53 protein-coding genes and 2 tRNA genes are annotated in these 55,967 nt (G+C 72.8%); 26 read left to right on the top strand and 29 right to left on the bottom strand.

Annotated elements, in window-relative coordinates:
- The first annotated feature begins 93 nt into the window (after nucleotides 1–93).
- From HOQ23_RS16355 to HOQ23_RS16340, 4 genes are read left to right on the top strand one after another with little or no spacing between them, the layout of a single operon-like run.
- Nucleotides 94–2,031 carry a PAS domain S-box protein gene (locus HOQ23_RS16355; protein WP_172215770.1) on the top strand — a complete coding sequence of 646 codons (1,938 nt, stop codon included), beginning with the start codon at nucleotides 94–96 and terminating at the stop codon, nucleotides 2,029–2,031.
- The gene (locus HOQ23_RS16350) at nucleotides 2,028–2,891 is read left to right on the top strand and encodes a response regulator (protein WP_172215768.1); all 864 of its coding nucleotides are present in this window, start codon (nucleotides 2,028–2,030) and stop codon (nucleotides 2,889–2,891) included. The genes HOQ23_RS16355 and HOQ23_RS16350 overlap by 4 nt, the downstream gene beginning before the upstream one ends.
- A 9-nt stretch (nucleotides 2,892–2,900) precedes the next feature.
- On the top strand, nucleotides 2,901–3,047 hold the full coding sequence (locus tag HOQ23_RS16345) for a DUF1059 domain-containing protein (RefSeq protein ID WP_172215766.1): 147 nt from the start codon (nucleotides 2,901–2,903) through the stop codon (nucleotides 3,045–3,047).
- Complete coding sequence (locus HOQ23_RS16340) at nucleotides 3,044–3,643, top strand: sugar O-acetyltransferase (protein ID WP_367650539.1); 600 nt, start codon at nucleotides 3,044–3,046, stop codon at nucleotides 3,641–3,643. Before HOQ23_RS16345 ends, HOQ23_RS16340 begins: the two co-directional genes overlap by 4 nt.
- Nucleotides 3,644–3,845: 202 nt before the next feature.
- Here HOQ23_RS16340 and HOQ23_RS16335 read toward each other — a convergent pair whose 3' ends face one another.
- The 3 genes from HOQ23_RS16335 to HOQ23_RS16325 form a co-directional block, all read right to left on the bottom strand.
- Complete coding sequence (locus tag HOQ23_RS16335) at nucleotides 3,846–5,348, bottom strand: FAD-dependent oxidoreductase (RefSeq protein ID WP_172215764.1); 1,503 nt, start codon at nucleotides 5,346–5,348, stop codon at nucleotides 3,846–3,848.
- A 45-nt stretch (nucleotides 5,349–5,393) separates the two neighbouring features.
- On the bottom strand, nucleotides 5,394–6,452 hold the full coding sequence (locus HOQ23_RS16330; protein WP_172215762.1) for a YihY/virulence factor BrkB family protein: 1,059 nt from the start codon (nucleotides 6,450–6,452) through the stop codon (nucleotides 5,394–5,396).
- 161 nt (nucleotides 6,453–6,613) lie between these two features.
- Entirely contained in the window at nucleotides 6,614–8,902 is a 2,289-nt protein-coding gene (locus HOQ23_RS16325; RefSeq protein ID WP_172215760.1) for a catalase, read from the bottom strand.
- 168 nt (nucleotides 8,903–9,070) lie between these two features.
- Between HOQ23_RS16325 and HOQ23_RS16320 the strand changes: the two genes are divergently transcribed.
- A complete protein-coding gene (locus tag HOQ23_RS16320; protein ID WP_367650538.1) occupies nucleotides 9,071–10,024 on the top strand; it encodes an iron-containing redox enzyme family protein in 954 nt (317 codons plus the stop codon).
- Nucleotides 10,021–10,260 carry a CDGSH iron-sulfur domain-containing protein gene (locus HOQ23_RS16315; RefSeq protein WP_172215758.1) on the top strand — a complete coding sequence of 80 codons (240 nt, stop codon included), beginning with the start codon at nucleotides 10,021–10,023 and terminating at the stop codon, nucleotides 10,258–10,260. Before HOQ23_RS16320 ends, HOQ23_RS16315 begins: the two co-directional genes overlap by 4 nt.
- Before the next feature lie 63 nt (nucleotides 10,261–10,323).
- Here the strand turns inward: HOQ23_RS16315 and HOQ23_RS16310 are convergent, their stop codons facing one another.
- From HOQ23_RS16310 to HOQ23_RS16300, 3 genes are all read right to left on the bottom strand, one after another.
- Entirely contained in the window at nucleotides 10,324–10,968 is a 645-nt protein-coding gene (locus HOQ23_RS16310; RefSeq protein WP_172215756.1) for an RsmD family RNA methyltransferase, read from the bottom strand.
- A 117-nt stretch (nucleotides 10,969–11,085) separates the two neighbouring features.
- Complete coding sequence (locus HOQ23_RS16305) at nucleotides 11,086–11,256, bottom strand: hypothetical protein (protein ID WP_172215754.1); 171 nt, start codon at nucleotides 11,254–11,256, stop codon at nucleotides 11,086–11,088.
- A 111-nt stretch (nucleotides 11,257–11,367) separates the two neighbouring features.
- Nucleotides 11,368–11,976, bottom strand: a complete 609-nt coding sequence (locus HOQ23_RS16300; protein ID WP_172215752.1) for a response regulator transcription factor — start codon at nucleotides 11,974–11,976, stop codon at nucleotides 11,368–11,370.
- 270 nt (nucleotides 11,977–12,246) lie between these two features.
- On the opposite strand from HOQ23_RS16300, the gene leuA reads away from it, so the two are divergent.
- Genes leuA through HOQ23_RS16280 form a run of 4 tightly spaced genes read left to right on the top strand, consistent with a single transcriptional unit; the run spans nucleotide 12,247 to nucleotide 16,530 of the window.
- Entirely contained in the window at nucleotides 12,247–14,040 is a 1,794-nt protein-coding gene (gene leuA, locus HOQ23_RS16295) for a 2-isopropylmalate synthase (protein ID WP_172215750.1), read from the top strand.
- 49 nt (nucleotides 14,041–14,089) lie between these two features.
- Complete coding sequence (locus tag HOQ23_RS16290) at nucleotides 14,090–14,944, top strand: alpha/beta fold hydrolase (RefSeq protein WP_172215748.1); 855 nt, start codon at nucleotides 14,090–14,092, stop codon at nucleotides 14,942–14,944.
- Between the two features lie 40 nt (nucleotides 14,945–14,984).
- A complete protein-coding gene (recO, locus tag HOQ23_RS16285; protein WP_172215746.1) occupies nucleotides 14,985–15,713 on the top strand; it encodes a DNA repair protein RecO in 729 nt (242 codons plus the stop codon).
- Between the two features lie 25 nt (nucleotides 15,714–15,738).
- Nucleotides 15,739–16,530, top strand: coding sequence for an isoprenyl transferase (locus HOQ23_RS16280; RefSeq protein ID WP_172215744.1), 792 nt, complete (start codon nucleotides 15,739–15,741; stop codon nucleotides 16,528–16,530).
- A gap of 28 nt (nucleotides 16,531–16,558) precedes the next feature.
- Here HOQ23_RS16280 and HOQ23_RS16275 read toward each other — a convergent pair whose 3' ends face one another.
- The 4 genes from HOQ23_RS16275 to HOQ23_RS16260 all read right to left on the bottom strand — a co-directional run bounded on the left by HOQ23_RS16275 (nucleotide 16,559) and on the right by HOQ23_RS16260 (nucleotide 19,864).
- Nucleotides 16,559–16,957 (bottom strand): Fur family transcriptional regulator, encoded by a 399-nt coding sequence (locus HOQ23_RS16275; RefSeq protein WP_172215742.1) that lies wholly within the window; start codon nucleotides 16,955–16,957, stop codon nucleotides 16,559–16,561.
- A gap of 77 nt (nucleotides 16,958–17,034) precedes the next feature.
- Nucleotides 17,035–18,036 (bottom strand): metal ABC transporter permease, encoded by a 1,002-nt coding sequence (locus HOQ23_RS16270; protein WP_367650552.1) that lies wholly within the window; start codon nucleotides 18,034–18,036, stop codon nucleotides 17,035–17,037.
- Entirely contained in the window at nucleotides 18,036–18,854 is an 819-nt protein-coding gene (locus HOQ23_RS16265; RefSeq protein ID WP_172215740.1) for a metal ABC transporter ATP-binding protein, read from the bottom strand. Before HOQ23_RS16265 ends, HOQ23_RS16270 begins: the two co-directional genes overlap by 1 nt.
- Complete coding sequence (locus tag HOQ23_RS16260; protein WP_172215738.1) at nucleotides 18,845–19,864, bottom strand: metal ABC transporter substrate-binding protein; 1,020 nt, start codon at nucleotides 19,862–19,864, stop codon at nucleotides 18,845–18,847. The genes HOQ23_RS16265 and HOQ23_RS16260 overlap by 10 nt, the downstream gene beginning before the upstream one ends.
- Nucleotides 19,865–19,938: 74 nt before the next feature.
- Between HOQ23_RS16260 and HOQ23_RS16255 the strand changes: the two genes are divergently transcribed.
- The 7 genes from HOQ23_RS16255 (at nucleotide 19,939) to HOQ23_RS16225 (ending at nucleotide 27,734) form a co-directional block, all read left to right on the top strand.
- A complete protein-coding gene (locus tag HOQ23_RS16255) occupies nucleotides 19,939–20,259 on the top strand; it encodes an antibiotic biosynthesis monooxygenase family protein (protein WP_172215736.1) in 321 nt (106 codons plus the stop codon).
- A 60-nt stretch (nucleotides 20,260–20,319) separates the two neighbouring features.
- Nucleotides 20,320–21,717, top strand: a complete 1,398-nt coding sequence (locus tag HOQ23_RS16250) for a glycine--tRNA ligase (protein ID WP_172215734.1) — start codon at nucleotides 20,320–20,322, stop codon at nucleotides 21,715–21,717.
- 11 nt (nucleotides 21,718–21,728) lie between these two features.
- The gene (locus HOQ23_RS16245) at nucleotides 21,729–22,508 is read left to right on the top strand and encodes a hypothetical protein (protein WP_172215732.1); all 780 of its coding nucleotides are present in this window, start codon (nucleotides 21,729–21,731) and stop codon (nucleotides 22,506–22,508) included.
- A 64-nt stretch (nucleotides 22,509–22,572) separates the two neighbouring features.
- On the top strand, nucleotides 22,573–23,745 hold the full coding sequence (dusB, locus tag HOQ23_RS16240) for a tRNA dihydrouridine synthase DusB (protein WP_172215730.1): 1,173 nt from the start codon (nucleotides 22,573–22,575) through the stop codon (nucleotides 23,743–23,745).
- A 154-nt stretch (nucleotides 23,746–23,899) separates the two neighbouring features.
- Entirely contained in the window at nucleotides 23,900–24,811 is a 912-nt protein-coding gene (locus tag HOQ23_RS16235) for a hypothetical protein (protein ID WP_172215728.1), read from the top strand.
- Nucleotides 24,812–24,915: 104 nt separating this feature from the next.
- Complete coding sequence (locus HOQ23_RS16230; protein ID WP_172215726.1) at nucleotides 24,916–26,025, top strand: PIG-L family deacetylase; 1,110 nt, start codon at nucleotides 24,916–24,918, stop codon at nucleotides 26,023–26,025.
- Nucleotides 26,026–26,120: 95 nt separating this feature from the next.
- On the top strand, nucleotides 26,121–27,734 hold the full coding sequence (locus HOQ23_RS16225; protein ID WP_172215725.1) for an ATP-binding protein: 1,614 nt from the start codon (nucleotides 26,121–26,123) through the stop codon (nucleotides 27,732–27,734).
- Between the two features lie 27 nt (nucleotides 27,735–27,761).
- Here HOQ23_RS16225 and HOQ23_RS16220 read toward each other — a convergent pair whose 3' ends face one another.
- Genes HOQ23_RS16220 through HOQ23_RS21325 form a run of 5 tightly spaced genes read right to left on the bottom strand, consistent with a single transcriptional unit; the run spans nucleotide 27,762 to nucleotide 34,019 of the window.
- Entirely contained in the window at nucleotides 27,762–28,901 is a 1,140-nt protein-coding gene (locus tag HOQ23_RS16220; protein WP_216654322.1) for a hypothetical protein, read from the bottom strand.
- Entirely contained in the window at nucleotides 28,898–30,169 is a 1,272-nt protein-coding gene (locus tag HOQ23_RS16215; protein ID WP_367650537.1) for a glycosyltransferase family 2 protein, read from the bottom strand. Before HOQ23_RS16215 ends, HOQ23_RS16220 begins: the two co-directional genes overlap by 4 nt.
- Complete coding sequence (locus tag HOQ23_RS16210) at nucleotides 30,166–31,086, bottom strand: ATP-grasp domain-containing protein (protein WP_172215715.1); 921 nt, start codon at nucleotides 31,084–31,086, stop codon at nucleotides 30,166–30,168. The genes HOQ23_RS16215 and HOQ23_RS16210 overlap by 4 nt, the downstream gene beginning before the upstream one ends.
- A 16-nt stretch (nucleotides 31,087–31,102) precedes the next feature.
- Nucleotides 31,103–32,362 (bottom strand): AI-2E family transporter, encoded by a 1,260-nt coding sequence (locus HOQ23_RS16205; RefSeq protein ID WP_216654321.1) that lies wholly within the window; start codon nucleotides 32,360–32,362, stop codon nucleotides 31,103–31,105.
- 22 nt (nucleotides 32,363–32,384) lie between these two features.
- Nucleotides 32,385–34,019, bottom strand: coding sequence for a phospholipase D-like domain-containing protein (locus tag HOQ23_RS21325; protein WP_172215713.1), 1,635 nt, complete (start codon nucleotides 34,017–34,019; stop codon nucleotides 32,385–32,387).
- 105 nt (nucleotides 34,020–34,124) lie between these two features.
- Here HOQ23_RS21325 and HOQ23_RS16195 point away from each other — a divergent pair, with 105 nt between their 5' ends.
- The 6 genes from HOQ23_RS16195 to HOQ23_RS16170 all read left to right on the top strand — a co-directional run bounded on the left by HOQ23_RS16195 (nucleotide 34,125) and on the right by HOQ23_RS16170 (nucleotide 41,992).
- On the top strand, nucleotides 34,125–35,411 hold the full coding sequence (locus tag HOQ23_RS16195) for a deoxyguanosinetriphosphate triphosphohydrolase (protein WP_172215711.1): 1,287 nt from the start codon (nucleotides 34,125–34,127) through the stop codon (nucleotides 35,409–35,411).
- Nucleotides 35,412–35,468: 57 nt separating this feature from the next.
- Nucleotides 35,469–36,383, top strand: a complete 915-nt coding sequence (locus HOQ23_RS16190; protein ID WP_172215709.1) for a 2-hydroxyacid dehydrogenase — start codon at nucleotides 35,469–35,471, stop codon at nucleotides 36,381–36,383.
- A 78-nt stretch (nucleotides 36,384–36,461) separates the two neighbouring features.
- Complete coding sequence (gene dnaG / locus HOQ23_RS16185) at nucleotides 36,462–38,360, top strand: DNA primase (protein ID WP_172215707.1); 1,899 nt, start codon at nucleotides 36,462–36,464, stop codon at nucleotides 38,358–38,360.
- Nucleotides 38,357–38,884, top strand: a complete 528-nt coding sequence (locus tag HOQ23_RS16180; RefSeq protein ID WP_172215705.1) for a hypothetical protein — start codon at nucleotides 38,357–38,359, stop codon at nucleotides 38,882–38,884. The genes dnaG and HOQ23_RS16180 overlap by 4 nt, the downstream gene beginning before the upstream one ends.
- A 65-nt stretch (nucleotides 38,885–38,949) precedes the next feature.
- Nucleotides 38,950–39,022 (top strand) — tRNA-Asn (locus HOQ23_RS16175).
- 279 nt (nucleotides 39,023–39,301) lie between these two features.
- Nucleotides 39,302–41,992: a fibronectin type III domain-containing protein gene (locus HOQ23_RS16170; RefSeq protein WP_172215703.1), complete on the top strand. Its 2,691-nt coding sequence runs from the start codon at nucleotides 39,302–39,304 to the stop codon at nucleotides 41,990–41,992.
- Nucleotides 41,993–42,168: 176 nt separating this feature from the next.
- Here the strand turns inward: HOQ23_RS16170 and HOQ23_RS16165 are convergent, their stop codons facing one another.
- A complete protein-coding gene (locus tag HOQ23_RS16165; protein WP_172215701.1) occupies nucleotides 42,169–42,984 on the bottom strand; it encodes a DUF72 domain-containing protein in 816 nt (271 codons plus the stop codon).
- Between the two features lie 50 nt (nucleotides 42,985–43,034).
- Here HOQ23_RS16165 and HOQ23_RS16160 point away from each other — a divergent pair, with 50 nt between their 5' ends.
- Entirely contained in the window at nucleotides 43,035–44,117 is a 1,083-nt protein-coding gene (locus HOQ23_RS16160; protein WP_216654320.1) for a tocopherol cyclase family protein, read from the top strand.
- A 25-nt stretch (nucleotides 44,118–44,142) separates the two neighbouring features.
- Here HOQ23_RS16160 and HOQ23_RS16155 read toward each other — a convergent pair whose 3' ends face one another.
- The gene (locus HOQ23_RS16155) at nucleotides 44,143–44,388 is read right to left on the bottom strand and encodes a hypothetical protein (RefSeq protein ID WP_172215697.1); all 246 of its coding nucleotides are present in this window, start codon (nucleotides 44,386–44,388) and stop codon (nucleotides 44,143–44,145) included.
- Between the two features lie 84 nt (nucleotides 44,389–44,472).
- Nucleotides 44,473–45,642, bottom strand: a complete 1,170-nt coding sequence (locus HOQ23_RS16150; protein WP_172215695.1) for an RtcB family protein — start codon at nucleotides 45,640–45,642, stop codon at nucleotides 44,473–44,475.
- Between the two features lie 190 nt (nucleotides 45,643–45,832).
- Here HOQ23_RS16150 and HOQ23_RS16145 point away from each other — a divergent pair.
- A tRNA-Ile gene (locus HOQ23_RS16145) sits at nucleotides 45,833–45,906 on the top strand.
- An 85-nt stretch (nucleotides 45,907–45,991) separates the two neighbouring features.
- Here the strand turns inward: HOQ23_RS16145 and HOQ23_RS16140 are convergent.
- The 8 genes from HOQ23_RS16140 to HOQ23_RS16105 form a co-directional block, all read right to left on the bottom strand.
- Nucleotides 45,992–47,317, bottom strand: coding sequence for an HNH endonuclease signature motif containing protein (locus tag HOQ23_RS16140; protein WP_172215693.1), 1,326 nt, complete (start codon nucleotides 47,315–47,317; stop codon nucleotides 45,992–45,994).
- A gap of 168 nt (nucleotides 47,318–47,485) precedes the next feature.
- Nucleotides 47,486–48,043: a nuclear transport factor 2 family protein gene (locus HOQ23_RS16135; RefSeq protein WP_172215691.1), complete on the bottom strand. Its 558-nt coding sequence runs from the start codon at nucleotides 48,041–48,043 to the stop codon at nucleotides 47,486–47,488.
- Entirely contained in the window at nucleotides 48,040–48,321 is a 282-nt protein-coding gene (locus HOQ23_RS16130; protein WP_172215668.1) for a hypothetical protein, read from the bottom strand. The genes HOQ23_RS16135 and HOQ23_RS16130 overlap by 4 nt, the downstream gene beginning before the upstream one ends.
- A 40-nt stretch (nucleotides 48,322–48,361) precedes the next feature.
- Entirely contained in the window at nucleotides 48,362–49,270 is a 909-nt protein-coding gene (locus tag HOQ23_RS16125) for a VOC family protein (protein WP_172215666.1), read from the bottom strand.
- A 58-nt stretch (nucleotides 49,271–49,328) separates the two neighbouring features.
- Nucleotides 49,329–50,510 (bottom strand): acyl-CoA dehydrogenase family protein, encoded by a 1,182-nt coding sequence (locus HOQ23_RS16120; protein WP_172215664.1) that lies wholly within the window; start codon nucleotides 50,508–50,510, stop codon nucleotides 49,329–49,331.
- A gap of 28 nt (nucleotides 50,511–50,538) precedes the next feature.
- The gene (locus HOQ23_RS16115; RefSeq protein ID WP_172215662.1) at nucleotides 50,539–51,684 is read right to left on the bottom strand and encodes a Rieske 2Fe-2S domain-containing protein; all 1,146 of its coding nucleotides are present in this window, start codon (nucleotides 51,682–51,684) and stop codon (nucleotides 50,539–50,541) included.
- A gap of 176 nt (nucleotides 51,685–51,860) precedes the next feature.
- A complete protein-coding gene (locus tag HOQ23_RS16110) occupies nucleotides 51,861–52,862 on the bottom strand; it encodes an LLM class flavin-dependent oxidoreductase (RefSeq protein ID WP_216654319.1) in 1,002 nt (333 codons plus the stop codon).
- Nucleotides 52,859–53,434, bottom strand: a complete 576-nt coding sequence (locus HOQ23_RS16105; RefSeq protein WP_172215660.1) for a flavin reductase family protein — start codon at nucleotides 53,432–53,434, stop codon at nucleotides 52,859–52,861. Before HOQ23_RS16105 ends, HOQ23_RS16110 begins: the two co-directional genes overlap by 4 nt.
- Nucleotides 53,435–53,638: 204 nt before the next feature.
- Here HOQ23_RS16105 and HOQ23_RS16100 point away from each other — a divergent pair, with 204 nt between their 5' ends.
- Nucleotides 53,639–54,565, top strand: a complete 927-nt coding sequence (locus tag HOQ23_RS16100) for an IclR family transcriptional regulator (RefSeq protein WP_172215658.1) — start codon at nucleotides 53,639–53,641, stop codon at nucleotides 54,563–54,565.
- A 94-nt stretch (nucleotides 54,566–54,659) separates the two neighbouring features.
- Here the strand turns inward: HOQ23_RS16100 and HOQ23_RS16095 are convergent, their stop codons facing one another.
- From HOQ23_RS16095 to HOQ23_RS16085, 3 genes are all read right to left on the bottom strand, one after another.
- On the bottom strand, nucleotides 54,660–54,863 hold the full coding sequence (locus tag HOQ23_RS16095) for a hypothetical protein (RefSeq protein ID WP_172215656.1): 204 nt from the start codon (nucleotides 54,861–54,863) through the stop codon (nucleotides 54,660–54,662).
- 75 nt (nucleotides 54,864–54,938) lie between these two features.
- The gene (locus HOQ23_RS16090; RefSeq protein ID WP_172215654.1) at nucleotides 54,939–55,322 is read right to left on the bottom strand and encodes an Hpt domain-containing protein; all 384 of its coding nucleotides are present in this window, start codon (nucleotides 55,320–55,322) and stop codon (nucleotides 54,939–54,941) included.
- Nucleotides 55,323–55,408: 86 nt separating this feature from the next.
- Nucleotides 55,409–55,967, bottom strand: a 559-nt coding sequence (locus HOQ23_RS16085) for a hypothetical protein (protein ID WP_216654318.1), incomplete at its 5' end; no start/stop codon positions are given.

Below are 55,967 nucleotides of genomic sequence, written 5' to 3'. Positions count from 1 at the left end.
GTTGAAACTCCAACCAGTCGGGTTTCGGGGGTGACGGATCTCCCCTCGGGCGGGGAGCATGAACCTGGCCCGTCACCGGGTACCTTTCACGCCATGCCGACTGCGCCCCTCGCCGCGACGCCGCGACCGACGGTCGTCGTGGTCGACGACGCCGCCGAGCTGCGCGCGCTGGTCCGCGCCCGGCTGCGGGTCTCCGAGCACTTCGACGTGGTCGGTGAGGGGTCGAACGGGCGCCAGGCCGTCGAGCTCGTTCGCGAGCACCATCCGGACCTCCTCCTGATGGACGTCTCCATGCCCGAGGTCGACGGGATCCAGGCGCTGCCCGACGTGCGCGAGGCCTCGCCTCACACCACAGTGGTGATGTTCTCCGGCTTCGAGGAGCACGGCCTGGCCGACCGGGCGCTGGAGCTCGGCGCCGCTCGGTACCTCCAGAAGTCCTCGAGCCTGGACACCCTGCCCCACGAGCTGCTGGCCGCGCTGGGCCGTGACCGGCCGAGCGCGTCGAGCGAGGCACCGCATGTGGAGCCGGTCCTCGCGCAGCACGTCGAGCGCTTCCGGGAGGTGTTCGACGACGCCGCCATCGGGATGGCGACGCTCACGCTCTCCGGCCGCGTCGTGCGCGCCAACGCGAGCCTGGCCCATCTCCTCGACCGCGACCTGGCCTCCCTGGTCGGGCGCCCGTACGCCGACCTCGTCGACGTGGGGCGCCGGGGTCTCGCGCGAGCGCTCGTGCGGGTGGTGGAGGGAGGCGAGGACGTGGTCGAGTTCGGCCACGGCGTCGTCGGCGCCCCGGCGCGCCGCCTCCAGGCCACCGTCACGCCGGTGCGCGACGCGCGCGGGCGCCCGCTCTACGTGCTGGTCCAGGTCCAGGACCTGACCCGCCAGCGGGCGGCCGACGAGGCCCTGCGCGACAGCGAGCAGCGCTTCCGGCTGCTGGTGGAGACCGTGCAGGACTACGCGATCTTCATGCTCGACGTCGACGGCCACATCGCGAGCTGGAACGCCGGCGCGGCCCGCACCAAGGGGTACACGGCCGAGGAGATCATCGGCCGGCACTTCCGCACGTTCTACCCGCCCGAGGTCCAGGCCTCGGGGCACCCCGAGCGGGAGCTGGAGCTGGCCGTGGAGCACGGCCGCTATGAGGAGGAGGGGTGGCGCGTCCGGAAGGACGGCAGCCGCTTCTGGGCGCAGGTGACGATCACCGCCGTGCACGACGAGACCGGCACCCTGGTGGGGTTCGCGAAGGTCACCCGCGACGTCACCGAGCGCCACGCCTTCCTCGAGAGCCAGGAGCGATCGGCGCGCGCCCTCGCGGAGGCCAATGAGCGGTTGAAGAAGGTCGCCGACGAGCAGGCCCGGTTCCTGGCGGTCACCGCGCACGAGCTGCGCGGCCCGCTGGGCACCGTCGGGATGTCGGCGGAGATGCTGCAACGGCACTGGGCGGAGCTGCTCGAGGACGAGCGGGCCTCGCTGCTCCAGGGCATGGTCGACAGTGCGACCCAGCTGGACCGACTGCTCACCGACCTGCTCACGGTCTCGCGCGCCCAGGCCCAGGCGCTGGACCTGCGACCCCAGCGGGTCGAGGTGCTGCGTCACCTGCGGGGACTTGCGGCGGCGCGGGCGAAGCGGGATCCTCAGGCCGAGGTGGTCCTCGAGGGAGAGGACGCCGCTGTTCTCGCCGATCCGGGAAGGCTGACGCAGGCCATGGACAACCTCGTCACCAACGCGTTGCGCCATGGTCGGGCACCGGTACGCGTGCACGTCACCCCCCGCACCGAGACCGTCGAGATCGCCGTGACCGACGCCGGTGGGGGCGTCGACCCCGAGATGGTGCCGCGGCTGTTCGGCCGCTTCGCCACGGGCTCCGCGAAGGGGACCGGCCTGGGGCTGCACATCGTGCGGGAGATCGCCCGCGCCCACGGCGGCGACGCGACGTACCGCGTCGACGACGGGGCGTTCGTGCTCGAGCTCCCGCGCGACGGCGCAACCGGGGCCCGCGAGACCGGCTCGCTCGACGGGGCGGCGCGATGACCAGCGACCTGAACGGCGCCGTGGACGGCGAGGCGAACGGCAGGGTGCGCCCGCAGCGCAGCGGAGGGCCGGGCGCCGGCGCGACGGACCCGATCCGGGTCGTCCTGGTCGACGACTCCCCGGAGACCCGCCGCCTGGTCCGGCTGGCCCTGCGCCTGCGCGGCGGCTTCGAGGTCCTCGCGGAGACCGGTAGCGGCGAGGAGGCGGTCGCCCTGGTCCGCCGGCTCCAGCCCGACGTGGTGGTCCTCGACCTGGGCCTGCCCGACCTCGCCGGCCGGGCGGTGCTGACCTCGGTGCGCGAGGCTGCGCCTGAGATGCAGGTCGTCGTGTTCTCGGGTGCGGACCCGCACGCCGCCGACGTCGCGTGGTACGAGCAGCACGCCGCCGGCTACGTGGTGAAGAACGAGGACATCGACTACCTCGTGGACCTGGTGGTGGCCGCGGGGCGGCCCGCGCGGCCCTCGCGGGCGCAGACCGCGGAGCTCGACCTGCCCCAGGACCTCGCCAGCGTGCGCGAGGCGCGCTCGCTGGTGCGCAGCACGCTGGCGACCTGGGACCTCGAGCACCTCCACGACGAGGCGTGCCTCGTGGTCTCCGAGCTCGCCACCAACGCGATCAACCACGCCCGCTCGTCCTTCCTCGTGCGGCTCTCCCTGAACCCCACCACCGTGCGCATCGAGGTCGGCGACGGCGGCCGGGGCACCCCCGAGCCCCAGCCGCACAGCGCGACCCGTGAGGGCGGGCGCGGAATGCTCCTGGTCGCCGCGATGTCGGCGTCGTGGGGCATCGACCGCTCCGAGGACGGCAAGGTGGTCTGGGCCGAGCTCGCACGCGAGACAGCAGGGCACCCGGGCCCGTAGGGTCCCCGCATGAAGACACGACTGACCTGCCCGTGCGGCACGACGGTGACCGGTGCCGACGAGGACGAGCTCGTCGCCCGCACCCAGGAGCACCTCGCGCAGGAGCACCCCGGGATGGAGTACGACCGCGAGCAGATCCTGTTCATCGCGACGTGAGCCAGCCCCGGTCCGGCGCGAGCGGACCCGAGGACGACCCGCGCTCGATGCGCGAGCGGATGCTCGCCGGCGACCTCTACCTCGCCGACGACCCCGAGCTCGTCGAGGCGGCCGACCGCGCGCAGGACCTGACCGCGGCGTACAACGCCACCACGAGCCGGCAGCGCCCGCTGCGGCGCCGGCTGCTCGAGCAGCTGCTCGGCGCGCTCGGGAACGACGTGGAGCTCCGCCCGCCCCTGTACGTCGACTACGGCGCCCAGATCAGCGTCGGAGCGCGCACGTTCGCCAACTTCGGGCTGATGGCCCTCGACGTCGCCCCGATCACGATCGGGGCCGACGTGATGATCGGTCCGAACGTGCAGCTGCTCACGCCCACGCACCCCGTCGACCCGGACCTGCGCCGGGCGAAGTGGGAGGCCGCGCTGCCGATCGTGATCGGCGACAACGTGTGGCTCGGCGGCGGCGTGGTGGTCTGCCCCGGCGTGACGATCGGCGCGGACACCGTCGTCGGCGCGGGCGCGGTGGTGACGCGCGACCTGCCGCCGCGGGTGGTCGCCGTGGGCAACCCGGCCCGGGTGGTGCGCCCGATCGACTGACCCGGCCCCGGTGTCTGGCACCGCACCGAACCGGGCCCGGACAACACGACGCCCCCGTCGGAGCTGCGTGAGTCCGGCGGGGGCGAGCGTGTGACTGGACTACTTGTGCCCCGGATGCGGGTCCGGCAAACGTCGTTGCTCCCAAAAACCACCCGTCAGGATGAGGAATCGGCTCATCTCAATCCCATCGAAGGCCCGTCGTTCACCGCTGACCCAGCCCGCAGGTCGCGGGTCCCTCGAGCACCTCGCCGTCCGGGCCGAAGCGCGAGCCGTGCAGGGGGCAGTCCCAGCTCTTCTCCGCGTCGTTCCACCGGACCACGCCCTTGAGGTGGCTGCACACCGCCGAGACCCGTCGCTCGGTGCCGTCGACCCGCGACAGGGCGCTCGGTGCTCCCGGCCGGTCCAGGCGGACCTCGCCCTCGCCCTCGGCGAGCGCGGGACCGGTGCCCGGGTGCCGGACCGGGCGCAGCCAGCCGCCGGCCATCTCCAGGCCGACCTCGCCGTTGAGGCGGGCGGAGTCCAGGAGCCCGGTCAGCTCGCGGAAGCGCCACGGCTCGAAGACCTGGCCCCACGCCATGCGCCCGCCGAGGATCCGCCCGGTCAGGGCGAGCGCGGCGGCGACCCCGTTGGTCATGCCCCACTTGGAGTAGCCGCCGGCCACCAGGATCTGCTCGCTGCCGGGCAGGACCGGCCCAGCGAACGGGAGGGCGTGGTGGGGGACGTAGTCCTGGGCCGACCAGGCGTGCGTCTCCTCGGCGTCGGGGAACCACTGGGCGGTCCATTCCCGGAGCCCGTCGATGCGGGCCTGCTCCGAGACCGGTGCGCCCACCTTGTGACCGTTGCCGCCGACGAGCAGCAGCGAGGAGCCGTCGAGGCCGGGGACGTCGCGCAGCGAGCGCGAGGGCGAGTCGGCGGAGAGGTACATGCCGTCGACCGGCTGGACGGGCGTGCGCAGCGCGAGGCCGTAGGAGCGGCTCGGGTGCATCCGGGCGAAGAACCCGCCACGGTCGAGGATGGGCATGTTGGTCGCCACCACGACGCGGTCCGCGGTCGCGGTGCCCTGGTCGGAGACGACGCGCACCGGGCCGCCACCGGTGACCCGGCGTACCCGCACCCCCTCGAGGATCCGGACGCCGTGCGCGACGGCCTCGCGGGCCAGCGCGTCGAGCAGCTCGCACGGGTCCACCTGCGCCTGCTCGAGGAGCAGGACCGCCCCGCGGGTGGGGTAGGGGAGCGGCACGTCGTCGACCCACTCGGTCTCCAGCCCGGCACGGCGGGTCGCGTCGAGCTCCGCGCGCAGGGACTGCTCGCCCTTGGCACCGTGCGCGTAGGTGTACGCCGGGCGGTGCTGCACCCCCACGCCGTGGTCCTCGCAGAACCGCACCAGCCAGGCCTGGGCCTCGCGGTTGGCCTCCGCGTAGTCGCGCAGCACGCTCGCCGGGTGGCGGTGGGCGATGCGCGAGTACTGCGTGCCCTGCAGCAGGCTCACCTTCGCGGTGCTGCGCCCGGTGGTGACCGCGCCGAGGTGCTCGGCCTCGGCGAGGAGCACCGAGCGGCCCGCGCGGGCCAGGAGGAGGGCGGTCACGACGCCGGTGAGGCCGCCGCCGATGACCACCACGTCGTGCTCGCCCTCGAGGACCGGGGGACCACCGGCCTCGCTCGACGTGCGTGGGTGCCGGTCCTGCCAGAGCGAGGTGAGGGCCACGTGCGATCTCCTTCGTCGTCGGGTCGGTCGAGGTCGGGCGCCCGGTCAGTCCGAGTGGCGCTCGGCGTTCTCGCGCAGGGCTCGGCCGCGCGCGATGTCCTCGGCCTCCTTGTCCTGCTTCTTCTCGATGTTGCGGGTGTCGCGCGGCGGCAGCTGGATGGTCCGCTCGGCCTCGAGTCCGGACTGCAGCTCGCGGCCGCGCTCGAGCTCGGCGTCGAGCTCCGCGCCGAAGAGCAGCGCGATGTTGGTCAGCCACAGCCACAGCAGGAAGACGATGACGCCGGCCAGCGCGCCGTAGGTCTTGCTGTAGGAGGAGAAGTTCGCGACGTAGAAGCCGAACGCCACCGAGAGCACGATCCACGTCAGGATGGCCAGGACGGCGCCGAGGCTGACCCAGCGGAACTTGGGCTGCTTGACGTTCGGGGTCGCGTAGTACAGCAGCGCGACGATCACCACGACCGCTGCCAGGACGAAGGGCCACTTGGCGATCTGCCAGACCAGCACGGCCGTCGAGCCCATGCCGATCGCGTCGCCGACGCTCTCGGCGACCGGGCCGGTCAGGACCAGGGCGAGCAGGACGATCGCGGCGAGGACCACGACCACGGCGGTGACGAGGAGCATCACGGGGCGCAGCTTCCAGATCGGGCGGCCCTCGTCGATCTCGTAGATCCGGTTCATCGAGCGCCCGAACGCGCCGACGTACCCGCTGGCCGACCACAGCGCGCCGGCGAGACCGAGGACGAGGGCGAGGCCCGCGCCCTGCGAGCCGCTCAGCTCGCGCAGCGTCGGGCCGATCGTGTCGACCGCGCCGTCGGCGCCGAGGTCGCGCAGGATCTTCAGGACCTCGTCGACCGCCTCGGTGCCCTGGCCGACGAGGCCGAGGATCGAGGTCAGGGCGATCGCGGCGGGGAACATCGCCAGGACGGCGTAGTAGGTCAGCGCTGCGGCCAGGTCGGTGCACTGGTCCTTGCTGAACTCCCGGCCCACCTTGCGCAGGACGTAGGTCCAGGAGTGCTTGTGCAGGTCCGTGGGCGAGTCGACCTTGCCGTCGTCGTCCGGGTCGTGGTCGGGGGAGGGGCGATCGGCGTCAGCTGTCGTGCTCATGCGCGTGGGTGCCCGTAGCGGGGAGGTGTCATGCGTACGGGCGCCCCCGAGCACCCGTACGGCGCCGCCTCCGCACGCACGGCGGCGCCCGCGCAGGGATCCTGCGCGGGCGCCGCGGGTCGTACGCCGCTCGGGGAGCGGTCAGGCGGGGCGGTGCGTGGTCACACCGTCGTGGCGAAGCGGTTCCAGACCCGGTGGAATCCCATCTCCTCCTGGACCTGGCCGAAGACCTCGGCGGCGCTGTCACCGGTGATGACGCCCGCGTCGTCGTCGGAGATCCCGGCCGCGGTGAGCGCGTCGAGGCCGTAGCCCCAGGCACCGATCACCTTGGCGTGGCGGTGGCACTCCTGGATCATCAGCGCGACCCGGGGGTCGAGACCGGGACCGGCGGGGGCGCCGGCCTTGTCGTCGCGGTTGGCGAGCGCGTCGGGCGCCGGGACGGGGCTTCCCGCGACCAGCAGCACGTCGACCTCGACCGAGCGGCCGGTTGCGAAGGTGCGCTGCACGGGCATCCCCTCGATCATGCCGCCGTGCGGGCCGATCAGCAGCGCCACCATGCCGGCGTCGTGGATCGTGCGCCGCAGCGCGTCGACGCCGGAGAGGTCACCGGAGGGGTCCACCACGATGCCGACCATCCGGCCGTCGGGCGGGAAGGGGCCCTTGACCTGCGACAGCGCCGGGCTCGGGTCGAGGTCCACCAGCGGGACCGTCGGCTCGGGCGCGGGCAGGCCGAGCCCGGTGGCCACCTCCTGGCACAGCACCGGGTCGATGTTGGCCAGGCACTGCAGCTGGCGCTCCTTGACCGCCTGCTCGTAGCACTTGCCGAGCTCGAAGGTGTAGGCCCGGATGATGTGCTCCTTCTCGACCGGGGTCATGCTCAGCCAGAACTGGCGCGTCTGGCTGTAGTGGTCGTCGAAGGACGCCGGGAGGTCGCGCACCTTGCTGGCCTCGGCGACCTTCACCGCGGCCTCCACGAAGGCGCGCGTCTGCTCGTCGGAGAGGTCGGCACCGGCCGCGAACGGGCAGCCACCGTCCAGCGAGTTCGGCTTGTACGGCGCGACGCCGCTGTGCACGGCGTGCTGGTGGAAACCGTCGCGGAACATGTCGTTCGTCGGCACGTGCGGGCGGTTGACCGGGATCTGGTTGTAGTTCGGGCCGCCGAGACGCGACAGCTGGGTGTCGACGTAGGAGAACAGCCGGGTCTGGAGCAGCGGGTCGTCGGTGACGTCGATGCCGGGCACCAGGTGGCCGACGTGGAAGGCGATCTGCTCGACCTCGGCGAAGAAGTTCGTCGGGTTGGCGTTCAGCGTCAGCTTGCCGATCGGCTGCACCGGGGCAAGCTCCTCGGGCACGATCTTGGTCGGGTCGAGCAGGTCGATCCCGGCGAACATCTGGTCGGGCTCGTCCGGGAAGACCTGGATGCCCAGCTCCCACTCGGGGAAGGCGCCGGACTCGATGGCGTCGTAGAGGTCACGGCGGTGGAAGTCGGGGTCGATGCCGTTGATCAGCTGCGCCTCCTCCCAGGTCAGGGAGTGCACGCCGAGCTTGGGCTTCCAGTGGAACTTCGCCAGCGAGGTCTTGCCCTCGGCGTTGACGAGGCGGAAGGTGTGGACGCCGAAGCCCTCCATCATCCGGTAGGAGCGCGGGATGCCCCGGTCGGACATGTTCCACATCGTGTGGTGCTGGGCCTCGGTGTGCAGCGACACGAAGTCCCAGAAGGTGTCGTGCGCGCTCTGCGCCTGCGGGATCTCCCGGTCCGGGTGCGGCTTGCCGGCGTGGATGACGTCGGGGAACTTGATGCCGTCCTGGATGAAGAAGACCGGGATGTTGTTGGCGACCAGGTCCCAGTTGCCCTCGTCGGTGTAGAACTTCGTCGCGAAGCCGCGGGTGTCGCGCACGGTGTCGGCGGAGCCGCGCGAGCCCAGGACGGTGGAGAAGCGCACGAAGACCGGCGTCTCCTTGCCCTTGGCGAACAGGCCCGCCATCGTCACCGACTCGGCGGAGCCGTAGCCCTCGAAGACGCCGTGGGCGCCGGCGCCGCGGGCGTGCACGACGCGCTCGGGGATCCGCTCGTGGTCGAAGTGGGTGATCTTCTCGCGCAGGTGGTGGTCCTGGAGCAGGGTCGGGCCCCGCTCGCCGGCCTTCAGCGAGTGGTCGGTGTCGCGCAGCCGGGTCCCGGTGGAGTTGGTGAGGTACGCCGACTGCTGGGCGCGCGCGGTGGGCGGCGCCCCGGTCGGGGCGCCGGTCGCCGTACCGGTCGCGGGCGCGCCCTGGTCCGGCTTGGGCGGCAGCGGCGCCTTCGGGGCTGTGGGCTCCTCGACGGGAGCCGGCACGGGGCCGGGCGCGCCGGGGACGGTCGGTCCGGTCATGGCGGACGCCTTGTCCGCGACGGCGCCGGCAGCCTCCTCGATCTTGTCCTTGGCGGCCTTCGCGGTCTGCTTGGGATCCATGGGTCCTCGCTTCGATGAGCTGGTGTGGGGCGTCTCGGGGTACCCCGGTCGGGCCGGTAGGACACCCGGATTGCCGCTGGGACCGGTCGGGTACGAAAGAGGGATGAACCAGACCTTGACCCGCGCGCAGCGACGACGCGGTGAGCACGGCACCGGGGAGGCCGGCCGGTGCTGACCCCGAAGGCCCGCGGCGCGCTGAGCGCCGCCCTTTTCGAGACCATGCGCTCGAGCGACCCCCGGGTCGTGGACGTGGAGCCGGAGTCCGCGGACGACGCCGCCATCGCCTTGTGGGCGCTGTTCGAGCTCCACTACCGCGGCTTCGACGACGTCGAGGACGGCATGGAGTGGCACCCGGCGCTGCTGACGGTGCGCCACCGGCTCGCCGGTGACCTGGAGCGCCGGCTGCGTGAGCGCTGGGCGCCGTACGCCGTCGAGGGCCGCACCGCGGCCGAGATCGGCTCCGAGCTGTTCGCCTACATCGAGGGCCACGACGGCCCGTCGCTCGCGCGGGCGGTGCAGAGCAGCGCCGACGCCGACCAGGTGCTCGACCTGCTGCGCTGGCGCTCGGTCTACCACCTCAAGGAGGCCGACCCCACCGCGTGGGTGGTCCCGCGGCTGGGCGCGCGGGCGAAGGCGGCGCTGATGGAGCTGCAGTTCGACGAGTACGGCAACGGCGACCCGGAGCGCCTCCACCACCGGCTGTGGGAGCGGGGCATGGAGGCCGTGGGCCTGCGCGCGGACTACGGCGCGTACGTCGACGAGGCACCCCTGGAGGCGCTGGAGCAGAACAACGCGATGAGCCTGTTCGGGCTGAGCCGGGCGCTGCGCGGCGCCGCGCTGGGCCACCTGGCGGCCTTCGAGGCGACGAGCTCGCTGCCCTCCCGACGGATGGCCCAGGGCCTGGAGCGCCTCGGGATGGCCCCGGAGCTGGTCGCGTACTACACCGAGCACGTCGAGGCGGACGCCGTGCACGAGCAGCTCGCGGCGCGCGACATCTGCGGCGTGCTGGCCCAGGAGGAGCCGGCCCTGGGGCCCGACGTCTTCTTCGGCGCCTTCACCTGCCTGGACCTCGAGGACCGCTTCGCCACCCACGTGCTCGGCCTGTGGGAGGCGGCGGCATGAGCGCGGAGCGCCCGGACTCCGGGGCAGGGTCCGGGGGAGAGCCCGGCCGCGCCGACGTCGTGGTGTGCCCGGGCGGGCCGCTGCTGCTGCGCGGCGACCACCTCGTGGAGGACGCCGAGGGCCAGGTGCACCGCACCCGGCGACCGGTCTCCGCGGTGTGCCGCTGCGGCAAGTCCTCGGTCCAGCCGTGGTGCGACGGCACCCACAAGGTGCTGCCGCCCAAGCTGCGTCCCTGATCACGCGCCGGTCCCCGGGTACGCCGCCGCCTCGGCGGCTGCGTCCCGGGGACCGTTCGCGTCTCAGCGGGTGCGCAGCAGGTGGGCGACGACGCCGCGCTCGAACTCCCGGACCTCGACCAGGGCGAGGCCCGCCGACGGCGACAGCTCGGCGTCGAGGGTCGTGGCCTGCTCGCGCGAGCCCAGCTGGAGCAGCAGCGACCCGCCGTCCAGCAGGTGCTCACCGGCGCTCGCCACGCAGGTCCGGGCCAGTGTGAGCCCGTCGTCGCCGCCGTCGATGGCCAGCAGCGGGTCCTCGGGGAACCGCCCGGTCTCGGTGCGCCGGACCCACGGCGGGTCGGCCTGCACCAGCGCGAAGCGCTCCTCGGTGTCGAGCACCGCGTCGACCGCGCCCTCGCGGACCTCGACCAGGTCGGCGAGACCGGCCTGCTCGGCGTTGTACCGGGCGTGCTCGCAGGCGACGGGGTTGAGGTCGACGGCGACCAGCCGGCGCCGCTCGCGGGCGATGGTCAGCAGCCCGATCTGGCCAGCGCCGGTGCACAGCTCGAGCACCGGGCCCTCGGGCCCGCCGCGCAGCAGCTCGGCGCCCCAGGCGGACTGCGCGGTGGTCCAGGCACGGGGCCGCAGGACCCGCGCGTCGTAGCGGATCCGCAGCTCCCCGAACTCCATGACCTCCGGGGTCGGGGCCAGGCTCAGCTCGTCGGTCATCGCAGCCCTCCAGGGTGGCGTGGTCGGACCCGGGAGTGTGCCAGTCCGGCCGCGGCGGCTCGGCGCCGGGCGCCGGCGAGCCTCACGGGCCCGCCGGCCGGCGCCGCGACGACGCGGTCACACCACTCCCGGGACGGGAGCGGCGGCGACCGCGCCGAGGCTCTCGGGCTGCTTCTCCTGGTCGTTGTCGTCGCCTCCGTTGAGGGAGGCCACGAGGACCAGCACGAGACCGATCACCACGAACACTGCGACCGCCCAGGCGGCACCGACCCTGCTGTTGACCTTCACCGTGGTCCTTTCGACGGGGGTTGCGGACGCCGCGGCCGGTACCCGCTGGGGCGCTGCCGACACGACGACCGTCCGTCCCAAGAGACGGGAGCCGGGGCCGGGACCGGGATCTCAGCAGGGGTGGCCGTGGCGGTTCGCCCACGCGACCGCCTGGGTGCGCCGGGTGACCCCGAGCTTGCGATAGGTCTGGCGCACGTAGGTCTTCACCGAGTTGATGCTGATGTAGAGCGAGTCCGCGATCTCCTGGTTCGACGACCCGCGGCACAGGAGGGTCAGGACCTCGGCCTCGCGCAGGCTGAGCGGGATCGTCCCGGTCGCGGGCTCGGGCTCGACGCGCTCCCCGCGACCCGCGGCCTCGACCAGAGCGATCAGCTCCGGGCCCGGAATGGCCTTGTCGATGACCGCGTGGGCGCCGGCGGCGGCGAGGGTGCGCCTGTTCGCCGCGCGGGTGTTCCAGGTGTAGACGAGCACCTTCGCCGGGCCGAGCGCGGCCACCCGGCTCACGTGGGCGTGCGGCTCCTCGTCGGCGTGGAAGGGGTCGACGAGCACGAGGTCGAGGCCGTGCGTGGGCCGGACGCTCTTCAGCACCGACAGCTCGACACGGGCCCCATGGGCGCGAAGCATGCCGTCGAGACCGGTGAGGACGAGCTCGGTCTCGTTGAGCACGCCCAGCTGCAGCGCTGGCCGGGGCCGCTCGGTCGCGGGATCTGCAGAGGGCATGCTTGGGAAACTAGTCGCCGGACGCGCCCGCGACCCACCGTCAGGCATCACCTGCAGGGGTGAAAGACCGTGGTCTCGTCTCGGGGGTCGGATGCCGAAGACGTGGGGTGACGGGCACCTCGCCACCGCGTCGACGCTCTCCGCTACAGTGAGGCGCAATGATGCGTCAGCTCCTCCTTCGCTGCCGCAGCGAGGTCTGAAGGCCGGACCCCTCGCTGCGGAGTGCGTGCTGTCCCGGCGACACTGACCACCCCAGCGAGGAGTTCCACCATGAGCAGTCCCGAGCAGCAGCCCGTCGCCCTGAGCAACACCGACAACACGCAGAAGCCGAGCGGCATGCCGGTCGAGCGGTACCGGGCCTTCGTGCCCGTCGACGTACCGGACCGCACCTGGCCGACGGGCAAGATCACCCGCGCCCCGCGCTGGCTCTCCACCGACCTGCGCGACGGCAACCAGGCGCTGATCGACCCGATGACCCCGGCCCGCAAGCTCACCATGTTCGACCTGCTGGTGAAGATGGGCTACAAGGAGATCGAGGTCGGTTTCCCGAGCGCCAGCCAGACCGACTTCGACTTCGTGCGCCAGCTGGTCGAGGAGGACCGGATCCCCGACGACGTGCGGATCTCGGTGCTGACCCAGGCCCGCGAGGACCTGATCGAGCGCACCGTGCAGTCGCTGGTCGGCGCCCCCCGCGCGACCGTGCACATGTACAACGCCACCGCGCCGCTGTTCCAGCGCGTCGTCTTCGGGGTCACCCCGGCGGAGTGCAAGCAGATCGCGGTCCACGGCACCGAGCTGGTCGTCAAGTACGCCGAGCAGAACCTGGGTGCCGCCTTCGCGGAGTTCGGCTACCAGTACTCCCCGGAGATCTTCACCCAGTCCGACACCGACTTCGCCCTGGAGGTCTGCGAGGCCGTCTCGGACGTCTGGCAGCCCGAGCCGGGCCGCGAGATCATCCTGAACCTGCCGGCGACCGTCGAGATGTCGACGCCGAACACCTACGCCGACCAGATCGAGTACTTCTCGCGCGGCCTGACCCGGCGCGACGTCAGCGCGATCAGCCTGCACCCGCACAACGACCGCGGCACCGCCGTGGCGGCGACCGAGCTGGGCCTGATGGCCGGCGCGGACCGCGTCGAGGGCTGCCTGTTCGGCCACGGCGAGCGCACCGGCAACGTCGACCTGGTCACGCTGGGCATGAACCTGTTCAGCCAGGGCATCGACCCGCAGATCAACTTCTCGATCGAGGGCGGCATCGACGAGATCCGCCGCACGGTCGAGTACTGCACGCAGCTGCCCGTGCACCCGCGCCACCCGTACGCCGGCGACCTGGTCTACACGGCGTTCTCCGGCTCCCACCAGGACGCCATCAAGAAGGGCCTGGAGGACCTGGAGCGGCGCGCCGCCGAGCGCGGCATCTCCGTGCGCGACATCGAGTGGGAGGCGCCGTACCTCCCGATCGACCCCAAGGACGTCGGCCGCACCTACGAGGCGGTCATCCGGGTCAACAGCCAGTCCGGCAAGGGCGGCGTCGCCTACGTCTTGAAGGCCGAGCACAAGCTGGACCTGCCGCGCCGCGCGCAGATCGAGTTCAGCCGGGTCGTGCAGGAGCGCACCGACGCCGAGGGCGGCGAGATGACCCCGGACGCGATCTGGAGCACCTTCCGTGCCGAGTACCTCGACCGCGAGACCCCGCTGAAGCTGGACACCGTGCACACCTCCTCGGCCGCCGGGGAGAAGGACGCGCTCACGGCCAACGTCTACGTGGACGGCGAGCTGCGGACGCTCACGGGTGAGGGCAACGGTCCGATCGCGGCGTTCGTCCAGGCGCTCAACGACCTGGTCGCCGCGGAGCAGGCCGCCGGCAACGCGGCGTACGCCGCCCGCGGCGACGTCCGGGTGCTCGACTACGCCGAGCACGCCCTGTCCGCCGGGGGCGACGCGCTGGCCGCGGCGTACGTCGAGTGCGCCGTGGGCGACAAGGTCCTGTGGGGCATCGGCGTGGACGCCAACATCGTCACCGCCTCGCTGAAGGCCGTCATCAGCGCCATCAACCGCGCCTGATCTGCGCCGTCGGCGCTCCTGCGGGGGCGCCGACGGCTAGATTGCGGCCATGGTGGTCTCGGAGCGCATCGGGCAGCTGTTCCTCGAGCACGACGGCGGCCGCGACCGCCTGGAGTACACCGAGTACGGCGCCGGGCCGGCGTGGGTGGTGCTGCTGCCGGCGCCGCTGGTCCCGCGCCGCATGCACCAGCGCCTCGCCCGCACCCTCGCCGAGCAGGGGCTGCACGTGCTCACCCTGGACCCGCTCGGCCACGGCCGCTCGGACCGCCCTGCGGACCCGCACGTCCACGCCACCACCGCCTGGGCCGAGCAGGTGCTGGCGCTGCTCGACCACGTCGGCGCCGACGCGGCGGTCGTCGGCGGGACCTCCCTGGGCGCGAACGTCGCGCTCGAGGTCGCGGTGCTCGCCCCGCAGCGGGTGCGCGGCCTGCTGCTCGAGGCCCCGGTGCTGCACGGCTCCCTCGAGCTCGGCCTGGCGGCCGCCGCGCCGCTCCTCCTCCTCGCACGCCACGTCCCCTGGGCCATCGACGGCGTACGCCGCCTGACCCGGCCGGTGCCCCGCGGACTGGTGCCGTTCTGGGCCGGCATCGGGCTCGACGCGCTGGACCAGCGCCCGGCCCCGGTCGCGGCACTGATGCACGGGGTGCTCTTCGGGCCGGTCGCGCCGCCCGCGGCCCGGCGCCGCCGGATCACGGTGCCGGCCCTGGTGGTGGGGCACCGCGGCGACCCGCTGCACCGCGCCTCCGACGCCGAGCTGCTGGCCGCGGAGCTCGCGGACGCGACCCTCGAGGTGGCCCGCAGCCCGTGGGAGTGGCGCGCGCGACCACGTCGGCTCGACGAGGCCGCGGCGGCGCTGGCGCTGCGCGCCTGGCAGCGCCCGGCCCGGCGGCGCGCCGGGGGCTGAGCTGTTGGGGGCGGCTGGGGGACTGGGGGACAATGGAGGCGTGCCGCTCTACCGCGACGAGGCGATCGTCCTGCGCACCCACAAGCTGGGCGAGGCCGATCGCATCATCACCCTGCTGACCCGCCACCACGGGCGGGTGCGCGCCGTCGCCAAGGGCGTGCGCCGCACCACCTCGCGGTTCGGCTCGCGCCTGGAGCCGTTCACCCATGTCGACCTCCAGCTCGCCGAGGGGCGCAACCTCGACACCATCACCCAGGCCGAGACGCTCACGCCGTTCCACGCCGGGCTGGGCCTGGACTACGACCGCTACACCGCCGGCACCGCGATGCTCGAGACCGCGGAGCGGCTCGCGGCCGAGGAGCGCCAGCCCTCGGTCCAGCAGTTCCTGCTGCTCGTGGGCGGGCTGCGGGCGATGGCCTCGGGCCAGCGCGCACCGGGTCAGGTCCTCGACTCCTACCTGCTGCGCTCGCTCGCCGTGGCCGGCTACGCCCCCTCCTTCGAGCACTGCTCGCGGTGCGGCCTCGAGGGCCCGCACCGCTGGTTCAACCCCTCGATGGGCGGGGTGCTGTGCAGCACCTGCCGGCTGCCCGGCTCGGCGTCGCCGGCTCCTGAGACGATCGAGGTCCTCGGCGCGCTGCTCGCCGGCGACTGGCCGGTCGTGGAGTCCGCGCAGCCGCGCCACCTCAAGGAGGCCAGCTCGCTGGTCGCGGCGTACCTCGCCTGGCACCTCGAGCGCGGCCTCCGGTCGCTGGCCTACGTCGAGCGGTGAGCACCCGCGCTAGTACTCTCCGGGGGTGAAGCGAGCCGTCCGCCGACCGACCCCGCACCCCTCCGGAGCCACGCCTCCCGCGATCCCCCGCGAGTTCGTCCCCGAGCACGTCGCCATCGTCATGGACGGCAACGGACGCTGGGCCAAGGAGCGCGGTCTCCCGCGCACCCGCGGCCACGAGCAGGGCGAGAGCTCGCTGTTCGACGTCGTCGAGGGCGCGATCGAGATCGGGGTCAAGGCAATCTCCGCCTACGCCTTCTCCACCGAGAACTGGTCGCGATCGCCCGACGAGGTCCGCTTCCTGATGGGCTTCAACCGCGACGTCATCCGCCGCCGGCGCGACGAGATGCACGAGCTGGGGGTCCGGGTGCGCTGGGCCGGCCGCACGCCGCGGCTGTGGCGCTCGGTGATCAAGGAGCTCCAGGTCGCCGAGGAGCTCACTGCCGACAACGACGTGCTGACGCTGACGATGTGCGTCAACTACGGCGGTCGCGCCGAGGTGGCCGACGCGGCGCGCTCGATCGCCCGGGAGGTCGCCGCCGGCCGGCTCAACCCCGACAAGGTCGACGAGAAGGTCTTCGCCCGTCACCTCTACGTGCCCGAGCTGCCCGACGCCGACCTGGTCTGGCGCACCTCGGGGGAACAGCGGCTCTCCAACTTCATGCTCTGGCAGGCCGCCTACAGCGAGTTCGTCTTCACCGACGTGCTGTGGCCCGACGTCGACCGGCGCCACCTGTGGGCGGCAGTGGAGACCTACGCCCAGCGCGACCGCCGGTACGGCGGGGCGCTGCCGAACGAGGCCGGCGCCGGGAGCTGAGCCCGCGCCTGCGGCCACGAGCCAGGGATCAGGCGCAGGAGGCGCAGGTCCCGAAGATCTCCAACGAGTGGCTGACGTCGGAGAAGGAGTGCTCCGCGGCGATGGTGCGCGTCCAGCGCTCGACGGCCGGGCCCTCGACCTCCACGGTGCGCCCGCACGAGCGGCACACGAGGTGGTGGTGGTGGGTGTCGGAGCAGCGCCGGTACAGCGCCTCCCCGTCCTCGGTGCGGAGCACGTCGAGCTCCCCGGCCTCGGCGAGGCGCTGCAGGGTGCGGTACACCGTCGCCAGGCCCACCGGCTCGCCGCGCTGGCCGAGCAGCTCGTGGATCTCCTTCGCGGAGCGGAAGTCGTCGACCGAAGCCATCGCCTCGGCGACTGCGATGCGCTGGCGGGTGGGCCGCAGGGGGGTGGTCTCGATGGGGCTCATGGCCGGTGCCTCCGGTCTGCTCGGTGGTGTCGGGCTGCCCGCCCGACGGGTCGTGCGGGGTGGTGCGGGTGCTCCGTTCAGTGCTCGTCGTAGTGCTCGCCGTGCGGCGCGTGCCGGTGCCCGTCGTGCACGTAGTCGACGTGGTCGCCGTGCGGCACCGCCACGTGGCCGCAGTCCGGGCCGTGCTGGTGGTCGACGTGCTCCTCGACGCAGACCTCGTGCTCCGGCTCGGGGTCGTCGGGGAACGGCGCGTGGATCCGCTTGCGGCGGCGCAGCCACGCGCCGACCGGCCAGGTGATGAGGAAGCAGGCCAGGGCGAGCAGGACGATCGTCGGGCCGGGCGCGATCGTGGCGTGGAAGGACGCCCATGCCGAGATCAGCAGACCGCCGACGGAGGCGAGCATGCCCAGTCCCATCGCCGCGGCGAGGGTGGTGCGGAACGAGCGGGTGACCTGCTGGGAGGCCGCGACCGGCACGACCATCAGCGCGGAGACCAGCAGCAGGCCGACGGTGCGCATCGCGACGGTGACGGTCACGGCGGCGAGCACCGCGACCAGCACGTTGTAGAAGCGGACCTTCAGGCCGGCCACGCGCGCGAACTCCTGGTCCTGCGCCACCGCGAAGAGCTGCGGGGACAGCCCCAGGCACAGCAGCACGACCACTGCCGCGAGCACCATCGTCACCACGACGTCGCCGGGCGAGATGGTGGTGATCGAGCCGAAGAGGTACTGGTTGAGCCGCGACTGGCTCAGCCCGCCGAGCCCCGCGATCAGCACGCCGCCGGCCAGGCCGCCGTAGAAGAGCAGGGCGAGCGCCACGTCGCCGTTGGTGTGGCCGCGCTCGCGGATCACCTCGATCAGCACCGCGCCGAGCACCGCGACGACCACGGCCGTCCACGTGGGCGAGGCCCCGGTGAGCAGGCCGAGCGCGACGCCGGTGACCGCCACGTGGCCGATGCCGTCGCCCATCAGCGAGAGCCGGCGCTGCACCAGGTAGGTGCCGATCGCGGGTGCGGCGAGCCCGGTGAACAGCGCGGCCAGCAGGGCACGCTGCATGAAGGGGAGTCCGAGCAGCTCGATCACGGGTGGCCCTCCGTCGGTCCGCCGTCGAGGGGGGCCGCGACGTGCGGCGCATGGTCGCGGTGCGGCGGTGCGTCGTGCACGCCGTGGGCGTGGTGGTGCCCGTGCAGCAGGTCGACGTCGGCCGGGCCGGCGTGGTCGCCGAGGGGCGGCCCGTCGTAGACGATCCGTCCGCCGCGCATGACGACCGAGCGGTCGACGAGAGGCGCCAGCGGGCCGAGCTCGTGGGCGACCAGCACGACCGTCGCGCCGCGCGACTTGAGCTCGCCGAGCGAGGCGGCCAGGGCGCGCTGGTTGGCCAGGTCGACGCCCGCGGTGGGCTCGTCGAGGAAGAACAGGTCGGGGCGACCGGCCAGGGCGCGGGCGATCAGCACCCGCTGCTGCTGGCCGCCGGAGAGGGTGGAGACGCCGTCGCGGGCGCGGTCGGCGAGGCCGACGACCTCGAGCGCCTCGTGGATCGCGGCGCGGTCCTCGCGCGACATCGGGCGCAGCAGCCGGCGCCGGGTCAGCCGCCCGGCCGCGACGACCTCCCACACCGAGGCCGGCACGCCCGAGGCGGCGCCCGGGCGCTGGGGGACGAAGCCGATGCGCTGCCAGTCGTGGAACTGCGCGAACGGGGTGCCGAAGAGGCGCAGCTCGCCGTGGCCCAGGGGACGCAGCCCGGTCAGGGCGCGCACGAGCGTGGACTTGCCGGAGCCGTTGGCGCCCATCAGGGCCACGAACTCGCCCGCGGAGACCGCCAGGTCGATGCCGCGCAGGATCGGGCGCCCGGCGATGGCCACCGAGCCGCCGGTCAGGTGGACCGGTCTCACCTGCATGAGTTGGCCTCCTGGAGGGCGGCGAGGTTGGCGCGCATGAGGGACAGGTAGTCCTCGTCGGCCGTCTCGTCGCTGAGCCCCTCGAGCGGGTCGAGCACCGAGGTCTCCAGGCCCAGGTCGTCGGCCAGCGCGGCGGTGAACTGCCGCGGGGCCAGGCGCTCGGAGAAGACGGTGGTGATCCCCTCGGCACGGATCAGGCGCTGCAGCGCGGAGAGGTCGGCCGGGGTCGGCTCGGCGTCGGGGGAGAGGCCGGCGACCGGGTCGAAGTGCAGGTCGTAGCGGTCCTCGAGATAGCCGAAGGCGTCGTGGGAGACCACGACGGTGTCCAGGTCGCAGCTCGCGAGGCCCTCGCGGAACTCCTCGTCCAGCGCCTCGAGGTCGGCGCGCAGCCTCGCGGCGCCCTCCTCGTAGGCCGCGGCGTTGTCGGGGTCGACCTCGCTCAGCGACTCCGCCACCGCGTCGCCGAGGTCGGCCATCCGCAGCGGGTCCTGCCAGAAGTGCGGGTCCTCGTCGCCGTGGTCGTGGTCGGCGTGGTCCTCGCCCTCCCCGTGGTCCTCGCCCTCCCCGTGGTCGGAGTGCCCGGAGTCGGAGCCCGAGCCGTGGTCGTGGTCGTGGTCCTCCTCGACCGGGAGCAGGTCGACCACGTCGGCCGCGTCGAGGACCTCGCCGGTGGCGTTCTGCTCGGTCGCCTCGTCCACGGCCGGCTGGAAGCCCTCGAGGAGCACGACGAGGTCGGCGGCGGAGAGCGTCGCGGTCTCCTGGACGGTCAGCTCGGCGTCGTGCGGGTCCTTGCCCGGGGCCGAGACGGCCTCCACGTCGACCAGGTCGCCGCCGACCCGCTCGGCGACGTACTGCAGCGGGTAGAAGCCGGCGGCGACGCTCACCTTGCCGTCGTCGCCCCCGCTGCCCGAGTCGTCGCTCAGGGCGCCGCAGCCCCCGAGCGTCGTCGCCGCGGTGAGGGCCAGGACGGCGAGGGCGGGGGTACGGAGACGGCGGGACGGAGAACGCATGAGAACGATTCTCAAACAGATGAGAATCGTTGTCAAAAGTCAGGGGAGTGGCGTTCGGCACTAGGGTCGGGGACGTGCTGGTCGTCAACCGATTCCGGGTCACCCCGCAGGAGCAGGACGCCTTCCGTGACGCGCTCGAGGACGCCCGCGCGGCCCTCGCCGCCTGTCCCGGCTTCGTCTCCGGCACCATCGGGCGCAACGTCGACGAGCCCGCCCTGTGGGTGCTGGCCACGACCTGGGAGGGCCCCGGGGCCTACCGCCGGGCGCTGTCCTCCTACGACGTGAAGGTGCGCGCCGTGCCGGTGCTCGGCCGGGCCGTCGACGAGCCGGGCGCCTACGAGGTCGTCGAGCCCGGGGCCGCGATCAACGAGGCCCGCGCCCGCTCGCTAGGCTGATCCTTTCTCGCACGCCATCTTCGGCCGGCAGCCAGCCGGCCGCGAACAGGAGCTCTCAGAGTGGCCAAGCCGCCCGCATCTGCCGTCGACAACGTCGTCTCCCTCGCCAAGCGCCGGGGGTTCGTGTACCCGTGCGGTGAGATCTACGGCGGTACCCGCTCCGCCTGGGACTACGGACCGCTCGGCGTGGAGCTGAAGGAGAACATCAAGCGCCAGTGGTGGAAGTCGATGGTGACCTCCCGCGACGACGTCGTCGGGCTGGACTCCTCGATCATCCTGCCGCGCGAGACCTGGGTGGCCAGCGGCCACGTCGACACCTTCAACGACCCGCTGACCGAGTGCCAGTCGTGCCACAAGCGCTTCCGGGCCGACCACCTCCAGGAGGCGTTCGCCGAGAAGAAGGGCATCGCCAACCCCGACGACGTCGACCTCAAGGACGTCGCGTGCCCCAACTGCGGCACCCGCGGCGCCTGGACCGAGCCCCGGGAGTTCTCCGGGATGCTCAAGACCCACCTCGGCGTCCTCGAGGACGGCTCGGGCCTGCACTACCTGCGCCCGGAGACCGCCCAGGGCATCTTCCTCAACTTCGCCAACGTCGTGACCTCCAGTCGCATGAAGCCGCCGTTCGGCATCGCCCAGACCGGCAAGAGCTTCCGCAACGAGATCACGCCGGGCAACTTCATCTTCCGCACCCGCGAGTTCGAGCAGATGGAGATGGAGTTCTTCGTCAAGCCCGGTGAGGACGAGGAGTGGCACCAGTACTGGATCAACGAGCGCCTGAACTGGTACGTCGACCTCGGCGTCGACCGCGACAACCTGCGCCTCTTCGAGCACCCGAAGGAGAAGCTGTCGCACTACTCCAAGGGCACCGTCGACATCGAGTACCGCTTCCGCTTCGCCGGCTCGGAGTGGGGCGAGCTCGAGGGCATCGCGAACCGCACCGACTTCGACCTCTCCACCCACGCCAAGCACTCGGGCCAGGACCTCAGCTACTACGACCAGGCCAACAACGAGCGCTACACGCCGTACGTCATCGAGCCGGCGGCCGGCCTCTCGCGCAGCCTGATGACCTTCCTGGTCGACGCCTACACCGAGGACGAGGCCCCCAACACCAAGGGCGGCGTCGACAAGCGCACCGTGCTCAAGCTCGACCCGCGCCTGGCGCCGGTCAAGGTCGCGGTGCTGCCGCTGAGCCGCAACGCCGACCTGTCCCCGAAGGCGAAGGCCCTGGCCGCCGAGCTGCGCCGCAACTGGAACGTCGACTTCGACGACTCCGGCGCGATCGGTCGCCGCTACCGCCGCCAGGACGAGATCGGTACGCCGTTCTGCGTGACCGTCGACTTCGACACCCTCGAGGACGACGCGGTCACGGTCCGCTCGCGCGACACGATGGAGCAGGAGCGGATCGGTCTGGACGGCATCAGCCGCTACTTCGCCGAGCGCCTGCTCGGCTGCTGATCGGAGCCCACGTGCACACTGGGGTGAAGCGGCTTCGGCGGATCGCGACGTCCTCGGTCTCCTCGCTCGCGGCGCTGGCGCTCGGGGCCGCGCTGCTCGCCGGGTGCTCCTCCGACGGCGGCTCCGACGACGCCGGTGGATCATCCCCGGACGCCTCGTCCCAGGGCTCCGAGCCGGGCTCCGGCACCGCCGATCCGGGCTCCGAGCCCGGGTCGGGGGACGGCTCGGAGTCGCCGTCGGTCGAGCCCTACCTGCCGGTGCCCGACGGGGTCGAGCTGACCGCGCCGGGCAGCGCCCTGGGCCTCGGCGACACCGCGGTGGTCGCCTGGGAGCCGCGCCAGAAGAAGGTCGGCGTGCTCGAGGTGACCGTCGAGCGCCTGGAGCGCACCACCTTCGAGCGCTCCTTCGGCGGGTGGAAGCTGGACGACGCCGTGCGGCGCACCACGCCGTACTTCGTGCGCGCGAAGGTCGCCAACGTGGGCGCGAGCGACCTCGGTGGTGCCGAGGTGCCGCTCTACATCGTGGACGGCAAGAACCGGCTGGTGAGCTACTCGCGCTTCGCGAGCAGGTTCCAGCCGTGCGCGAGCACCGACCTGCCGAAGCCGTTCCGGCCCGGTCAGGAGCGCTCGATCTGCCTGGTCTACCTCGCGCCCGAGCGCGGCCGGCTGACGGCGGTGAGCTTCCGGCCCACCGAGCAGTTCGACCCGATCACCTGGACCGGCAAGGTCCAGCAGCTCGGCGCGAAGGGCGGCCAGAAGAACGGCCAGAAGAAGAACGGCCAGAAGAACTAGCCGCTCCCCGCACGCGCCGGGCGAGCAATTTGGGAGCGCGCGCGGTGCGGTCGACAATGTGCGGATGACCACGACCACCGCCGCACCCAGCACGCCCGTGAACGGCGCCCGCGCCGGCCTGGCACTCGGGCCGCTGCAGGTCGCGGTCCCCGTCGTCCTCGCGCCGATGGCGGGCGTGACGAACGCGGCGTTCCGCCGCCTGTGCGCCGAGCAGGGCGCCGGCCTCTACGTCTGCGAGATGATCACCTCCCGCGGCCTGGTCGAGGGCGACCAGCACACCCGCGACATGCTCGTCTTCGACGAGCTGGAGACGACCCGCTCGGTGCAGCTCTACGGCACCGACCCGGTCACCGTCGGGCGCGCGGCGCAGATCCTCTGCGAGGAGTACGGCGTCGCCCACATCGACCTCAACTTCGGCTGCCCGGTCCCCAAGGTGACCCGCAAGGGTGGCGGCGGCGCGCTGCCGTGGAAGCGCGGGCTGCTCGCCGAGATCCTCGAGGAGGCGGTCGCCGCGGCCACGCCGTACGACGTGCCGGTGACGATGAAGACCCGCAAGGGCATCGACGCGGACCACCTGACCTACCTCGACGCCGGGCGGATCGCCCAGGAGTCCGGGTGCGCGGCGATCGCGCTGCACGGGCGCACCGTGGAGCAGGCCTACTCCGGCGTGGCCGACTGGGACGCGATCGGCGAGCTCGTCGAGCACGTCGACATCCCCGTGCTCGGCAACGGCGACATCTGGGAGGCCGCGGACGCGCTGCGGATGATGGAGCACACCGGTGCGGCCGGCGTCGTGGTCGGCCGCGGCTGCCTGGGCCGGCCCTGGCTGTTCCGCGACCTGGCCGCGGCGTTCACCGGCGAGCAGGTCGCGACGCTGCCGGTCCTGGGCGAGGTCTGCGCGATGATGCGCCGCCACGCCGAGCTGCTCGCCCAGCACATGGGGGAGGAGCGCGGCTGCAAGGAGTTCCGCAAGCACGTCTCGTGGTACCTCAAGGGCTTCCGCGCGGGCGGGGAGATCCGGCGCAACCTCGGGCTGGTCGACTCCCTCGCGGCGTTGGACCGTCTCCTCGAGGAGCTCGACCCGAGCGAGCCGTTCCCGGTCTCCGAGCTCGGCGCGCCCCGCGGGCGACAGGGCTCCCCGCGCAAGCGCGTGGTGCTGCCGGAGGGCTGGCTGGACGACGCCGACGGCGCCGGCTGCGCCCTCGTCGACGACCTGGACGCGGGCTCCGGGGGCTGACCCGGCGCCGGACGGCGTGAGCCGACACACGGTGCCGGAACCCCCAAAGATTGGGGACGGCTCTCCGGGATGTGGTTGTGTGGCGAGAGCGCCGGGACCGCAGCCCGCGGAACCGGCGCATGTTTCTGCCCCGCAACAGCAAAGGATCAGCGCTGTGGCACATCGCCACAAGCGGGACACCAATGCCCGCAAGCCCCGTGCCATCGTGATCGCTGGCCCCCTCGCCTTCCTGGCGACCGCATCCGCCGTCGGCCTCGGCGTCACCGTCGGTGAGCCCGAGAGCGCCGAGGTGATCAGCGCCTCGAGCCCGAGCGTCTCGCCCGCCGAGGCGACCGAGGACGCCTCGCCCTCCGCCGCAGCCGAGCCGCGCAAGGCCGCGGCCACCCCCTCCACGGCCGCCAGCCGCGGCCCCGTGCTCTCCCGCAGCGCCTCGCGCTTCGAGCTGCGCGAGCTCACCCCTGCCGAGAAGATGATGGCGCCCGCCGCGGTCCGCACCGCGATCGACCAGGCCGACACCCGGCTGTGGGCGACCGAGGACCTCAATGTGTGGACCCTTCCGGGCGACCAGGCCCAGCAGGTCGGCACCCTCGAGGCCGGCGAGAAGGTCCTCGTCACCGGCCGCGACCTCTACGGCCGCGACGAGGTCGTCGTCGACGGCGCCTCGCGCTGGGTGACCTCGGGCTACCTCAGCGACGAGGAGCCCACCCCCGATCTCGGTGGTGCCTGCACCAACGGCACCTCCGTCGGCGGCGGTGTGAGCCCCAACATCGTCAACGTGCACGCCGCGGTGTGCGCCGCGTTCCCCCAGATCACCAGCTACGGCACGCTGCGCAGCGACGGTGAGCACGGCCAGGGCCTGGCCATCGACATCATGGTCAGCGGCGACCTCGGCTGGGAGATCGCGGAGTTCATCCGCGCGAACCGCGTCGAGCTCGGCGTCAGCTACCTGATCTACGCCCAGCAGATCTGGTCGGTGGAGCGCTCCGGCGAGGGCTGGCGAGGCATGGAGGACCGCGGCTCGGTGACCGCGAACCACTACGACCACGTGCACGTCACGACCTACTGAGCACACCGCGTCGTACGCATCTGAGCCGGGTCGCCCCACGTGGGCGCCCCGGCTCTCGCGGTTTCGTGCCTACAGTGGTCTAGCGACCACTGAGGAGGTGCGGCGTGGCGGAGACCCCCTTTCACGCGATCGTGCTCGAGGACAACGCCGACGCCGCGCGCTTCCTGCGGATCGTGTTGGAGCGCCATGCCGGCATGCAGGTCGACGTCGTCACGACCGCGGAGGCCGCGCTGGACCGGCTCAGGCGCGACTCCTACGACGTGATGGTGAGCGACATCGAGCTGCCCGGGCGCTCGGGGCTGCAGATCCTCCCGGAGGTGCGCAGGCTCGACGCGGCGCTCGGGGTCATGATCGTGACGGCCTACCCCACCTACGACCACGCCGTGACGGCGCTGCGCGAGGCGGCCGACGACTTCCTCTCCAAGCCGGTCGCGGCGAGCGAGCTCGCCGCACGGGCCACGGTCCTGGCCCGGCGGGCGCGCGAGCGACGCCGTTCGCCGGGAGGTGAGACCGAACGCGTGCTCGCCGTCGGTGCGCACCCCGACGACCTCGAGATCGGCGTCGGCGCGACCCTGGCCGCTCACGCGGCCGCGGGCGACGAGATCACGCTGTTGACCCTCTCGGGCGGCGCCGTGGGCGGCGCGACGGGGGAGCGGCACCGCGAGGCGCTCGCCGCGGCCGCGGTGATCGGGGCTCGGCTGATCCACCTCGATTTCCCCGACACCCGGCTGATCCCCGCCGAGGGCATCATCACCGCCATTGAGGAGGTCGTCGCCGAGGTGAGGCCGGACCGGATCTACACGCACGGCGTGCACGACCGCCACCAGGACCACAGGGCGGTGCACGAGGCGGTCGAGGTGGCCGGGCGCACGGTGCCGAACGTGTGGTGCTTCCAGAGCCCGTCCTCGACGGTCAACTTCGCTCCCAACCGGTTCGTCGACGTGGACGGGTTCGTCGAGACCAAGCTGCAGATGCTCGCCGCCTTCACCTCCCAGGCGCACCGCGACTACATCCAGCCCGAGGTCGTGCGGGCCGCGGCCTGCTACTGGGCGCGCTTCAGCCCGGCCCGCGCGGTCGAGCCGCTGGAGACCATGCGGGCGAGCGAGTCCGTCGCCCGGGTCTCGGCGGTCGCGGCGGCGCCGGCGGTCCCCGACTACGGCAGCGAACACGGGGAGACGCGCGAGCACGGGCGTCAGGACGAGGAGGCGGGCTGAACCCCGACGGCCGGTTCCTGCGCGCCCACCGGTGGGTCTGGGCGCGCTGGACAGCGCCGGAGAAGCTGTGGCTGCGTCAGGTCCCGACGACCGTCTTGTACGTCGCCGTCGGCGCCGTGGTGCTGCGTCTCGGCGGGCCGGTCGCGTGGCCGGTGCTGGTGCAGGTCGGCCTCGGCCTCGTCCTCGCCGTGCAGGCGGTCTCGTTCGCGCCGATGTGGCGCCAGTGGCTCACCGACGTGGGCGTCGTGCTGCCCGCGGCACAGATCGTGGCGTGGGGCCTGATCGATCTCGGCACCGGGCTGGAGCGGGGAGTCGGCGGGGCGTTGCTGCTGCCGCCCCTGCTCACCCTCGCTCTGCGTCCGGGCCCGCTCGGCATCACGCTCGGGCTCGCCCTGTCGTGGGTGGTCCTGCTGCTGACCCCCTTCGTCGCCGTCGACCGGCCGTACTCCTGGCTGCAGGCCGTGCTCGGGACCCTGGTGGTGACCCTGCCGGCCTGGCTGGTCAACGCGATGGTGGAGGACGAGCGCCGCCAGGCCCGCGACCTCGACGAGGCGCGCGCGGGGATGGCGGAGCGGGCGCGCGCCGCGCGCGCCTCCCTGGATCTCCTGACGAGCGTCATCCAGTCGGTCACGTCCCACGCCATCCTCACTCTCGACCACGAAGGTCGGGTGCTCACCGCGAACAACGGCGCCGAGCGCCTCCTGGACCGCGGGCGCGCCGAGCTCGAAGGAAGCATGTTCGTCGACCTGCTCGACCGGGAGGAGGTCGCGCGGCGGCGGGAGGAGCCGGGGGAGGGGCCGGTCGACGGGGAAGACGACCTGCTTCTCCTCGTCCTCGGGAGCGCGGTCGACGGCGGGACCTACCTCTCGGAGTGGCCGGTGACGCTGCCCGACGGGACGACGCGGCCGCTGGAGATCGTCGCCACGCCGCGAGCCACGATCGAGAGGTTGCCGCCCGGCTACCTGCTCGTCGGCACCGACGTGTCGGCACGCTATGAGGAGCAGCGCCGTCAGGACGAGTTCATCGGCCTGGTGTCCCACGAGCTGCGTACCCCGCTGGTGTCCATCCTGGGCTACCTCGAGCTGCTGCGTCTCGACCCACCCTCGTGGAACGAGGAGCAGCGCGGCTACCTCGAGGTCGTCGAGCGCAACGCGACCCGCCTGCGGCAGCTGGTCGACGACCTCCTGCTGAGCGCCCAGATGGCCCACGGGGTGCCGTGGGCGGCCGAGGAGCTCGATGTCGTCGAGGTGGTCCGTGCCGCGGTGACCGGCCTGTCGCCGATGATCGGGAATCGTGACGTGGAGGTCCGGCTCGAGGGCGACGCCCGCGTGCCGCTGCGCTCAGACGCCCAGCGCCTGGGCCAGGTGGTCGACAACCTGCTGAGCAACGCGCTGAAGTACACCCTCCCGCGCACCACCGTCGACGTCACCGTCGAGCGCGCGGAGACCGCCGGAGGCGCTCGCGCGGCGACGATCCGGGTGCGCGACCACGGCCCCGGCATCGATCCCGACGAGCTGTCCCGGCTGACCGATCGCTTCTACCGCACGCGCGACACCCGGCGCCGACGAGTGCGCGGCGTCGGCCTGGGACTGTCGGTGGTGCGGACCATCGTCGCCGACCACGGCGGGACGCTGAGGTTCGAGAGCACCCCGGGGGACGGGGCCACCGTGCAGGTCGTGCTGCCGGACCTGCCGTGCGGCACCGACTGACGACCGCGGCCGGTCCGGAGGTCGGTCTCAGCGGGCCCGGGTGTCCCAGACCCGTGCGAGGGCGCGCCACAGCGCCTCGTCCATCAGCGACACGGGCGTCACGTTGACCGACGTGATCCCGTTCGTCCCGGCGGCCCGCACCGAGCGGACGAGGGTGTCCGGCGTGATCGCCTCGTCGTCGACGGACGTCTGGGCCCACAGCCCGACCGACATCGTGAAGCGCGACATGTTCTGCCCGGCTGCGCGCAGGGCACGGGTGATCCCCTCGATCTCGGCGGGGGAGTGCCGGTCGAAGGGGTAGGCCCAGACGATGAGCCGGTCCGCGGCCCGGAGCAGGACGTCGTAGTCGTGCCCGGAGGCGAGGGCCCCGGCGGCGGGGTCGTCCTCCCAGTCGACCCGGACGTCCATCGCCAGCTCGATCGCGGCGCCCTCGCCGTCGCGGACCTCGTCGAGCCCGGCGCGCATGCGCCGCAGCAGCCCCGTGATCACCTCGGCGCGCCAGCGCAGCACGTCGGCGTTGTTCTCGACCGTTCCGTCGGGCGCGCGAGGCCAGTCCTCGGCACCGGTCATCTCCTGGAACAGCTGCAGGTCCTGGCGTCCGGCGGTGTGGTCCAAGAACAGCTCGGTGATCGCGATCTGGGCCGGGAGGTAGCGCTCGCCGAGGGCCACGACGTACTCGACGAGGCGGTCGCCGACCTCGCCCTGCGCCAGCTGGTACGCGGATGCCTGGTACATCGAGCGGTAGCCGCTCTCCTCGGCACCGGCGATCGAGGGGTCGGCGGCGATCCAGTTGGGGACGTAGGCGTCGACGAGCAGCGCGAAGTCGCGCTGGGCGCCGTCCTCGGTCTCCTGCAGTGCTCGGGCGGCGCGCGCGATGTGGTCGGTGCCCGGCTCGGCAGCGGCGTTGGGATGGCTCGACCAGTCGAAGGCGGTGAACTCCACGCGGCCGGTTCCCAGCACGACCATGTTCGCGGCCACCCGGTCGAGATGTTCGTCGATCGCCGACCAGTCGGTCTCCGGGTCGGTCACGATCCCGAAGTCGATACTGACCGAGCGGGTCTCGGCGGGTGCCTGGCCCCGCCTCATGGTCGGCGGGACGTCCTCCCAGGGGCGCGCCACGCTCAGCGCGGCCACCACCGTCGCCAGGATCGCGAGGACCAGGATCACGAGCCAGGGCCAGCGCCGTCGCTGCCTCGGACCGACACCGTCCCGGTGCGTCGCGCCTTGTTCCATCGGTTCTCCGCTCTGCCGAGCTCGAGCCGTACGGCGTCGAGCATGACGAAGCTCATCAGGGTGGAGTAGAGCGGCCACAGGGGCAGGGTCCACAGGTGACGCAGGTCCGAGAGGGCCTGGTCGAGCAGGAGCGCCAGCACCAGAAGCGCGGTCGAGCCCAGCACGCTGAGGGCGAGCAGCCAGGCGAGCCACGACGCCGGCAGCCATGAGGTGCCGTCCACCCCCACGAGGGCCGTGAGGGAGACCAGACCGAGGAGCCACAGGAACGGGCCGGTCACCTGGGTCAGGGTGTTGTAGAGCAGGTAGGGGCCGAACGCCCCGTAGCGCGGGTTGCCGATCATCGTGCGGTGGATGGAGACCGCCTGCAGCAGCCCGCGGGCCCATCGCACCCGCTGGCGCCACAGGTCGTGCAGCGTCGACGGCGACTCCGCGAACACCCAGGCGTGCGGGCTGAAGGTCACCCGGTAGCCCGCCCGGTGCACCCGCCAGGTCAGCTCGAGGTCCTCGCCGAGGGTGTCGGTGCGCACCGGCCCGGTCAGCTCGAGCACGTCGCGGCGGTAGGCCCCGAGGTTGCCCGACACCACCGGCAGCAGGTCGAGGGTGTCCAGGGCCCGGCGCATCAGCCCGGTGCCCACGTGGCTGATCAGCGCCAGGAACCGGGTCTGCACACGGTCGAGGTTGCCGGGCTGGTCGTTGCCGCCCACGGCGCCCACGCGCTCGTTGCGGAACCCGCGCAGCAGCTCGGTGAGGGTGTCGTGGCCGAACACGCCGTCGGCGTCGACCATCACCACGATCTCCCCTGAGCTGGCGGCGACGCCGGTGTTGAGGGCGGCGCCCTTGCCCGCGTTCGGCTGGTGGATCGCCTGCACCTCGGGGTGCTCCCGGGCGAGGCGCTGCATCCGCGCGAAGGTGTCGTCGCTGGACCCGTCGTCGACGCACACTATGCTCAGCCGCGGGTAGCCGGTGGCGAGGATGGAGGCGACACACGCCTCGATGACCACGCCCTCCTCGTAGGCCGGGACGACCACGGCCACGGTCGGCGGCTCGGCGAACATCGGGCCGAGACCGATCGGCCCCGCGGGGGCGCGGCGCTCGCGCACGGCGAACAGGATCGCGAGCGGCACGAACGTCAGACGCACGATCCCGCCGATGAGCAGGGCCATCCCGACGACGAGCACCAGGGCGATGAGGAGGGACGTCACGGGACGGCCCCGGCCGCCCCCTCGTCGAGGACCGCGTCGAGGAGCTCGGGGGCCGCGGGGGAGACCGCCCCGAAGCGGGCGTTGACCTCGAGCACCACCGGGGTGCCGTCGCCTCGGCGGCGTACGTCGAGGTCGACGGGGCCCACCAGGTCCAGCGTCTCGACCGTGCGCCGGGCGACTTCCGCGACGTCGGGCGCCCGGTCGTCGGGCAGGCGCACGACCGAGGTCGCGTTGCCGACCCGTCCCTGCTTGCGGCCGGTCTTCTCCAGCACGACGACGAGACACTCGCCGGTGCGTGGGGACCGGTGGACCTGGGGGCTGTACTCGACCCCGCCGGCGAAGGTCTGCACGACCCAGGAGTCGTCGAGCCCGTCCCAGACCGGATCGTCGGCGTGCTCGACCACGTGCACGCCACGGCCACCGCGCGAGACCCGTGGCTTGACCACGACCGGACCGCCGGCCCAGCGCAGCGCCTGCGCCGCCGAGGCCAGCTCGCCGCCGGCGGTGTGGCCGGGCACGGGTACGCCGCCACGTGCGAGCGCCCACATGGTCAACAGCTTGTCGCCGGCGATCCTGGCGGGGCCGGGCCCCGACAGGACCAGGCCCCGGTCGCCCAGCCCGGTGGCCGCCGCCAGGACCGCCAGGCGCGGGAGCTCCTCGGAGACGGTGGGCAGCACCAGGTCTGGCCGGTGGCGGTCGACCAGCTCGAGCATCGCCCGGTCGTAGCGTGGGTCGTCGGCGGCCGGCACCGCCTCGATCAGCTCGTAGCCCTCGGTCGGGCGCGGAGCAAGGTCGGCGCCCACGGCACGAGGGCGCCGGGACGGCGGGAGCCGGCCGATCAGCACTCCGAGCGCGCGCCCGGCCGGGCCGGCTGCACCGGTCACCAGGATGGTCGGGCGTTCGCGGGCCACGCTCATTCCTCGATCGTAGGCGTCAGGGGCGACCCTCGGGGTCGTCCTGGGTCCCCGATCGCGGGTCGGAGGTCCCGGGCGGGGCCTCGGTGGTGGCGTCCTCGTCGGCACGGGGCCGGCTGTCCTGGCTCGGCTCGAGGGGCTGGCCCGCCTCTCCGGCTCCGCCGGTGGCCGCGGCGGGTGCGCCGGTCTCCCCGGCATGAATGGCGACCTGCTCGTCGAGGTAGCGCAGGACGACGGCGATCATCGCGGTCACCGGGACGGCGAGGAAGGCGCCGACGATGCCGAACAGCGCCGAGCCCAGGGCCACCGACAGCAGCACGACGGCGGCGTGCAGCTGCATGCTGCGCGACTGCAGCCACGGGGAGAGGACGTTGCCCTCGAGCTGCTGCACGGCCACGACGACGCCGAGGATGATGAGCGCGCCGACCCAGCCGTTGGAGACCAGCGCCACGAGCACGGCGATGGCGCCGACCACGAAGGCGCCGACGATCGGCACGAAGCCGCCGAAGAACGTGAGGACCGCCAGCGGGATCGCGAGTGGGACGCCGACCAGGACCAGCCCGAGGCCGATGAACACGGCGTCGATGAAGCTGACCAGCGCCTGGGTGCGGATGAACCCGCCCAGGGTCGCCCAGGCCCGGCTCAGCAGCTCGGCGAGGTGAGTGCCGACCGACGGACCGGCGATGCGGCGCAGCCACGGCAGGAACCGCGGCCCGTCCTTGAGGAACAGGAAGGTGAGGATCAGGGTGACGACCAGGGTGACGAGCAGGCTGGTGATGGTGCTGACGCCGACCAGCACGCCCGAGGCGATCGCGGAGGCGGACTCCGTCAGCTTGTCCTGCACCGCGTCGACGGCGGTGTCGATCTGCTTGCCGCTCACCAGGTTGCTGTCGCGCAGCCAGGTGGAGATCCGGTCCAGCCCCGCCACGGCGTCGTCGCCGATCGCGCCGGCCTGACCGATCGTGGAGGGGGCGATCGCCACGATGAGCCCGGTGATCAGGGCGAGCGAGCCGACCAACGTGGTGGCCGCGGCCAGCGCCGGCCCCAGGCGCATCCACCGCTGGAGGAACCCGGCGATGGGGGCGAGCACGGTGGTGACGATCAGGGCGAGCACCACGGGCAGGAGGATCGTCCACATCCGTCCGAGCACCTGGCCGGCCAGCCACAGCGCGATGACGATGAGGATCCAGCGACCGCTCCAGCGAGCGGTCCACTCCAGGCCGCGCGCGATGACGCGCTCGCGCGAGGGTGGGCCCGGATGGGGGATGGATGCGGTCACGAGGAGCCTTCCTGTCGCATGCTCAGAACGTACGTCGTCGGCGCATACGGCGGGGACGTCCGTCGGGGTCGTGGAGGTAGCGGTACCACGGCGCTGCGATCAGCTGCCGGGCCACCGGGAGCGTCGGGGTCGGCAGCCTACGCAGCCGCCCGGGCGGGCGGGGGCCGCGGCGGCCGCCCGCGTGCCAGGTGTCGAGGGCGTCGGCGCTCTCCGCGAACCGGGCGAACATCGCGTCGGCGTCCTCGCAGTCGGCCATCACGTCGAACAGCTTCGGCTCGTGGGTCCTGGTCACGGCGGCGAGCTCGTCGGGCTCCATCCGGTCCAGGTGCTCGGCGGCGAGGCGCAACCGCAGCCACTGGCCGTAGCCGCCCGTGGGCTCCTCGTCGAGGACCACCGCCGACAGCTCGGAGTCGTGGGTCCAGGAGCGGCGGCAGAAGTTGTCGGAGCCGATGGAGGACCAGACGTCGTCGATCACGCAGACCTTCGCGTGCACGTAGACCGGCGTGCCGGCGTGGTTCTCCAAGCCGTAGAACGCCACCCGCTCCCCGAAGTGCAGCTGGAGGCGGCGTACGGCGCGCAGCCGGCCCACAATCTGCGGGTCCCGGGCGAACCAGCCGTCCTGGTCGGGGAAGTGCGGGAGCACGCAGACCAGCCGCAGGGCGGGGTTGGCGCGCAGGGCCCCGACCAGCACGTCGCTCATCTCCCGGCCCCACAGGAACTGGTCCTCGAGGTAGATCAGCGACCGTGCGGCGCCCACGGCCTTGCTGTAGCCGCGCGCCACCGAGCGCTCCCCGTCGGGCGCGAAGTCGTAGGCCCAGCCCGGTCCCAGGGCGGGGTAGGTGCGCAGCAGCTGCACGGTGTGGTCGTCGGCGAGCGCCGGTGGCGGCGGGGCCTGCGGGGGAAGCGGACGGCGCTCCTCGTCGAGGCGGGCGGCCGCGTCGCGGCCGCGACGCAGCGGGCTGCGGGTCGGGGGCGTGCCGTCCTCCCACCGCTCGCGGAAGACGGTCTCGACGTCGTGGACGACCGGTCCCTGGAGGGCCACCTGGACGTCGTGCCACGGCGGACGCTCGCCGTACTCCTTCGAGATCGGCTCGGCCTGCGGGTCCCCGCCGTGGGTGGAGTCGTCGCGGCGCCCGTGGCACAGGTCGAGGCCGCCCACATAGGCGATGTCACGGGCGGGGTCGTCGCGGTGGCGCAGCACCACCATCTTCTGGTGGTGCGAGCCGTTCGCGCGGACCCGCATGTCGAGCACCACGTCGGCGCCGCGCTCCTGGAGCTGGCGGCCCAGGTCGCGGTGCTCGTCGGCGTGGTAGCCCAGCAGCCCGAGGTGGGAGCGCCAGACCAGGGCGCGCACGTCGACGCCGCGGTCGAGCGCGCGGCCGAGCACGTCCACGATGGTGCTGTCCGGGTCATCGGTGAGTCGCTGGTCGGGGTTGCCCTGCCAGTCGGTGAACATCACCACGTCGCCGGCCCGGGTCGCCTCGAGCCGCTCGTGGAGCTCGGCGAAGTACGTCGCCCCGTCGACCAGGGGACGGGCGCGGTTGCCCGCCGACCACGCGACGCCGTCGGGGTGCCGCGCGTCGAGGCGGGTGGACCGGTTGCCGCGCTCGCGCGCGTTCAGCAGCCAGTTCGCTGCGTGCAGAGGGCGATCGGCCATGACCGGATGATCAGGGAGGGGCGCCGCGGCGTCCAACTCCGCGGCACCGGTCTCGGCAGGCTCGACCTACGGGGTCGTCCCCGGCAGGGCCTACAGTCGGACGCGATGTCTGTCGACCCCCTCGCCCTGTACGACGCCACCGACCGTGAGCGTCTCGTGCCCGAACCCCCCAAGCGCGTCGACGCGCCCGCGCGCACGCCGTTCGAGCGCGACCGCGCGCGGGTGGTGCATGCGGCCGCGTCGCGCCGCCTGGCCGGCAAGACCCAGGTGGTCGGGCCGCAGACCGACGACTTCGTGCGCAACCGGCTCACCCACAGCCTCGAGGTGGCGCAGGTGGCGCGCGACATCACCCGGGCCCTGGGCGGCCTGCCCGACATCGCCGAGACCGCCGCGCTCGCCCACGACCTGGGGCACCCGCCGTTCGGCCACAACGGCGAGCAGGTGCTCGCCGAGCTGAGCGAGGACTGCGGCGGGTTCGAGGGCAACGCCCAGACGCTGCGGCTGCTGACCCGCCTCGAGGCCAAGACCTTCGACGACGACGGTCGCTCGGTGGGGCTCAACCTCACCCGCGCGACCCTCGACGCCTGCACCAAGTACCCCTGGCGCCGTCTCGCCGCCGGCGACCCGAGCGGGGTGCACGCCGACGGCACGCCGCGCTTCGTGCGCAAGTTCGGCGTCTACGACGACGACCTCCCGGTCTTCAGCTGGATGCGCCGTGGCGCGCCGCAGGGCACCGGCACCTGCGTCGAGGCGCAGGTGATGGACCTCGCCGACGACGTCGCCTACTCGGTGCACGACGTCGAGGACGGTGTGGTCGCGGACCGCGTCGACCTGACCCGCCTGGACCGAGCAGCGGTGTGGGAGACGGTGCGCGCCTGGTACGTCCCCGAGGCCGACGACGGCGAGCTCGACGAGGTGCTCACCGACCTGACCGCGATCGACAGCTGGCCCACGGTGGCCTACGACGGCAGCCGGCGTGCGCAGGCGGCGTTGAAGAACCTCACCAGCGACCTGATCGGCCGCTTCTGCGGTGCGGTCCAGCACGCGACGTTCGCCGCGGGCGACGGGCCGTTCGTGCGGCACCGCGCCGACCTGGTCGTGCCGCGGAGCACGATGCTGGAGATCGCGGTGCTCAAGGGGGTCGCCGCGCACTACGTCATGCAGGCCGAGGACCGGGTGCGGCTGATGGAGCGCCAGCGCGAGCTGGTCATGGGACTGGTCGCCCGGCTGGCGCACCGGGGGCCCGACGAGCTCCAGCCCGCGTTCGTCGACGACTGGCACGCCGCGGCCGACGACGCCGCCCGGCTGCGGGTGGTCATCGACCAGGTCGCCTCGCTGACCGATGCGAGCGCGGTGGCGTGGCACGAGCGGCTGAGCGGGCGCACGGGGTAGCCCGGGCAGCGGACGGGAGCCTCCCCGGGAGGGCCGGAACTGGCTAGGGTCGACCTCGTGACCGCACCGCTCGTCTGGCTCCCCTTCGACCCCGAGCTCCTCGGCGACCCGCCCGCGGGGCTGCGCTACGAGGTGGTGGACCCCGCCGAGCACGTCCCGGACAGCATCGGGGACGTGGCGTTCTACGTCACGCCGTACCGGATGGGACCCGACGTCGGCGACGTGCTGCCCCAGATGCGCAGCCTCCAGGTGGTCCAGACGCTCAGCGCGGGCGTGGACAACGTGCGCAGCCGGGTGCCCGAGGGCGTGACGCTGTGCAACGGCCGCGGCATCCACGACACCTCCACCGCCGAGCTCACGCTCACCTTGATCCTCTCCTCGCTGCGCGGCGTGCCCGAGTTCGTGCGCGCCCACGACCGGCACGAGTGGGCCTTCGAGTGGCGCCCGGCGCTGGCCGACAAGCGGGTCCTGCTGGTCGGGCACGGTGCCATCGGCGAGGCGATCGAGGCCCGGCTGCTGCCCTTCGAGGTCGAGGTGGTGCGCGTCGCGCGGACGGCGCGCGAGGGTGTGCACGCGTTCACCGAGCTCCCCGAGCTGGTGCCGGACGCCGACGTGGTGGTGCTGATCGTGCCGCTGACCGACGAGACCCGCGGCCTGGTCGACGCCGACCTCCTCGCCCGGATGAAGGACGGCGCGCTGCTGGTCAACATGGCCCGCGGCCCGGTGGTCGTCACCGACGACCTGCTCGCCGAGCTGCGCTCGGGGCGGCTGCGCGCCGCGGTCGACGTGGTCGACGTCGAGCCCCTGCCGGCCGACAGCCCGCTGTGGGAGGTGCCGAACCTGCTGATCAGCCCGCACGTCGGCGGGGCCAGCAGCGCGATGTGGCCGCGCGCCCACCGCCTGGTGCGCGACCAGCTGCACCGCTTCGCGGCGGGCGAGCCGCTGGCCAACGTGATGAGCGGGGCCTACTGAGCCGTCCCGGCCCCCTCGTCTGGTCCTCCTCCACAGGTGCCGCTCGTGCGGCGGGGACCGGACCGTAGGATCGGCCGCGTGGCAGGCCGGATCCGCGAGGAGAGCATCAGCGAGGTGCGCGAGAAGGCGCGCATCGACGAGGTCGTCTCCTCCTACGTGACGCTGCGCAACGCCGGCGGTGGCTCCCAGAAGGGCCTGTGCCCCTTCCACGACGAGAAGTCCCCGTCGTTCCAGGTGACGCCGAGCCGCGGCTTCTACTACTGCTTCGGCTGCCAGAAGGGCGGCGACGTCATCAACTTCCTGATGGAGGTCGAGGCGCTGTCCTTCGCGGAGTCCGTCGAGCGGCTCGCCGACAAGTTCGGCGTCCAGCTCAAGCGCGAGGAGGGTGACGAGCGCGTCGAGCGCCCCAAGGGCCCGCAGCGCAGCAAGCTGCTCGAGGCGCACCGCGTGGCCCAGGAGTTCTACGCCGAGCAGCTGCTCACCCCGGACGCCCGGGTCGCGCGCCAGTTCCTCTCCGACCGCGGCTTCGACCAGGCCGCGGCGGAGACCTTCGGCGTGGGCTTCGCGCCCCGCGGCGGCGAGGACCTCTTCCGCCACCTGCGCGCCCGCGGGTTCAGCGAGGAGGAGCTCGTCGTCGGCGGCCTGGTGGCGCGGGGACGCTCGCCGTACGACCGCTTCCGCGGCCGGCTGCTGTGGCCGATCCGCGAGGCGAGCGGGGAGACCATCGGCTTCGGCGCCCGCCGGATCTTCGACGACGACCGCATCGACGCCAAGTACCTCAACACCTCCGAGACGCCGATCTACAAGAAGAGCCACGTGCTCTACGGCCTCGACCTGGCCCGCAAGGAGATCGCCCGCACCACCCAGGCAGTCGTGGTCGAGGGCTACACCGACGTGATGGCCTGCCACCTGGCCGGCGTCGGCACCGCGGTGGCCACCTGCGGCACCGCCTTCGGTGACGACCACGCCAAGGTGCTGCGCCGCTTCCTGCACGACCACGAGGAGTTCCGCGGCGAGGTGATCTTCACCTTCGACGGCGACGCCGCCGGACAGAAGGCCGCGCTGCGCGCCTTCCAGGGCGACCAGAACTTCGTGTCCCAGACCTACGTCGCGGTCGAGCCCGACGGCCTCGACCCGTGCGACCTGCGCCTGCAGAAGGGCGACGAGGCGGTGCGCGAGCTGGTCGCCAAGCGCACGCCGCTGTACCGCTTCGTGCTGAGCAACATCGTCGGCAAGTACGACCTGGACCGCGCCGACGGGCGCGTCGACGCGCTGCGCGAGGGCGCCCGGCTGGTCTCGAGCGTCCGCGACCGCTCCAAGGTCGATGCGTTCGCCCGCGAGCTGGCCCAGATGATCGGCGTGGACCCCGACCAGGCGCGCAGCGAGGTGCAGCGCGCGGCCAAGCGTCCCGCCGACCTGCCCGGGCAGCGGCGCCAGCCGGTCCGGTCCGCGGCGCCCGAGGCAGCGCCCGCGGCGCCGCCGCGGCGACGGCTGCCGGACCTGCGCGACCCGCGGTTCGGCCTGGAGCGCGAGACGCTCAAGCTCGTCGTGCAGCACCCGATGGCCGTGGGTCGCACCACCGCCGAGATCGGTCCGGAGGACTTCACCCACCCCACCTACCGCGGGGTGTGGGCGGTCGTCGCGGCGCAGGGCGGCCCGGCCGTCGGCTCCGGCGACGTCGGCTGGGTCGCGCGCCTGCGTGACGCCGCCACCGAGCCCGAGGTGTCCTCGGCGATCAGCGCGCTCGCCGTCGAGCCGCTGCTCACCGCGAAGGACCCCGACGGCGCCTACGTCGCGCTGCACGTCAACCGGCTGCTCGAGCTGACCGCGCTGCGCCGCATCGCCGAGGTCAAGTCGCGCCTGCAGCGCACCAACCCCGTCGAGCACCCCACGGAGTACAACAAGATGTTCGGCGAGCTCGCCGCCCTCGAGCAGCACCGGCGCGCGCTGCGCGACCGGATCATCGGGGCCGCATGATCGCCCGGCTGGCCGCCCTGATGGGCCGGCGCGGTGCCGGCCCCGCCGCCGACGTCGCCGTCGGCCCGGGGGAGCGGGTCCTGGCGGTCGCGCTGTCGGGGCGCGGCCCGGTCGCCGCCACCCGCGACGCGATCTACGTCCCGGCCGGCTCGGGCGCCGTCGTACGCGTGCCGTGGGAGCGGGTCGAGGCCGCCGACTGGGACAGCGAGGCCGGGGTCCTGCGCGTCACCGAGCTCGGCTCGTGGGGCCTGGAGCGCCCGGTGCACGTCCTCGCCCTCGAGCAGCCGGGACGGCTGCTGGAGCTGGTGCGCGAGCGGGTCACCGCGAGCATCGTGTTCCAGATGCACGTCGTCGTCCGGGACGACCGCGGCCTGCGTGTGGTCGCCCGCCGGGCGCCGTCGGGGGCGCGCGAGATCGCCTGGCTGGTGCACTACGACGACGGGATCGACCCCGCCGAGCCCGCCGTACGCCGGGTGGCCGCCGCGGCGCTCGCCCAGGCCCGCGCCGAGGTCGAGCCCGGCTGACCGGGGACCGCCCCCGAATTTCGCACTCGGCCCGGCAGTTGCTAGTGTTTCCCGCGCTGCACCGATCCCCTGTAGCTCAACTGGCAGAGCATTCGACTGTTAATCGGAGGGTTGTTGGTTCGAGTCCAACCGGGGGAGCAGAGAGAGGCCCTGAACTGCGGAAACGCGGTTCAGGGCCTCTTGTCATGTCGCGTCGACCAGATTGCTGTGAGGCCGTCTGCGACGAGCCCGCCGGGTTCGCAGGCGAGCCGTCGGGGGCGGGCTCAGGAGCCGTGCAGCAGCCCCTGCCGTCAGCGCTACAACTTATGCTGCAGGACACCTAGGGGTGGCCGGGTCACCCACGAACGTTCATTCGATCGTGGCTCAATCGCTCTCGCAGGTGCGCGTCGGTGCGCACAGAGCGAGAGGGAGCATGCAATGAAGAACTCCGTGAGCCGGGTGCGCGCCCGGCGCACGTCACTGGCGGGCGTCGCCCTGGCTGTCGCTGCCGTGGGTTTCAGCCCTGGCGCCGTCGCCAGCCCGGTCTCCGTCGCTCCGGGTGCGGTGCAGAGCGCCGTGGAGCAGACGTACTACACGCCCTTCGTCAACGCCGACACAACGTGGCGCTACCTGGCCACGGGGGTCGATCCGTCCCCGACCGGTGACCGCGACGGATGGGCCCAGCCGGCGTTCGACGACTCCGCCTGGAGCACCGGCAAGGGCGGGTTCGGGGCGAAGTGGGACGGCGCTGCGGAGTCTCCGGTCTTCGAGGCGGGCATGCGCGCGACCACGGTGCTGCCCATGCGCCCGACCGGTGGGGACAACATCCCCACCTACTTCTTCCGTACCGAGTTCCAGGTGAGCGCCGAGCAGCTCGCCACGGGGCAGGACATCGTCTTCGACGGCTACGTCGACGACGCGGCCGTCGTCTTCGTCAACGGCGCCGAGGTCAAGCGCCACCTCGTCGAGGAGACGACGCCCAATGTCGGCTACAACGCCGGCTTCGGTGGCGAGCTGGAGTTCACGATCCCGGCGTCCAGCTTCCGTGCGGGCGCCAACACGATCGCGGTCCGTCTCCACCAGGATCGGGCCACCAGCTCCGACATCTGGTTCTCGCTGGACCACCTCGGTGGCGAGCTCCCGCCCCCGCCTCCCGGTCCCGAGGTCGACGCTCCCAGCCGGGTCATCCTGACCCCGACCGAGACCCCGGCGACGTCGCAGAGCTTCACCTGGCTCGCGGGGCACCCCGAGGTCAGCAACGGTCGTGTCCAGCTGCGCGTCGGCGACGGGCCGATCCGCACGGTCGCGGGTGTGTCCCAGGGCACCGCCGTCAACCAGGCCAACCCGCACTTCTCGGCCACCGTCCGCGGGCTGAAGCCGGCGACGGCGTACACCTATCGCGTCGGCAACCAGGACGCCTGGAGCGCGTGGAAGACGTTCCGGACCGCCGACCCGCACACGGAGGAGTTCGAGTACGTCTACTACGGCGACGCGCAGGTGGGACTCGACTCCACCTGGCCAAAGGTGGTGGAGCTGGCCCAGGAGAAGGCCCCCGACGCGATCGGCTCGGTCCACGCCGGCGACCTGATCGACACCTCCAGCAACAACACCCAGTGGGACCACTGGTTCACGGGCATGGAGGAGGCCGCCGCCACGACCAACGTCTTCGCGGCTCCGGGCAACCACGAGTACTCCGGCGACAAGCTGCTCCGGTCGTGGAAGGCCCACTTCGAGTATCCGGACAACCAGCCGAACACCTCCAGCATCGGCGATCTCGCCCAGCGCAGCGTGGGTGACACCGACGTCGCGCGCCAGTACCAGGCCTACTTCGACCACTGGTCGGACTTCGCCCACGAGACCGTCTACTACAGCGACTACCAGGGCGTCCGATTCATCACGATCAACGCCAGCACCGACTCGACGTTCCTCAGGCCCGACGTGCTGCCGTCCTGCTCCGGTGCGGAATGCCCGTCGACCCGCGTCGCGGCGCTGTGGGTCGAGTACCAGGCGGCGTGGTTGGACCACATCCTCGGCGAGTCCCCGTCCAAGTGGAACGTCGTCACCTTCCACCAGCCGGTCTACTCGGCCTCTGCCGGTCGCGACGAGCCGCACCTGCGTGGACCGTGGGTGCCGGTGTTCCAGAAGCACAACATCGACCTGGTCCAGATGGGCCACGACCACGTCTACGCCCGCGGCTTCAACAACGAGGACAAGACCGACCTCGACGGCGTCACGGACGGTCCGGTCTACATCGTCCAGAACTCCGGGGCCAAGCACTACGACCTGGAGACGGACGCGAAGAACGTCTGGACCAACAACGGGGCCACCCAGGTCCGCAAAGGCGAGGACTTCAGCAGCTTCGCAGTCATCAAGGTGAGCGACGACCAGCTGCACTACACCTCCTACATCGCCGAGCGCACCGCCACGGCGACCACCGACGTCCCGGTCGGCGAGGTGTGGGACGAGTTCGTGGTCACCAAGCACGACGACGGTCGCAAGGTCGTCACGGAGGCCGGCGCACCGATCCCGGAGTTCGAGGACCTCACGCCGGCCCCGGTGATCGTCGAGCAGTCGCCCTCGTCGGTCCGCGCCAAGGTCGGGGGCACCGTGCGGCTCTCGGTCACCGCCGAGGGTGAGGGCGCGCTGACCTACCAGTGGCAGCGCAGCCCGATCGGTCAGGAGAGCTGGACCGACATCGTCAACCAGGACAAGTCCTCGCTCGTGCTCGAGGACGTCACCGCGAACACCGGACGACACCGCTACCGGGTGGCCGTCACCGCGGGCACGCGAACGGTGCACTCGGTGCCGACCACCATCCAGGTCGCGCTGGTCGCCAAGGTCTCGACCGAGGTCACCGTAGGAAAGACCAAGGTTCGCGCCGGCAAGAGGACCACGGTCGTCGTCCGAGCCAGCGTCTCGGGCCGGGTCCGGGTGACGGTCGTCGCGGGAGACAAGAAGCTCACCAGCACCATGTCGGTGAAGGCCGGCCGCAAGGCGACGGTCAAGCTCGGAAAGCTCCCCCGACGTGCTCGCGGGGACCTGGGCGTCGTCACGGTGAAGCTGACGCCGAAGGACGAGTCGCAGTACGCGCCTGCCACGACGGCCAAGGTGGTCCGAGTGAAGCGCTGACCTGCACTCCACACGGACCCGTCACCCGCCTTCGCGGGGGCGGGTCCGTCTGCATGTGGCGGACGGTTCTGCTGCACGAGCAGAGGTCACTCAGCGCATGCTGCACCGAGTCGACCCGCGACCTCCGAGCGTCGAGTCGATACTTGTGACGGTCGAGTCGAGGCCTCAGGCGCGGGTCAGAGTCCGAGCAGCGCGCTGAGCGCCATCGCGTCGTGCGGGGCGAAGCCCTTGGCGTCGTTGTCGAAGTAGACGTAGACGTCCTGCTCTTGCGCCCACTCGCGGCAGCGCGTGGCCCAGCGCTCGAGCGCCTCGGGGGAGTAGCCGCTGGTGTAGAGCTCGGTGTCGCCGTGCAGGCGCACGTAGACCACGTCGCTGGTGACGACCTCGGCCCTGGGGAACCGCCCGGCGGTGTCCGCGACGACGCACCCGATCCCGTGGCGGCGCATCAGGTCGAAGGCCTCGTCGGTGCAGAACGACTCGCTGCGGAACTCCAGCACGTGCCGGATCGGGCGGTCGGCCTCGGCGACGGTGAGGGAGCGGTCCTCGGGCACCTTCGCGTCGTGGTGGCGCGCGAGCTCGGCGGCTTCCAGCGTCGTGCGCGGCAGCAGCCCGAAGAAGTGCTCGAGGCGCTCGGCGTCGAACGGCAGGGTCGCCGGCAGCTGCCAGAGCACCGGGCCGAGCTTGGGGCCGAGCGCGAGCACCCCGGAGGCGAAGAAGTTGGCCAGCGGCACCTCGACGTCGCGGAGCTTCTTCATGTGGGTGATGAACCGGCCGCCCTTGACCGCGAACTCGAAACCGTCCGGGGTCTGCTCGCGCCACGCGGCGTACGACGTGGGGCGCTGGAGGGAGTAGAAGGAGCCGTTGATCTCCACCGAGGTCAGCCGGCTGGCCGCGTGGGCGAGCTCGGCGCGCTGCGGCAGGCCCTTCGGGTAGAAGTCGCCGCGCCACCCGGCGTACGTCCAGCCAGAGATGCCGACCCGGATCCGACCCATGGCGCCACGGTAGCGGCATGGGGAGCGGCGGAGCGGGGCATGGTGCGGGGGTGCCCGACCTCGACCCGACGGTGATCCCGGCGCCCGCGCGGGCGGCCCGGCGGCTGTTGGCGCGCTACCGGGCCAGTGGCGCGGACCTGCCGTACGGCGACCCGCTGCGCGCCCACGGCGTCGCGATGGAGGGCTACTTCTGGCGCTTCACCGACCCGCACACCGGGCGGGTGGTGATCGCGCTGAACGGCGTCAACCGGGCCGCCGACGGGCGCTGGGCGACGCTGGGCCTGGCCGCGCACCCGGGCGGCTTCCTGCGCACCACCGTCCACCCGGAGGCGACGGCGGGACCCGACGGCCTCGGGGCACGCGCCGGCGACGCCTTCCACGGGACTCCCGACGCGCTCCGCGTCGACCTCGGCCCGACGGCACGCCTCGACGTCCGGCTGGAGGACGCGGTCCCGTGGTCGCGGCGCTCCTTCGGCGGGTCAAGCGTCTTCCAGACGGTGCCGGGCCTCAACCAGTACTGGCACCCGTGGCTGCTCGGCGGCCGGGCCCACGGCACGGCGGTGCTCGGCGAGCAGGCCTGGGACCTCGACGGCTGGACGGCGTACGGCGAGAAGAACTGGGGCCGCGGCGGGTTCCCCGACTCCTGGTGGTGGGGCCAGGCGCAGGGCTTCGCCGAGGACGCGGCGTGCGTCGCGTTCGCCGGCGGCCAGGTCAGCGCCGGGCCGCTGCGTACGACGGTGACCGCGGTCGTGGTCCGGCTGCCCGACGGCCGGGTGGTGCGGCTGGGGGATCCGGTGGTCTCGCCGGTGCGCGCGGAGGTCGCCGACGAGCACTGGTCGCTGCGGGGGCGCAGCGCGCGCTGGAGCGTGGAGGTCGAGGGACGCGGCGACCTCGGGCGGGCGCACGTGCTGCCAGTGCCGCTGCCGCTCGAGCGGCGCAACGTCCCGGGCGCGATCGAGCACCTCGCGGCGCAGATGCGGGTCGTGGTGCGACACCGCGGTCGCACGGTGTGGTCGGGGGAGTCGACCCTCGCCGCGCTCGAGCACGGCGGCATCGCGCGGGCCCGTGCGGAGGTGCTGCGCCGAGGCGGCACGGCGACCGACGTGGACGCGGCGCCGGTGGTGCTCGACTAGGCGAGGACGCCCGGCAGGGTCGAGGTCAGGCCGAGGCGATCGCGGAGGCGCTGGTGCTGAGCTCGTCGCGCAGCTGCGGCAGCTGGTCGACCTCGCCGAGGTGGCTGAGGATCCGCTCCTCGGAGTCCGGCCGGGGCACGAGCAGGTAGGCGTGCCAGGTGTCCCCGACGCGGGTGAGCAGCATCTGGTGGTCGCTCGGCACGTCGCCCCCGACAGGCAGCTGCGCCTCGGCCCCGTCCAGCGGGCCCCCGACGATAGGTGAATTTTTCATCGCGGCGAACCTAGCCCACGGGAGCGCTCCCACGGAGCGGATTCGGCCCCGACCCGCCGCGGTCTAGGCCGAACCGCGGGTGGATCAGTCGCCCTTGACGTTGACGATCTGCCGCAGCGTGTGACGGATCTCGACGAGGTCCGCGGCGTCGGCCATCACGACGTCGATGTCCTTGTACGCCGCGGGGATCTCGTCGATGAAGGCCTCGGTGTCGCGGTACTCGATGCCGGTCATGGCCTCGCGCAGCTGGTCGCGGGTGAACTTCCTGCGCGCCGCGTTGCGGGAGTGCTCCCGCCCCGCGCCGTGCGGGGCGCTGTGCAGCGCCAGCGGGTTGCCGCGGCCCTGCACGACGTACGACCGGGTGCCCATCGAGCCGGGGATGAGACCCCACTCGCCCTCCCGCGCCGAGATCGCGCCCTTGCGGGAGAGCCAGACGTCCTTGCCGAAGTGGTGCTCGCGCGCGGTGTAGTTGTGGTGGCAGTTCACCTCCTGCTCGCGCAGGACCGGCTCGCCGAGCCAGTCCTCGAAGCAGGCGACGACGCGGTCCATCATCTCGGCGCGGTTCTGGTAGGCGAACTCCTGCGCCCACCCGAGCTCGGCGAGGTACCGGTCGAACTCCGTCGTTCCCTCGACGAGGTAGGCCAGGTCGCGGTCGGGCAGGGTGATGTGGTGCCGGGCGCAGTAGCGCTGCGCGACCTCGATGTGGTGCTGCGCGATCTTGTTGCCCAGGCCCCGCGACCCGGAGTGCAGGAACAGCCAGACCCGGTCCTCCTCGTCCAGGCTCACCTCGATGAAGTGGTTGCCCGAACCGAGCGTGCCGAGCTGCAGCCGCCAGTTCTTGGCGTACGACGCGGGGTCGAACCCGGCCTGTGCGGCGGCGTCGGCGAGGGTGGCGACCCGCTCCTCGGTGTGGGGCCGGGTGACGGCGCGGTTGTACCTCCCCGCCGACAGCGGGACCGCCGTCTCGATGGCCTCCCGCAGCGGACGCCGGTCCGTGGGCAGGTCCCGGGCGACGTGCTGGGTGCGGACCGCGATCATGCCGCAGCCGATGTCCACCCCCACTGCCGCCGGGATGATCGCGCCAAGGGTCGGGATGACCGACCCGACCGTGGCGCCCTTGCCGAGGTGGGCGTCGGGCATCAGCGCAAGGTGCGGATGGATGAAGGCCATCTCGCTGGTCGTCTGGGCCTGCGCCCGGGTGTTGTCCGCCAGGACCGACGCCCAGCTGAGGAAGCGCGTGCTGATCTCGTCCATGGTGTGATGCGTGCTCCGTTCGGTTCCGGTGAAGCATCCCGGGCGGGTCCAAGCGCCGTCATCCCGTTTTTCGACCCCGCGGCTCCCTGCCTCGCCCGTCCCGGTCCAGCGTCGCACCCGCGTCCCTGGTGCGGCGGCGCCAGCGATACGCTCGGCGCGCTGAGAGCCCGACTTCATCGTCGGTGCTCGCGGGGCGGTAGCTCAGTCGGTTAGAGCAGAGGACTCATAATCCTTGGGTCGTGGGTTCGAGCCCCACCCGCCCTACTCACTCCCGGCGAGGTGGTCACCTTCCTGACCGTGGTCGACATCCACGAGGACGGGTTCCGCGTCTGGCCCGAGGCCGGAGTTCTCAGGAGTCCTGGTCGTCGGGTGGGTGTGCAGTGAGCAGCCGGGTGGCCCCGCGTTCCTTGACGAGGTGGAGCCCGTGCGGCGATCGCCAAAGGTGGGTCGTGGGACCGGTCTTGTCGTAGGTCCAGCCGGTGTGGGTCTTGGCCCGGTGATGTCGGCGGCAGAGCGGTGCGAGGTTGCAGGAGCACGTCGGGCCGCCCGAACCGTGGGCCACGACGTGGTCGGTGTCGCAGCGGCGGGCGGGGCGTTCGCACCATGGGAACGCGCAGCTCGGTTGGGAGAGACGGGTCTGCTCGCTGAGCCGGTCGGGGACGGCGTAGGCGTCGGTGTGGTGGTGGGCGTCGAGGTCGATGACCGGCTTGAGCGTCACCTGGGTGTCGGGTCCGCACCAGTCGCGGACCTGCTCGGTGGAGACGATGGAGCGGGTCTCCTCGACCCGCGCGATGCCCGGCTTCCCGCCGAGGGCCGCTTCGGAGAGGTGCACGTGGATGACGACCTGCCGCGGCTTCACCGCCGCAGTGGTCCCGCCGCCGGCCTCGACCCTCAGGTCGAGGGTCAGCTGGCCCCGGGCCAGTTCGCCGGCGGCCATCGAGCGGCGCACGTCGAGGGACTCCTCCGAGCCCAGCGCGGCGAGCTCTTGGGCTCCCTGCCGGATCGCGGCGTCCAGATCGAGCGCGTCGGCGAGGTCGAGGGTCCCCTCGACCTGCACGGTCCCGTCGAAGTCGACGGCCTCGGTGTGCACGTCGAAGCGGCGCCCGTCGGCGGCCTGGCGGCGCTGCTTCTCGGCACCTTCCGGGTCGAAGGTGACCCGGGCGTGATCGACGAGCCGCTCGATCGCAGCCCAGCCGACGTTGCCGACGACGGCGGCGAGCTGGCGGTCGACGAAGTCGGCGCCGTCCGGCGGGAGCAGCCTCGTCAGCTGCGCCAGGCGCCGGCCCTTCCAGGTCGGGACCGTTCCCGCCTGCACGAGCGCCCAGGTCCGCTTGAGCCGGTGCGCCAGCTCGAGCGCGTCCCCGATGAGCGACCTCGCGGAGTCGGTCGAGAGGCCAAGCGCGGCACCGAGCTCCATCGGCGCGAACTCCGCGACCAGGGGAGCTCCTTCACCTGCCAGCGGGACCGCGATCTCGGCGAAGATCAGCCCGGCAGTCCCGTTCGTCGAGCCTGTCGAGGCCCCGTCCGAGATCGACTCCTCGGGGTGCATCGCCGCCCATAGGAGCGCGGCCTCCAGGACCTTGACCTCCGCGGCCTGGGCCGCAGCCCGCTGCGCCTGTGCGAAGGCCAGCACGGCGGCTGGGGTGTCGCAGTCGGGGAGTTCGGGGGAGGCCATGCCTCAGTCTAGTCGAACATGTGTTCGAGAACAAGCGGGTTCCCCAGGAGTCTCGACAAGCTCGAGCAACGGCCTGCTCGACCGGCGGTCTCCTCCACCGAACGCCACGGGCCGGGCCGGTCCCCCGGGGGACCGGCCCGGCCCGTGGGCTGGTGCGGTGGAGGCTGGTCAGTCGTCGCTGGACCAGAAGTCCCGCCACGTCTGCCACCGCTCCGGCAGGTCCGCTCGGCTGATGAACGGGTTGCCGGGGAAGTGGAAGCGGCCGGGTGCGGCGAGCGGGCTCGCCGCGACGTCGGCGGCGTAGAAGACGTGCGTGCTGCGGGACTTGAAGTACCACTGCCCGTCGCGGCGCTCGTAGCGGTCCCAGTACTGCATCGGCATCACGATCCACTCGCCGTCGACCTCGTGCTCGGGGCGGCAGTAGACCACCCCGGTCGCGTGGTCGGGGTCGGTGAACTCGATCGTGTGGTTGGCGACCAGGTGGAAGGTGATGCCGTAGGGACGCAGCACCGGGTCGTACCACTGCGCCAGCGCCTCCCGGCCGACCCGGCCGTCATGGGTGGTGACGTCCTCGACGAACAGGCCCGCCAGACCGTCGACGTCCCGGCTGTCGAGGGCCTGGGCGTAGCGGTAGGCGAGCTGGCGGATCTGCTCGGTCGACTCGATCCGGTCGATCCGCGCCGCCAGGTCACCCAACCCGCCCGGGCCGCCCTGCTCTCCGGTCACTCCTGCGCGCCCGCCGCCGCGTCGAGCAGCTCGCGCGGCAGCGGCGCCGGCTCGGCGTACGTCGTCCCGGGGAGCTCGCCGGCCCGGTCGGCCGCGACGATGGACGCCCGCAGCCGGCCGCAGGTCGGGACGAGTGCGGTCCCGCCCGCCCCGGTCGCGCCCTCGCGGATCTCGGGGCAGGTGCCCGCGTCCTGCAACCACTGCACGCTGGTGTGGATCGGGCTGTACTTCTCCACCAGCACGCGGTTGCCGCAGTTCTGGCAGCTGATCTGCTTCACGGCTCCTCCGTCCGAAGGCTCGACTCGGTGGTCACGGCGCTCAACTGAACGCCGCGAGCGGCTCGGAGCCCGACCAGTCGTGACCCCAGTAGCTGTCGGCGGTGATCTCCTCGGCCGTGTAGTGGGACTCATCGACGAGGATCCCCTCGCAGCCGTACTCCACGTCCCAGCCGCCGGGGGCGCGCACGTAGAACGACACCATCTTGTCGTTCGTGTGACGGCCCAGCGTCGAGGAGAGCGAGTAGCCCGCCTTGTTCGAGCGGTCCAGCGCCCGGCCGACGCTGTCGAGGGAGTCCACCTCCACCATGATGTGGATCAGCGAGGGCGCCTTCATGGCCGGCGCCGGGCACAGGGCCAGGCTGTGGTGGCGCTGGTTGACGCCGATGAACCGGATCCGCTGGGTGGGGACGCCGGGCGGGGTGTCGAGCTTCATCGCACCGCGCGGCAGGAACTCCAAGGTGTCGAGGTAGAGCTTCTGCGAGGCCTCGATGTCCGTGGTCGGCAGCACGATGTGCCCCAGGCCCAGGCCCGAGGTCACGAAGCGGCTGCCGTGGCGGGTCACCAGCGGCGAGTGGTCCAGCACGGGGCCGAAGAAGACCTCGACCTGGAGACCGGAGGGGTCGGTGAAGGCGATCGCCTCCTCGACCCGGCGCACGTCGGCCTCCTCGGCGCTCAGCCGCTTGGGCGCGTAGCCCGCGTCGGCCAGCGTCTTCTCGACCCGGGCCAGCGCCAGGTGGTCGCGGACCTCCCAACCGACGGTCTGCACGCCGTCGCTGTCGCCGGGGCGCACCACGATGCGGGCGGCGCGCTCGTCCATCCGCAGGTACAGCGCGTCCGGGTCCGGGCCGCTGCCCTCACCGAAGCTGAGCACGTCGAAGGCGAAGTCGCGCCAGCGCTCCATGTCGGTGGCGGCCACGGTCACGTATCCGAGGGCACGGATCTCTCTCATCTGCATGTCTCCTTGCAAGTCACGGGTGGGTCGGGCGTGTGCCCGGGCGGGGCGAGGCTCAGATCAGGGCGCGCAGTGCGCCCTGCGGCTCCACGCCCATGTGGGTCAGCGCGTTGGCGTGGTACGTCGGGCCCGGGATGTTGATGGCGTGGTTGAGGCCGGCGTGGGCGTCGCGCCAGAACCGCTGCAGCGGGTGGTCCATGCGCAGCGCGGTGCCGCCGGAGCGGGCGAAGATGCGGTCGACGGCGTCGACGGCGCGGTGTGCCGCCCGCACCTGGGCCAGCCGGCCGAGGGCGCGGGTCTCGAAGGACACCTCGCGACCGGAGTCGACGATGTCCCACAGCCGGTTGATGTTGCCGAGGATCTCGCCGCGGGCGGCGTGGATGTCGGCGGCCGCCTCGCCCAGGGCGGAGAGGGTGTAGGGGTCCTCCCTGACCACGGTGCCGTGGGCGTTGATCCGGTCGCGCTGGTAACCCAGCGCCGTCTCGAGCGCGCCCTCGGCGATGCCGATGATCGCGGAGGTGATGCCGGCGGGGAAGGTGCACGACCAGGGCATCTTGTACAGCGTCTCGTCGCGGCCGGCCTTGCGCACCGCGGTGCCGTCGATCACCTCGTCGCAGTCCATGACCCGGTAGGCCGGCACGTAGGCGTCGCGGACGATGACGTCCTTGGAGCCGGTGCCGCGCAGGCCCACGGTGTTCCAGGAGTCCTCGACGATCTCGTAGTCGCTGCGCGGCAGGATGACGTGGACCATCTTGGGCGGGTTGATCACCTCGCCGTCCGTGCCGGCGAGCAGGCCACCGAGGAAGATCCACTGGCAGTGGTCGGTGCCCGACGAGAACTGCCAGCGGCCGGAGAAGCGGAAGCCGTCCTCGCCCTCGGGGACCAGCCGCCCGTTGGGCTGGTACGGCGAGGCGAGCCAGGTGTCCTGGTCCTCGCCCCACACCTCCTCCCGCACCCGCGGGTCGGCGAAGGCGAGCTGCCAGGGGTGGACGCCGACGATGCCCTGCACCCAGCCCGCGGAGCCGAAGATCTTGGCGGTCCCCATCACGGTCTCGGCGAACTCGGCGAGGTGGGTCTCCTGGCCGCCGTACTCCTTCGGCTGGAGCATCCGGATGGCGCCGGAGCTGCGCAGGAGGGCCGCGGTCTCGTCGGGGAGCCGGCACAGCTGCTCGGACTCCTCGGCCTGCTCACGCAGCTTGTCTGCGTGGTCGATCATCTGACGTCGGACGTCGTTCATCGTGGGTGTTCCTTCTGCTGGGTGCGGCTCAGGCGCCGGCGGTGGCGGTGGACGACGACTCGACGCGGCTCTCGGCCTCCCAGGTCTCGACCGCGTAGTCGCAGTCGACCTCGAACTCGAAGCGCTTGGTCATGTCCGGCGTGACGTCCTCGACGTCGACGTAGAACTGCTGGTACCAGCGACGCAGCTGGTAGACCGGCCCGTCCTCCTCGGTGAGGAGCGGGTTCTCGATGCGGGTCTTGTGCTTCCAGACCTCGACGTCCTGGAGGAACTGCACCTCGAGGCCGTCGACGAAGGTCTGGCCCATCGCCTGGGCGTCCTCGTCCGACATGCCCGGCAGCTTCTCCACGATGATCCCGTACTGGAGCAGGAAGGAGTTCTCGCTGATCGGGTAGTGGCAGTTGACCAGCTTGGCCTCGATGACCTGCTCGTCGGCCTCGGTCCAGATCGTGTCGAGCATGAACGAGGGGCCGAAGTAGCTGGCCTCGGAGCGGGTGACGGCGTCCGGCAGGTCCATCTGCACTCCGGTCTTGATGTCCTCGCGGCCGGTGGAGTTCATGTACTGGCTGGCCACGTGGCCCTCGAAGACGTTCTTGAAGTACCGCGGGATCTGGTAGTGCACGTAGAAGAAGTGCGCCATGTCCACGACGTTGTCGACGATCTCGCGGCAGTGCGCGCCCTCGACCAGGTAGGACTTCCACGACCAGGCGGTCCACTTGCCGGCGTCGTAGTCGGGGATCTCGGGGATCGTCACGTCCGCCGGCGGCGGATTGCCCTGCGGGTCGTTCCAGCAGAACAGCAGGCCGTTCTTCTCCATGGTGATCCAGCGCAGCGTGCGGGCGCGCAGCGGCGTACGACGGGCGTAGGGCACCTTGGTGCAGCGGCCCTCGCCGTTCCAGCGCCAGTCGTGGAACGGGCAGGCGATCTCGTTGCCCTTGATCTCGCCGTGGGCGAGGTTGCCGCCCATGTGGCGGCAGAACGCGTCGAGCATGTGGATCTCGCCGTCCTCGCCGGCGAACACGACGGCCGTCTGGCCGAAGATCTTCAGCTCGTGCGGCTTGCCGTCGCGGAAGTCGTCCGCCAGCCCGAGGCAGTGCCATCCGCGGGCGAAGCGGGAGTAGCCGTCGCCGGTCTCGATGAACCGGATCTCGTCGCTGGGGGTGGTGGCGCTCATGCCTACCTCCTGGGTAGTGGTGCTGGATCGAAAGAGGGGGAAACAGAGGGGAACGCAGCGGGCAGCCCGAGACGCCCGTACGCAGCGACACCATCCGTGACGCCCGTCACCCGGCTCGAACGGCGCTCCCGCGAATCGGGAGTCGCCCGAAGAGCTGCCCGTGAGGTGGCGGCTGCTCAGGCCGGAGGTGCGGCCGCCGCGGCGCGCACGGCGGGTGCGACGGTGCCGAGCAGGAGCGAGAGGTGCTCGGTCACGATGTCGTCGGGCATCCCGGCGACGCTGGCCCAGCAGTAGACGTGGCGCGCCGGGATCCCGGACGTACGCCGCTGGATGGTCGCCGTGGCCTCCTGCGGCGTGAGCACGCTGAGGCCCGGGATCCGGCCCGGTCCGCGGGTGTCGGCGGCCACCTCCTCGACCGCGAGGTCCCGGACGGCGCCGCCCGGTCCGGCCGCCATCCGGCGGTAGGAGTTCAGCTGGTGCACGAAGTGCGGCAGCACCCGGGCCAGGGTCCGCTCCGGGTCCTCGGCCACGATCAGGTCGAGCAACCCGCCCATCCGCGCGGTCGACGGGTCATGCCCGCCCTCGGCCAGCCCGGCGGCGTACGGCTCCAGGAGGCGGCGGTCGAGTGACAGCAGGCCGGTGCCCATCCGGCCGGCCCGGCGCGCGCCCTGCGGGCCCTGGTAGCCCAGCCAGACCGGCGGCGGCTGCTGCACCGGGCCGGGGCTCACCACACCGAGCAGGCGCTGCACCTCGCGGACCGCGTCGTCGGTGAGGCGGTAGCGCTGCGCGAGCTCGTGGCCGAACGCGGCGTACTCGTGTGCGACGAAGCCGGCGCCGATGCCCAGCTCGAGACGCCCGGCGGAGACGAGGTCGACGACGGCGGCCTCCTCGGCGAGGTGGCGGGGGTGTCGCAGCGCCGCCAGCACGACGGCGGTCCCGATCCGCACCCGCGACGTGCGGGCCGCGGCCGCGGCGGCGAAGGTGAGCGGCTGAGAGAGGTAGCCGTCGTCGACGTCGTGGTGCTCGGTGAACCAGACGGCGTCGGCACCCTGGTGCTCGGCCTCCGCGATCAGGTCCAGCTGGCGGCGGTAGTGATCCGGCCAGGGGCGGCGCCAGCGCTCGGGGTTGCGCAGGTCGAGGAAGAGCCCGATCCCCGGTGCGCCGGACCCGCTGCTCACCGTGCCGGCCCGGGCGCCCCGGGGGCGGTGGCGGCGAAGGCGCCGCGGAAGAAGACCATCGGCGCGCCGTCGCCGACCCACTCCAGCTCGTCGACGGCGCCGATCACGACGTCGTGGTCGCCGGCGCGGTGCACGGCGTCGATGGAGCAGTGCACCCGGGCGAGGACCCCCGGCAGGCTCGGGGTGCCCCACCGCGACGGGGACCAGTCCAGGGCCTCGAAGCGCCGCCCGGTGTGCGAGCCGAACCGGGCGCACAGGTCGTCCTGGTCCTCGGCGAGGACGTTGACGCTGAACCGGCCACCGCGCCGGATGCGGGGCCAGCTGGTGCCGCCGTGCCCGGCGCAGAACAGCACCAGCGGGGGGTCCAGGGAGACGGAGGCGAACGACTGGCAGGCGAAGCCGACGGCCTCGCCCTCGTCGAGCCCGGTCACCACCGTCACGCCGCTCGCGAACTGCCCGAGCACCCGGCGCATCTCCGCCGAGCCGGGCCGGGCGACGAGCGCGGCCCCGTCCGGGACGGGCGGCAGGGCGGGGGAGACGAGGGGGTCGGGGGCGGTCGCCTGGATGGTCATCGTGCTGTCCTCCGAGGGGGTCAGGTGCGTCGGCGGCGTGGGCCGTCGACGCCGTTCGACGGCGTGAGCGGAGTCGCACGCTAGGACCTGGGAGCCGGGCCCGCCGTGGCCCGGCTCCCGATGATCGGGAGCCGGTTGTTTGCGCCGCGATGTGACGGACGTCAAACTGCTCGGGCCGCTTGTCATGACCCCCCGGAGGCATCGATGCACCCTGCCCGCTCCGCCTCGGCGAGCACCACGAGCGACACGATGATCGTGCGGATGACGCGCGTCCTCGAGTCCTTCGACCGCTGGGGAACCCGGCTCTCGCTGGAGGAGATCGGCACCCGCGCGCGGTTGCCGCGCTCCAGCTGCCACCGGATCCTGGAGCAGCTCGTGCAGCTCGGGTGGGTACGCCGGCACACGACCGGCTACTCCCTGGGCCACCGCGCCGCGAGCATCGGGTCGCGCGGTCCCAGCCGGGAGCAGGTGCGCGAGGCCGCGGCGCCGGTCCTGCTGGACCTGCACGTGCGCACCGGGCTGGTGGTGCACCTGTGCATGCTCGAGGGCCCGGAGGTGCTGTTCCTCGACAAGCTCGGCGGCGCCTACGCCCTCACCCTGCCCTCCGACGTGGGCAGCCGGTGGTGGGTCACGAACGCCACGATCGGCAAGACGATCCTCGCCTGGTTGCCGCCCGAGGAGGTCGACTCGCTGCTCGGCGAGTGTGCGGCCCCTGGCGGCATCGACGGTGACGACCCGGCGCTGCTGCACGCGGAGCTCGCGGAGATCCGGCGTCGCGGGGTCGGCTACGAGCGCGGCCTCGGCATGCCCGGGGTCGGGGGCGTGGCGGCGCCGATCCTGACTGCGGACGGGCCGGTCGCGGCCCTGTCGGCGGTGGGGCCGCTGGAGCGGGTGGACTTCGAGCGGCTGGCGCCGCTGGTGCGGCACGCGGGCAGGCAGACCTCCGAGGCGCTGCAGTCCCGGATGCGCGAGGAGTCCGACCCCCTGGAGCCCATCCCGTACCGCAAGCTCGGCCCGACCCGGGGCTGGCTGGGCGGTCGACCGGTCGGACGCTGCTGCGGCAAGCAGGAGGTCTGCGACCGGCTTTGGGCCTCTGGCGAGGTCCGCCGCGACGACGAGACCTGCGCCTGACGCGCCGTGCGCGGCGCGCGGCCCGGTCCGCCGCCCCGGATCGCGAGGGTGCCCCTGCCGCCGGACGGCCCCGGTCGGGGCCGTCCGGCACGGCTCACCGCGAGGGCTCGGGCAGCGTGCAGTCGACCTTCGGGTTGACCCCGACGTAGTTCAGCGGACCTGCGACCACCGTGAGGACGGTGTCACCGGCGTTGGTGCAGCTGACGTCGCGGTCGTCGCCGAAGTAGCCGCGCTGCCAGGCGGCGAGGGCCCCGATGGCCAGCCAGGCCAGGACGATCAGGGTCACGATGAACTTCATGCTTCCTCCTTCGGGAGGCGCCCGGGGCAGGCGCTCGCCGCGCCAGTACCCAACCCGGCTGCTTGGCGGTCCGGCTCAGGAGCGAGGGGGCTGGTAGGAGGCCTGGAAGGCGAGCAGGTCCTCGACTCCGCGCGCCAGCGCGGCGTCGAGACGGTCGATCAGGGGGAGTGCGCCCTCGGTGCTGCCCTCGCTGGCCAGCAGCTCGAGGCGGCGCGCCGCCGCACCGACGTAGTTCACCCCGAGGTTGAGGCTGTTGCCCACCATCTTGTGGGTCACCGCCCGCAGCTCCTCGTGGTCCCCGCGCTGCGCCGCGTCCCGGACCGTGCCCCCCGCGGTCTGGGCGGTGGTGACGAAGTTGGCGATCGCCCGGTCCAGGTAGGTCGTGTCGCCGGGGTCGAGGTCGCGCAGCATCTCGAGTCGTGCGAGGTCGAGGCCGTCCTCGGGGATCTGGTCGGGCACGGTGCCTCCTGGGGGGGAGAGGGTGGGAACAGCGGCCAGCTCGAGCGCTGGGCGGCCGGGGGGTGCGCCGCCCCACCCTAGGGGGGTCACCCCTCGTCGGCGACCAGCAGGCGCGAGCCGTCGTGGACCAGCTGCAGGCTCACCGTCTCGGTCCGGCTCCCGCCGCCCTCGAGGTCGTAGGTGTAGGTGTAGGTCACCCGCATCGACTCGGGATCGGCCTCGGTGACCTCGACGTCGCGCACGGAGACGACCCCGCCCCAGAACCCGTCGTACCCCGGACGGCCCTGGCTGGCCTCCTGGAAGGCCGGGGTCAGCATCGCGAAGCCGGCGGCCGGGTCACTCGCCGCCTGCTGCAGGTAGTAGGTGACGAAGGCGCGCAGATCCTCTGCGGTGGGCGTGCTCGGCTCCGGGGACGGCGGGGGCTTCGCGGTCGTGCCCGGCGTGGCGGACCCGGCGGGCTCCGCGCCGCGGTCGGTGCCGATCGCCAGCGCGACCACGGACAGCAGCGCGACGACGGCGACCCCGAGCAACGCCGGGACCCACCTGCCGCGGCGCCGGCGTCGCGACCCGGCCGAGGCGGCGGCCGGCGCAGCGGCGGCCACGCGCGGCACCGCCCGGGTGGAGCGGCCGCGGCCGCTCGGTGCC

The sequence above is a fragment of the Nocardioides sp. zg-DK7169 genome (genome assembly GCF_013155365.1).
Classification (GTDB): domain Bacteria; phylum Actinomycetota; class Actinomycetes; order Propionibacteriales; family Nocardioidaceae; genus Nocardioides.
This window is presented reverse-complemented; position numbering and strand designations above follow the sequence as displayed.

Excerpts from the sequence above, each read along its gene's own strand:
- leuA (WP_172215750.1), top strand. The coding sequence starts at position 12,247 with ATGAGCAGTCCCGAGCAGCAGCCCGTCGCCCTGAGCAACACCGACAAC.
- HOQ23_RS16140 (WP_172215693.1), bottom strand. The coding sequence starts at position 47,317 with ATGGCCTCCCCCGAACTCCCCGACTGCGACACCCCAGCCGCCGTGCTG.
- HOQ23_RS16095 (WP_172215656.1), bottom strand. The coding sequence starts at position 54,863 with ATGAAGTTCATCGTGACCCTGATCGTCCTGGCCTGGCTGGCCATCGGG.
- HOQ23_RS16125 (WP_172215666.1), bottom strand. The coding sequence starts at position 49,270 with ATGAGAGAGATCCGTGCCCTCGGATACGTGACCGTGGCCGCCACCGAC.
- HOQ23_RS16180 (WP_172215705.1), top strand. The coding sequence starts at position 38,357 with ATGATCGCCCGGCTGGCCGCCCTGATGGGCCGGCGCGGTGCCGGCCCC.
- HOQ23_RS16210 (WP_172215715.1), bottom strand. The coding sequence starts at position 31,086 with ATGAGCGTGGCCCGCGAACGCCCGACCATCCTGGTGACCGGTGCAGCC.
- HOQ23_RS16275 (WP_172215742.1), bottom strand. The coding sequence starts at position 16,957 with ATGAGCCCCATCGAGACCACCCCCCTGCGGCCCACCCGCCAGCGCATC.
- HOQ23_RS16350 (WP_172215768.1), top strand. The coding sequence starts at position 2,028 with ATGACCAGCGACCTGAACGGCGCCGTGGACGGCGAGGCGAACGGCAGG.
- HOQ23_RS16170 (WP_172215703.1), top strand. The coding sequence starts at position 39,302 with ATGAAGAACTCCGTGAGCCGGGTGCGCGCCCGGCGCACGTCACTGGCG.
- HOQ23_RS16355 (WP_172215770.1), top strand. The coding sequence starts at position 94 with ATGCCGACTGCGCCCCTCGCCGCGACGCCGCGACCGACGGTCGTCGTG.
- HOQ23_RS16345 (WP_172215766.1), top strand. The coding sequence starts at position 2,901 with ATGAAGACACGACTGACCTGCCCGTGCGGCACGACGGTGACCGGTGCC.
- HOQ23_RS16115 (WP_172215662.1), bottom strand. The coding sequence starts at position 51,684 with ATGAGCGCCACCACCCCCAGCGACGAGATCCGGTTCATCGAGACCGGC.
- HOQ23_RS21325 (WP_172215713.1), bottom strand. The coding sequence starts at position 34,019 with ATGGCCGATCGCCCTCTGCACGCAGCGAACTGGCTGCTGAACGCGCGC.
- HOQ23_RS16150 (WP_172215695.1), bottom strand. The coding sequence starts at position 45,642 with ATGGACGAGATCAGCACGCGCTTCCTCAGCTGGGCGTCGGTCCTGGCG.
- HOQ23_RS16290 (WP_172215748.1), top strand. The coding sequence starts at position 14,090 with ATGGTGGTCTCGGAGCGCATCGGGCAGCTGTTCCTCGAGCACGACGGC.
- HOQ23_RS16325 (WP_172215760.1), bottom strand. The coding sequence starts at position 8,902 with ATGGATCCCAAGCAGACCGCGAAGGCCGCCAAGGACAAGATCGAGGAG.
- HOQ23_RS16195 (WP_172215711.1), top strand. The coding sequence starts at position 34,125 with ATGTCTGTCGACCCCCTCGCCCTGTACGACGCCACCGACCGTGAGCGT.
- HOQ23_RS16155 (WP_172215697.1), bottom strand. The coding sequence starts at position 44,388 with ATGAAAAATTCACCTATCGTCGGGGGCCCGCTGGACGGGGCCGAGGCG.
- HOQ23_RS16120 (WP_172215664.1), bottom strand. The coding sequence starts at position 50,510 with ATGAACGACGTCCGACGTCAGATGATCGACCACGCAGACAAGCTGCGT.
- HOQ23_RS16315 (WP_172215758.1), top strand. The coding sequence starts at position 10,021 with ATGAGCGCGGAGCGCCCGGACTCCGGGGCAGGGTCCGGGGGAGAGCCC.
- HOQ23_RS16265 (WP_172215740.1), bottom strand. The coding sequence starts at position 18,854 with ATGCAGGTGAGACCGGTCCACCTGACCGGCGGCTCGGTGGCCATCGCC.
- HOQ23_RS16165 (WP_172215701.1), bottom strand. The coding sequence starts at position 42,984 with ATGGGTCGGATCCGGGTCGGCATCTCTGGCTGGACGTACGCCGGGTGG.
- dusB (WP_172215730.1), top strand. The coding sequence starts at position 22,573 with ATGACCACGACCACCGCCGCACCCAGCACGCCCGTGAACGGCGCCCGC.
- HOQ23_RS16310 (WP_172215756.1), bottom strand. The coding sequence starts at position 10,968 with ATGACCGACGAGCTGAGCCTGGCCCCGACCCCGGAGGTCATGGAGTTC.
- HOQ23_RS16105 (WP_172215660.1), bottom strand. The coding sequence starts at position 53,434 with ATGACCATCCAGGCGACCGCCCCCGACCCCCTCGTCTCCCCCGCCCTG.
- HOQ23_RS16330 (WP_172215762.1), bottom strand. The coding sequence starts at position 6,452 with ATGAGCACGACAGCTGACGCCGATCGCCCCTCCCCCGACCACGACCCG.
- HOQ23_RS16100 (WP_172215658.1), top strand. The coding sequence starts at position 53,639 with ATGCACCCTGCCCGCTCCGCCTCGGCGAGCACCACGAGCGACACGATG.
- HOQ23_RS16300 (WP_172215752.1), bottom strand. The coding sequence starts at position 11,976 with ATGCCCTCTGCAGATCCCGCGACCGAGCGGCCCCGGCCAGCGCTGCAG.
- HOQ23_RS16260 (WP_172215738.1), bottom strand. The coding sequence starts at position 19,864 with ATGCGTTCTCCGTCCCGCCGTCTCCGTACCCCCGCCCTCGCCGTCCTG.